51 protein-coding genes, 2 tRNA genes and 1 pseudogene (2 of these 54 running past the window's edge) are annotated in these 57,671 nt (G+C 70.7%); 34 read left to right on the plus strand and 20 right to left on the minus strand.

The genetic code is table 11. The features are described 5' to 3' along the window. The 4 genes from IW245_RS34245 to IW245_RS34260 all read left to right on the plus strand — a co-directional run. Window positions 1-2,291, plus strand: the 3' portion of a protein-coding gene (locus IW245_RS34245) for a fibronectin type III domain-containing protein (protein ID WP_197007248.1). It extends 316 nt beyond the left edge of the window; 2,291 of the gene's 2,607 nt are visible here — the last part of the coding sequence; its start codon lies off the left edge, out of view; the stop codon is at window positions 2,289-2,291. Window positions 2,292-2,371: 80 nt separating this feature from the next. Then, entirely contained in the window at window positions 2,372-3,358 is a 987-nt protein-coding gene (locus tag IW245_RS34250) for an AAA family ATPase (protein ID WP_197007249.1), read from the plus strand. A gap of 37 nt (window positions 3,359-3,395) precedes the next feature. Further along, window positions 3,396-4,532, plus strand: a complete 1,137-nt coding sequence (locus tag IW245_RS34255) for a DUF58 domain-containing protein (RefSeq protein ID WP_197007250.1) — start codon at window positions 3,396-3,398, stop codon at window positions 4,530-4,532. Next, entirely contained in the window at window positions 4,526-6,799 is a 2,274-nt protein-coding gene (locus IW245_RS34260) for a transglutaminase TgpA family protein (RefSeq protein WP_197007251.1), read from the plus strand. Before IW245_RS34255 ends, IW245_RS34260 begins: the two co-directional genes overlap by 7 nt. Window positions 6,800-6,904: 105 nt before the next feature. Here IW245_RS34260 and IW245_RS34265 read toward each other — a convergent pair whose 3' ends face one another. After that, window positions 6,905-8,926: a serine/threonine-protein kinase gene (locus IW245_RS34265; protein ID WP_197007252.1), complete on the minus strand. Its 2,022-nt coding sequence runs from the start codon at window positions 8,924-8,926 to the stop codon at window positions 6,905-6,907. A 156-nt stretch (window positions 8,927-9,082) separates the two neighbouring features. Here IW245_RS34265 and ettA point away from each other — a divergent pair, with 156 nt between their 5' ends. The 4 genes from ettA to IW245_RS34285 all read left to right on the plus strand — a co-directional run bounded on the left by ettA (window position 9,083) and on the right by IW245_RS34285 (window position 12,462). Continuing rightward, a complete protein-coding gene (gene ettA / locus IW245_RS34270) occupies window positions 9,083-10,759 on the plus strand; it encodes an energy-dependent translational throttle protein EttA (protein WP_197007253.1) in 1,677 nt (558 codons plus the stop codon). Then, a complete protein-coding gene (locus tag IW245_RS34275; RefSeq protein WP_233473078.1) occupies window positions 10,752-11,147 on the plus strand; it encodes an acyl-CoA thioesterase in 396 nt (131 codons plus the stop codon). Before ettA ends, IW245_RS34275 begins: the two co-directional genes overlap by 8 nt. Continuing rightward, window positions 11,144-11,710 carry a DUF8185 domain-containing protein gene (locus IW245_RS34280; protein WP_197007254.1) on the plus strand — a complete coding sequence of 189 codons (567 nt, stop codon included), beginning with the start codon at window positions 11,144-11,146 and terminating at the stop codon, window positions 11,708-11,710. The genes IW245_RS34275 and IW245_RS34280 overlap by 4 nt, the downstream gene beginning before the upstream one ends. A 230-nt stretch (window positions 11,711-11,940) precedes the next feature. Continuing rightward, window positions 11,941-12,462, plus strand: a complete 522-nt coding sequence (locus IW245_RS34285; RefSeq protein ID WP_197007255.1) for a type III secretion system chaperone family protein — start codon at window positions 11,941-11,943, stop codon at window positions 12,460-12,462. 118 nt (window positions 12,463-12,580) lie between these two features. Here IW245_RS34285 and IW245_RS34290 read toward each other — a convergent pair whose 3' ends face one another. Beyond that, entirely contained in the window at window positions 12,581-12,841 is a 261-nt protein-coding gene (locus tag IW245_RS34290) for a hypothetical protein (protein ID WP_197007256.1), read from the minus strand. A 352-nt stretch (window positions 12,842-13,193) separates the two neighbouring features. Between IW245_RS34290 and IW245_RS34295 the strand changes: the two genes are divergently transcribed. Further along, entirely contained in the window at window positions 13,194-14,168 is a 975-nt protein-coding gene (locus tag IW245_RS34295) for a helix-turn-helix transcriptional regulator (protein WP_197007257.1), read from the plus strand. A 50-nt stretch (window positions 14,169-14,218) separates the two neighbouring features. Here the strand turns inward: IW245_RS34295 and IW245_RS34300 are convergent, their stop codons facing one another. The 6 genes from IW245_RS34300 to IW245_RS34325 form a co-directional block, all read right to left on the minus strand. Beyond that, window positions 14,219-15,616, minus strand: coding sequence for a M1 family metallopeptidase (locus IW245_RS34300; protein ID WP_197007258.1), 1,398 nt, complete (start codon window positions 15,614-15,616; stop codon window positions 14,219-14,221). Between the two features lie 57 nt (window positions 15,617-15,673). Next, window positions 15,674-17,119, minus strand: coding sequence for a M1 family metallopeptidase (locus tag IW245_RS34305; RefSeq protein ID WP_197007259.1), 1,446 nt, complete (start codon window positions 17,117-17,119; stop codon window positions 15,674-15,676). A 34-nt stretch (window positions 17,120-17,153) separates the two neighbouring features. After that, entirely contained in the window at window positions 17,154-18,410 is a 1,257-nt protein-coding gene (locus IW245_RS34310) for a delta-60 repeat domain-containing protein (RefSeq protein ID WP_197007260.1), read from the minus strand. A 31-nt stretch (window positions 18,411-18,441) separates the two neighbouring features. After that, the gene (locus IW245_RS34315) at window positions 18,442-18,825 is read right to left on the minus strand and encodes a globin (RefSeq protein ID WP_197007261.1); all 384 of its coding nucleotides are present in this window, start codon (window positions 18,823-18,825) and stop codon (window positions 18,442-18,444) included. Window positions 18,826-18,904: 79 nt separating this feature from the next. Continuing rightward, complete coding sequence (locus IW245_RS42485) at window positions 18,905-20,206, minus strand: MFS transporter (protein WP_197007262.1); 1,302 nt, start codon at window positions 20,204-20,206, stop codon at window positions 18,905-18,907. A gap of 165 nt (window positions 20,207-20,371) precedes the next feature. Further along, complete coding sequence (locus IW245_RS34325) at window positions 20,372-21,325, minus strand: mechanosensitive ion channel family protein (protein WP_197007263.1); 954 nt, start codon at window positions 21,323-21,325, stop codon at window positions 20,372-20,374. Between the two features lie 146 nt (window positions 21,326-21,471). On the opposite strand from IW245_RS34325, the gene IW245_RS34330 reads away from it, so the two are divergent. Then, entirely contained in the window at window positions 21,472-22,023 is a 552-nt protein-coding gene (locus tag IW245_RS34330) for an HNH endonuclease (protein WP_197007264.1), read from the plus strand. 250 nt (window positions 22,024-22,273) lie between these two features. On the opposite strand, the gene IW245_RS34335 is transcribed toward IW245_RS34330, so the two are convergent. From IW245_RS34335 to kynU, 3 genes are all read right to left on the minus strand, one after another. Then, window positions 22,274-22,891 carry a class F sortase gene (locus IW245_RS34335; protein ID WP_233473077.1) on the minus strand — a complete coding sequence of 206 codons (618 nt, stop codon included), beginning with the start codon at window positions 22,889-22,891 and terminating at the stop codon, window positions 22,274-22,276. A gap of 7 nt (window positions 22,892-22,898) precedes the next feature. Next, window positions 22,899-23,399 (minus strand): hypothetical protein, encoded by a 501-nt coding sequence (locus IW245_RS34340; protein ID WP_197007265.1) that lies wholly within the window; start codon window positions 23,397-23,399, stop codon window positions 22,899-22,901. Window positions 23,400-23,532: 133 nt separating this feature from the next. Then, window positions 23,533-24,789, minus strand: a complete 1,257-nt coding sequence (kynU, locus tag IW245_RS34345) for a kynureninase (RefSeq protein ID WP_307788941.1) — start codon at window positions 24,787-24,789, stop codon at window positions 23,533-23,535. A 58-nt stretch (window positions 24,790-24,847) separates the two neighbouring features. Between kynU and ctaJ the strand changes: the two genes are divergently transcribed. Then, window positions 24,848-25,117, plus strand: coding sequence for an aa3-type cytochrome oxidase subunit CtaJ (ctaJ, locus tag IW245_RS34350; RefSeq protein WP_231399029.1), 270 nt, complete (start codon window positions 24,848-24,850; stop codon window positions 25,115-25,117). A 10-nt stretch (window positions 25,118-25,127) separates the two neighbouring features. After that, window positions 25,128-25,538, plus strand: coding sequence for a DUF5130 family protein (locus tag IW245_RS34355; protein WP_197008826.1), 411 nt, complete (start codon window positions 25,128-25,130; stop codon window positions 25,536-25,538). A gap of 120 nt (window positions 25,539-25,658) precedes the next feature. Here IW245_RS34355 and pepN read toward each other — a convergent pair whose 3' ends face one another. After that, complete coding sequence (gene pepN, locus IW245_RS34360; protein WP_197007266.1) at window positions 25,659-28,217, minus strand: aminopeptidase N; 2,559 nt, start codon at window positions 28,215-28,217, stop codon at window positions 25,659-25,661. Between the two features lie 119 nt (window positions 28,218-28,336). On the opposite strand from pepN, the gene IW245_RS34365 reads away from it, so the two are divergent. Both IW245_RS34365 and IW245_RS34370 read left to right on the plus strand, forming a co-directional pair. Then, on the plus strand, window positions 28,337-29,506 hold the full coding sequence (locus IW245_RS34365; RefSeq protein WP_197007267.1) for a DUF1015 family protein: 1,170 nt from the start codon (window positions 28,337-28,339) through the stop codon (window positions 29,504-29,506). 86 nt (window positions 29,507-29,592) lie between these two features. After that, window positions 29,593-30,042 (plus strand): ribose-5-phosphate isomerase, encoded by a 450-nt coding sequence (locus IW245_RS34370; protein WP_197007268.1) that lies wholly within the window; start codon window positions 29,593-29,595, stop codon window positions 30,040-30,042. 120 nt (window positions 30,043-30,162) lie between these two features. On the opposite strand, the pseudogene IW245_RS34375 reads toward IW245_RS34370, so the two are convergent. Next, window positions 30,163-30,351: pseudogene (locus tag IW245_RS34375) on the minus strand (hypothetical protein); the annotation flags it as partial. Window positions 30,352-30,421: 70 nt separating this feature from the next. Between IW245_RS34375 and IW245_RS34380 the strand changes: the two are divergent. From IW245_RS34380 to IW245_RS34400, 5 genes are all read left to right on the plus strand, one after another. Beyond that, on the plus strand, window positions 30,422-31,303 hold the full coding sequence (locus IW245_RS34380) for an NAD-dependent epimerase/dehydratase family protein (RefSeq protein ID WP_197007269.1): 882 nt from the start codon (window positions 30,422-30,424) through the stop codon (window positions 31,301-31,303). 88 nt (window positions 31,304-31,391) lie between these two features. After that, window positions 31,392-33,263: a serine/threonine protein kinase gene (locus tag IW245_RS34385; RefSeq protein ID WP_197007270.1), complete on the plus strand. Its 1,872-nt coding sequence runs from the start codon at window positions 31,392-31,394 to the stop codon at window positions 33,261-33,263. Window positions 33,264-33,434: 171 nt separating this feature from the next. Beyond that, window positions 33,435-34,325 carry a phytanoyl-CoA dioxygenase family protein gene (locus IW245_RS34390; protein ID WP_231399030.1) on the plus strand — a complete coding sequence of 297 codons (891 nt, stop codon included), beginning with the start codon at window positions 33,435-33,437 and terminating at the stop codon, window positions 34,323-34,325. A 64-nt stretch (window positions 34,326-34,389) separates the two neighbouring features. Beyond that, window positions 34,390-35,088, plus strand: a complete 699-nt coding sequence (locus IW245_RS34395) for a tyrosine-protein phosphatase (protein WP_197007271.1) — start codon at window positions 34,390-34,392, stop codon at window positions 35,086-35,088. 64 nt (window positions 35,089-35,152) lie between these two features. Next, window positions 35,153-35,875, plus strand: a complete 723-nt coding sequence (locus tag IW245_RS34400) for a hypothetical protein (RefSeq protein ID WP_197007272.1) — start codon at window positions 35,153-35,155, stop codon at window positions 35,873-35,875. Between the two features lie 50 nt (window positions 35,876-35,925). On the opposite strand, the gene IW245_RS34405 is transcribed toward IW245_RS34400, so the two are convergent. Then, window positions 35,926-35,996 (minus strand) — tRNA-Gly (locus IW245_RS34405). Window positions 35,997-36,047: 51 nt separating this feature from the next. On the opposite strand from IW245_RS34405, the gene IW245_RS34410 reads away from it, so the two are divergent. From IW245_RS34410 to clpX, 5 genes are all read left to right on the plus strand, one after another. Continuing rightward, a tRNA-Pro gene (locus tag IW245_RS34410) sits at window positions 36,048-36,121 on the plus strand. Window positions 36,122-36,235: 114 nt separating this feature from the next. Then, window positions 36,236-37,579 carry a trigger factor gene (tig, locus tag IW245_RS34415; protein ID WP_197007273.1) on the plus strand — a complete coding sequence of 448 codons (1,344 nt, stop codon included), beginning with the start codon at window positions 36,236-36,238 and terminating at the stop codon, window positions 37,577-37,579. A gap of 189 nt (window positions 37,580-37,768) precedes the next feature. Then, complete coding sequence (locus IW245_RS34420) at window positions 37,769-38,389, plus strand: ATP-dependent Clp protease proteolytic subunit (protein WP_197007274.1); 621 nt, start codon at window positions 37,769-37,771, stop codon at window positions 38,387-38,389. 11 nt (window positions 38,390-38,400) lie between these two features. After that, window positions 38,401-39,042, plus strand: coding sequence for an ATP-dependent Clp protease proteolytic subunit (locus IW245_RS34425; protein WP_197007275.1), 642 nt, complete (start codon window positions 38,401-38,403; stop codon window positions 39,040-39,042). A 143-nt stretch (window positions 39,043-39,185) separates the two neighbouring features. Further along, window positions 39,186-40,499, plus strand: a complete 1,314-nt coding sequence (clpX, locus tag IW245_RS34430; RefSeq protein ID WP_443673921.1) for an ATP-dependent Clp protease ATP-binding subunit ClpX — start codon at window positions 39,186-39,188, stop codon at window positions 40,497-40,499. A gap of 211 nt (window positions 40,500-40,710) precedes the next feature. Here clpX and IW245_RS34435 read toward each other — a convergent pair whose 3' ends face one another. Beyond that, entirely contained in the window at window positions 40,711-41,172 is a 462-nt protein-coding gene (locus IW245_RS34435; RefSeq protein ID WP_197007277.1) for an Lrp/AsnC family transcriptional regulator, read from the minus strand. Window positions 41,173-41,264: 92 nt separating this feature from the next. On the opposite strand from IW245_RS34435, the gene IW245_RS34440 reads away from it, so the two are divergent. The 5 genes from IW245_RS34440 (at window position 41,265) to IW245_RS34460 (ending at window position 45,775) form a co-directional block, all read left to right on the plus strand. Beyond that, window positions 41,265-42,272 carry a TIGR03619 family F420-dependent LLM class oxidoreductase gene (locus tag IW245_RS34440; protein WP_197007278.1) on the plus strand — a complete coding sequence of 336 codons (1,008 nt, stop codon included), beginning with the start codon at window positions 41,265-41,267 and terminating at the stop codon, window positions 42,270-42,272. Between the two features lie 103 nt (window positions 42,273-42,375). Then, window positions 42,376-42,801, plus strand: a complete 426-nt coding sequence (locus tag IW245_RS34445) for a nucleoside deaminase (protein WP_197007279.1) — start codon at window positions 42,376-42,378, stop codon at window positions 42,799-42,801. Window positions 42,802-43,051: 250 nt separating this feature from the next. After that, window positions 43,052-44,221 carry a tryptophan synthase subunit beta gene (gene trpB / locus IW245_RS34450; protein ID WP_197008828.1) on the plus strand — a complete coding sequence of 390 codons (1,170 nt, stop codon included), beginning with the start codon at window positions 43,052-43,054 and terminating at the stop codon, window positions 44,219-44,221. Next, on the plus strand, window positions 44,218-44,997 hold the full coding sequence (gene trpA, locus IW245_RS34455; RefSeq protein ID WP_231399034.1) for a tryptophan synthase subunit alpha: 780 nt from the start codon (window positions 44,218-44,220) through the stop codon (window positions 44,995-44,997). Before trpB ends, trpA begins: the two co-directional genes overlap by 4 nt. Window positions 44,998-45,007: 10 nt before the next feature. Next, the gene (locus IW245_RS34460; protein WP_197007280.1) at window positions 45,008-45,775 is read left to right on the plus strand and encodes a polysaccharide deacetylase family protein; all 768 of its coding nucleotides are present in this window, start codon (window positions 45,008-45,010) and stop codon (window positions 45,773-45,775) included. A gap of 109 nt (window positions 45,776-45,884) precedes the next feature. Here the strand turns inward: IW245_RS34460 and IW245_RS34465 are convergent, their stop codons facing one another. The 4 genes from IW245_RS34465 to IW245_RS34480 form a co-directional block, all read right to left on the minus strand. Then, window positions 45,885-46,640: a GntR family transcriptional regulator gene (locus IW245_RS34465; RefSeq protein ID WP_197007281.1), complete on the minus strand. Its 756-nt coding sequence runs from the start codon at window positions 46,638-46,640 to the stop codon at window positions 45,885-45,887. Continuing rightward, window positions 46,637-47,425 (minus strand): carbon-nitrogen hydrolase family protein, encoded by a 789-nt coding sequence (locus tag IW245_RS34470; protein ID WP_197007282.1) that lies wholly within the window; start codon window positions 47,423-47,425, stop codon window positions 46,637-46,639. The genes IW245_RS34465 and IW245_RS34470 overlap by 4 nt, the downstream gene beginning before the upstream one ends. A 220-nt stretch (window positions 47,426-47,645) precedes the next feature. Then, entirely contained in the window at window positions 47,646-48,260 is a 615-nt protein-coding gene (locus IW245_RS34475; RefSeq protein ID WP_197007283.1) for a hypothetical protein, read from the minus strand. A gap of 84 nt (window positions 48,261-48,344) precedes the next feature. Further along, a complete protein-coding gene (locus IW245_RS34480) occupies window positions 48,345-48,989 on the minus strand; it encodes a hypothetical protein (protein ID WP_197007284.1) in 645 nt (214 codons plus the stop codon). A 61-nt stretch (window positions 48,990-49,050) separates the two neighbouring features. On the opposite strand from IW245_RS34480, the gene IW245_RS34485 reads away from it, so the two are divergent. The 3 genes from IW245_RS34485 (at window position 49,051) to IW245_RS34495 (ending at window position 53,521) form a co-directional block, all read left to right on the plus strand. Further along, the gene (locus IW245_RS34485; protein WP_197007285.1) at window positions 49,051-51,648 is read left to right on the plus strand and encodes a valine--tRNA ligase; all 2,598 of its coding nucleotides are present in this window, start codon (window positions 49,051-49,053) and stop codon (window positions 51,646-51,648) included. 50 nt (window positions 51,649-51,698) lie between these two features. Then, the gene (locus IW245_RS34490) at window positions 51,699-53,075 is read left to right on the plus strand and encodes a bifunctional folylpolyglutamate synthase/dihydrofolate synthase (protein WP_197008830.1); all 1,377 of its coding nucleotides are present in this window, start codon (window positions 51,699-51,701) and stop codon (window positions 53,073-53,075) included. A gap of 140 nt (window positions 53,076-53,215) precedes the next feature. Next, on the plus strand, window positions 53,216-53,521 hold the full coding sequence (locus tag IW245_RS34495) for a DUF4233 domain-containing protein (protein WP_267920087.1): 306 nt from the start codon (window positions 53,216-53,218) through the stop codon (window positions 53,519-53,521). A gap of 126 nt (window positions 53,522-53,647) precedes the next feature. Here the strand turns inward: IW245_RS34495 and ndk are convergent, their stop codons facing one another. Beyond that, a complete protein-coding gene (gene ndk, locus IW245_RS34500; protein ID WP_197007286.1) occupies window positions 53,648-54,055 on the minus strand; it encodes a nucleoside-diphosphate kinase in 408 nt (135 codons plus the stop codon). 260 nt (window positions 54,056-54,315) lie between these two features. Between ndk and IW245_RS34505 the strand changes: the two genes are divergently transcribed. Further along, the gene (locus tag IW245_RS34505) at window positions 54,316-55,590 is read left to right on the plus strand and encodes a VOC family protein (protein WP_197007287.1); all 1,275 of its coding nucleotides are present in this window, start codon (window positions 54,316-54,318) and stop codon (window positions 55,588-55,590) included. Window positions 55,591-55,798: 208 nt separating this feature from the next. Further along, window positions 55,799-57,671, plus strand: partial view of an isoleucine--tRNA ligase gene (gene ileS, locus IW245_RS34510; protein WP_197007288.1) — the 5' portion only. Its footprint extends 1,232 nt past the window's final position; 1,873 of the gene's 3,105 nt are visible here — the first part of the coding sequence; the start codon lies at window positions 55,799-55,801; its stop codon lies beyond the right edge, outside the window.

A 57,671-nucleotide genomic window follows, 5' to 3' on the forward strand; every position in this document is an offset into this window, starting at 1 on the left:
CTCTGCAGGTGGCGGCCACGATGGACGCCCCGGCCGGCGTCGGGATCACCCTCGCGCTCCGCGACGACGTCGCGTTCGTCATCGACAGCACCCAGGGTGCCGTGCGCCAGGTCGACCCGCTGACCCTCAACCCGCACGGCCAGCCGCTCCGGCTGCCCGTCGGGCTGCGCAGCGGCGGGTTCGACGTGGAGGGCCGGCTCTGGCTCGCCGTGCCCAGCGAGGGCACGGTCGTGTCGGTGCTGGCCGCGAAGAAGGGCGCCGACCCCACCGTCGAGCGCACCACGGTGGCCACCGACCCGCGGCACGACATCACGCTGTCCGTGCTGGACAAGGGCGTCGCCGTCCTCGACCAGACCGCCGCGGCGCTGGTCACGATCCGCGACGACCTCGTCAAGACCTTCAAGATCCCGATGCGGGCCCCGGGCGCGGTGCCCGACCACACCAGCGGCAGCGACATCCCGGTCACCGTCTCCGACGACAAGCACGTCTACGTCGTGCGGTCCGGCACGGTCCGCGAGTTCGAGGTCAAGGCCGACCAGGGCCGCGCGCTGGAGCCCGCGGTGGCCTGGGCAGGCTGGTTCTACGTGGCGGACAAGCTCGGCGACCTGATCTACGTGCTCGACGGCGACGGCAACCAGGTCGACCGGCTCACGATCAAGTCCGGTGGCGGCGGCGTCGACCTCGACGTCCGCGAGGGCCACCTCTTCATCAACCCGCCGGCGGGCGGCGAGGCGACGGTCATCGACGACAAGCACAAGCAGAAGACCGTGCTGAAGTTCCCGAACACCGTCCCCGGTGGCGACCCGCCGCCGCCCCCGCCTCCGCCGCCCCCGCCGCCCCCGCCGAAGGAGCCCGTCCCCGAGGTGCCCGGCGCGCCGGCCACGGTGAGCGCGCTCGCCGGCAACGCCGAGGCGCGGGTCAGCTGGGGCCCGGCGAAGGAGAACCTGTCACCGATCGTGAAGTACGTGATCGAGGGCGGCCCCAAGCCGGTCGAGGTGGGCGGCAGCCAGCAGACCACGACCATCACCGGGCTGACCAACGGCACCACGTACACGTTCCAGGTGCACGCGGTGAACGGGGTCGGGCCCGGCGCGAAGCGCGCGTCGAACCCGGTGACCCCGTCCTCGCAGACGCCCGACCCGCCCGCCAGCGTGGCCGCGCAGGAGAACAAGGACGGCACGGTCAAGGTGACGTGGCCGGCGGCGAACGGCCAGGGCCACAAGATCGTGCAGTACCAGGTGACGGCGTATGCGGCCGGTGGCGCGACCGTGGACCTCGGCAAGTCGGCCACCACCGACCTGATGGTGCCGGACAAGAAGCTGAAGTACGGCACGCAGTACAGCTTCAAGGTCGTCGCGCTCAACGACGTGGGCGGGGCGAGCAAGGAGTCCGACCCGAGCAACACCGTCGTGCCGTACAACAAGCCGGCCGCCGTGACGAACCTCAACGCCGCCACGGACACCGGCAAGGCCGGCACGGTCAACGTGAGCTGGACGGCCGCCGTGGCCAACGGCGCGCCCGTCACGGGCTACGTGGTGACGGCCAACGGCGCCAGCCGCACGGTCACCGGCACGTCCACGGTGCTCACCGGCTACGGCGAGGGCCAGGCCGTCAAGGTCGACGTGCACGCCGTGAACAAGGCCGGCGACGGCCCGACCGCCTCGGACACCGCGACCACGATCAAGCGGCCGGCCATCACCGGCGGCGCGGTCACCGGCAACATCAGCTCGGCGAGCGTCGCGTTCACCGTCAACGACGGCGGCTCGGCGACGAGCTGCCGGATCGACTTCAGCGGGCCGAACGGGAGCAAGGGCAAGCCGGGCAGCTGCAACAGCTTCACCCTCGCCGGGTTGTACGCGGGGGCCGGCTACAACTTCACCGTGTACGCGTCCAACGCCGTCGGCGAGGTCACCTGGGCCGGCAGCGTCAACACCGACGCCGTGAACGGCTCGATCTGCGGCGGCACCACCTGCACGAAGGTCGAGATCCGGGTCGACCCGTGCTATCCGAACCCGGCGGGCGGCGCCGGCAACGGCTGCTCCACCCACGGCGGGTACAGCGACGCGGTCGGCGCGGGTTTCCGGGGGAACATGAACAGCGGCGCCGGGCTGAACATCTTCTGCCAGCACGACTCCGGGCAGTCCATCCGGAACCAGAACGGGGTGTCCAGCTCCGTCTGGGTGAAGATCCGCAACGCCCCGAACGGCGAGGGCTTCCTGCCCTGGGTCTGGTCCGGCACCGGCGCGAACATCCGCGACGGCCTGGCAGACTGTGGGGCCACGCCGAACTGATCCGTCCCCGCGCGGGAGCGCCCAGCACTCCCGCGCGGTCTGAACACCGCACAGCGCACCACCTTCAAGGAGCATCTGACGTGACCGCGCCTCATCCCCTCACCCCGGCCGAGACCCAGGGCTACGCCAGCGTCTTCGCCCGCCTGGCCGACAACGTCGGCTCGGTGGTGCTCGGCAAGCCCGAGGTGGTGCGGCTCGCGCTCACCGCGCTGTTCGCGGAGGGCCACGTCCTGCTGGAGGATGTGCCCGGCGTCGGGAAGACGACCCTGGCCAGGGCGATCGCCGCGTCGGTGCGGGGCAAGTGGCGCCGGATCCAGTTCACCCCCGACCTGCTGCCGTCCGACGTGTCCGGCGTGACGATCTTCAACCAGGCGAGCCGGGAGTTCGAGTTCCACCCGGGTCCGGTGTTCGCGAACATCGTGATCGCCGACGAGATCAACCGCGCGTCGCCCAAGACCCAGTCGGCGCTGCTGGAGGTCATGGAGGAGCGCTACGTGACGGTGGACGGCGTCCGGCACCCGGTGCCCCGGCCGTTCCTCGTCGTCGCCACCCAGAACCCGGTGGAGATGGACGGCACCTACCGGCTGCCCGAGGCGCAGCTCGACCGGTTCCTGATGAAGCTCTCGGTGGGCTACCCGAGCGAGGAGGTCGAGATGGAGGTGGTCCGGGGCGGGGCCGCCGGCCGCTCGCCCGACTACCTCCAGCCGGTCACCGACACCGACACGGTCGCCCAGCTGGCCCGGCTCGCCCAGCGGGTGTACGTGGCCGACGCGCTGTACGCGTACGCGGTCCAGCTCGCCTCCGCGACCCGCCGGCACGCCCAGGTCCGGGTCGGCGTCAGCCCGCGTGGCGTGATCGCCCTGGTCCGCGCCGCCCAGGCGTTCGCGCTGTCCGACGGCCGGGCCTACCTGCTGCCGGAGGACATCAAGGCCCTCGTCGAGGCGGTCTTCGCCCACCGGCTGCTGCTCAGCCCCGACGCGCAGCTGCGCGGGGTCACGTCCACGGCGGTGCTGGGCGAGGTCATCGAGACCGTGGCCGTGCCGCAGCCGGCCGGGGTGACCCAGTGAGGTCCGCGTACGCCGCTCAGCCGGGGTGGCGCTGACGATGCGGGTCACCGCGCGCGGCTGGGCGCTGGTCGGCGCCGGGCCGGTCCTCCTGCTGTCCGGCTTCCTTTTCGGGTACCCGGAACTGGCCGTCCTCGGGGTCGTCGCGCTCGTCGCGTTCGCCGTCGCCGTCGGCATCGTGAGCCTGCGGGCCGCGCTGACCGTCGGCCGGCACCTCGACCCCGACCGGGTCACCCGCGGCGAGCCGAGCACCGTGCACCTGACCATCCGCAACGACAACCGGCTGCGGGGCATGACCGTGATCGCGACGGACCGGTGCGGGTCGGCGGGCATCCCGGTGCCGCTGCTCCGCCTGCGCCGGGGTCACGAGACCCAGACGGTGTACCAGGTGCCGACCAGCCGGCGCGGCGTCGTCGACGTAGGGCCGCTGCGGATCGTGCGCACCGACCCGCTGGGTCTGGCGGAGGTGGCGCGGTCCTACGGGGCCACCGGCCGGGTCTGGGTGCACCCGGTGGCGCACCCGATCCGGGCGGTGCCGGCCGGTATCGCCCGCAGCCTCGACGGCCGGGTCGACAAGGTGCCGCACGGGCACGTCACATTCGACAACCTGCGGGAGTACGTGGTCGGCGACGACCTGCGCAGCGTGCACTGGCGCACGTCGGCGCGGGTCGGCGAGCTGATGGTCCGCGAGCACACCGACACCAGCCTGCCGGTGATGGTCGTCGTGCTCGACGACCGCGCGGACGCCCACACGCCGGAGAGCTTCGAGGAGTCCTGCGAGGCGGCGGCGTCGATCGTCACCGCGGCGCTGCGCGAGGGCCTGCACGTGCGGCTGCGTACCGTGAGCGGGGCGGAGATCTCCGGCACCCAGGGCCGCAACGTGTTCCTGGACCTGTTGGCCGAGGCGGCCCTGGGCGCGGCGGAGCCTGACCTGGCCCCGGCCGCCGACCGGTTGCGGATCGGCCGGTTGGGCGACACCTTGATCTTCCTCACCGGGCCGGGCGGTGTCGCGGACGTGCGGCAGATCGCGGCGCTGCGGGCGCAGTACCCGGTGATCGTGGTGGGTCTGATCGGCGCGCCCGACGCGACGCCGACGGCGGCCCCCGGCCTGCTGGTGCTCGCTGCGGCGGACGCCTCCGAGTTCACTGTGGCCTGGGACGGAGTAGGACGATGGTGACGAAACTGGCGCGCGGCGCGCTCCCGGTCGTCATCCTGCTGGCGCTGACCGGCCTCGCGGGCCTCGCGGGTGCCCGGATCTACGCCGAGGGCCCCCTGCTGCCGCTGCTGCTCGGCGCGGCGGCCGCCTCGATCCTGCTCAGCACCCTGCTGCGGCCCCTGCCGAACTGGACCGTCGCGCCGGTGTCGATGCTCGCCCTCGGCGGGTACACGCTGCTGGCGGTCCAGCTGACCATGCGGGGCGACGCGGACGCGACCCTGATGTCGGCCTATCTCGACGCGGCCCGCAACGCGTTGCCCCGGTTGCTCACGGCGGCGGTGCCGATCGAGGCAGCCCCGGACACGGTGCTCGTGCCGATCGTGGCGGTGTGGCTCGCCGGCCTGCTCGGCGCGGAGCTCGCCGGGCGCGGTGGCCGGCTGCTGTTCGGCGCGCTGCCCCCCACGGTGGCGTACGCGGCGGCGCTGGTCCTCGCCGGCCCCAACGCCCAACCGGCCCTGTGGCAGCCCCTGGCGTACGCGGCGGTGTGCGCCGTCGGCCTGGCCCTGACCGCCCGGCAGCGCACCGACGCCCCGGTGCTGACCGGCGACCAGCCCAGTCCGGCGAAGGACCGGGTGTTCCAGCTCCGGGCGATCGGGGGCGCCGCCGCCGGGCTCGCCGCGATGCTCGCCGTGGCGGTCGCCGCCGGCCCGCTGGTCTTCGGCGGCGTGGCCAAGGAGCCGCACGACCCCCGCACGGCGGTCGTCCCGCCCCGCGAGGACGCGCTGGACGCCAACCCGCTGATCCGGATCTCCGGCTGGGCCGCGCAGCCCACCCAGCACCTGCTCGACGCCGAGCTGCCGGCGGACATGCCGATCCGGTTGGCGGTGCTCAGCGAGTACGACGGCGTGACCTGGAAGGTCGGCGCGGACTACCGCAACGCCGGCAAGGTGCTGCCCAGCGTCACCGGGCCGGCCACGACGGGCAAGTCCAGCGTCGTGAAGCAGAGCTACACGGTCGCGGAGCTCGACGGCGGCCTGGTGCCGGCGGTGAGCACACCCAACCGGATCGACAACCTGCGGGTCGCCTTCGACAGCCGCAGCGGCACCCTGTTCAAGGCCGACCGGCTGGCGACGGGGCAGAAGTACCAGGTGGAATCGGTCTACACGAAGCCGGACGTCAACCTGCTGTCCGTGGCCGACGTGCCGAGCGGCGACGCCTACGCCCGCTACCTCAGCGTCGGCTCCACCCTGCCGACCGACCTGGTCAACATGGCCAACCACATCACGGAGAACAACCCGGGGGCGTACGCGAAGGCGTACGCGTTGCAGGGCTTCCTCGCCGAGCACTACAAGTTCAACCCGACCGCCGCGAGCGGGCACGCGCTGCCCAACCTGCAGTTCTTCCTCACCAAGACCGTCGCGGAGGGCGGCAGGCAGGGCACATCGGAGCAGTTCGCGGCTTCGTTCGCCGTCCTCGGCCGGATGATGGGCCTGCCGACCCGGGTGGTCGTCGGGTTCAAGGGCCGCTCCGGCAAGCACCCGGTGCTCGCCTCGGACGCCACGGCCTGGCCGGAGGTGCTGTTCACCGGGGTCGGCTGGGTCTCCTTCGACCCGATGCCCCAGGACCAGAACACCAAGCCGCTGGAGGACGACTACACCCCGCCGCCGCCGACCAAGACGCCGTCGGTGCCGCCGTCGCAGGTGACCCAGTCGCCGCTGGCCTCGACGGCCGCCCCGGCCACCGGCGTCGGGAGCGCCGCGGAGCCGGTCCTGACGGCTCCGGTGCTCCTGATGCTGTCCGGGGTGCTCCTGTTCGGGCTCCTTGTCGTCGGCGCCCTGGTCGTGGGCCTGCTCCGCCGGTCGCGCACCGGCAGGAGACTGCGCTCCGGCACCCCTTCCGAACGGGTACTCGGCGCGTGGCTGGAGGTCCGCGACGCCATCCGGCTGGCCGGGCACACCCCGCCGCCGCACCTGACCGCCAGCGAGATCGCGTTGTACGCCTCGCTGATCCCGGTCCGCCGCCGGTCCGCCCGGCACGGCGAGCCGTTGCCGGCGCTCGGGCCGCTCGCGGAGCTGGTCAACGTGGTCGGGTTCGCGCCCGGGCTGCTGGGGGAGGCCGAGGCCCGGCTCGCGGTCGAGCAGGCCGTGGCCTACGTGCGGGAGCTGCGGGGGCGGCGGTCGCTGTTCAACCGGGTGGCGTGGTCGTTGAGCATCCGGCCGTTGCTGTGGAAGCCGAGCCGGCCGGTGGTCGCCGAGCCGGGCATGTCCCACGCGACACCGCACGCCTAAGCCGAGTCTCGCCCGCGCGGCGTTGCGATGCCAGCCGGCATCCGCTCCCGGCCGCGCGCCGCAGCCCAGCTAGCCCGTCCCCTGGGGCAGGTCCCGGGGCCGGGCTCAGGTCTTCGTCGGGCCCGGGGTCTTCGACGCGCCCGCCGACCCGCTCGGCAGCACCCGCTTCGTGCACACCTCGGGGGCAGGGGCGATGTTCGCGCCGGGGTACAGCGAGGCCACCACGAAGCAGTGGTTGAACCGCGTGTTCAACCCGCCCTTGAACTCGTGCGACGTGACACCGGCCTCCAACAGCACCGGCTGGAGCGCCGGGGTGCTCTCACCCACCCGGTGGCTGGTGATCGTGACCGGGGCCTTGCCGCCGGAGTTGTCCACCCAGGTGATCACGACCGAGCTCCCGTCGGGGCTGTCCTTGAGCGTGACGTTGGTCGGGGCGCCCTTGGCGCTCACCCCGACCGACCCGGTGGCCTGGGGGCCGGGGGTGTCGGGGTCGCCGCCGGAGTTCAGCGCGACGATGCCGCCGACGATGAGGACGATCAGCACCACGGCCGCGGCGCTCAGCCCGACGATGATCCGGTTGGAGTTGTCGGGGGCCGGCCGCTGGTAGACGATCGGGCTGACCGGCACCGGCGGATACGCCCCCGTCGGCCCGGACACCGGCTGGTAGGCACCGGGCGGCCCGGACACGGGCTGTGACGACACCGGCTGTGACGACACCGGCATCCCCGAGACCGGCGCGGAGCTGTACGGGGCCGGGCTGAACGGGGCGGGGAACGACTGCTGGTGACCCGGCGCGGGCTGGAACGGCGGCTGGGAGGCGTAGGGCTGCTGCGTCTCGTGACCGGGGGCGCGGAACCCGCTCGGCGGGCCGCTGACCGGCGGGGCCGAGATCGGCGGGTGCAGCGGGGCGGCGGTGAACCCGGTGGGCCCGGCCGTCCTCCTGCCCTCGGTCTCCGGGGCGGCGTCGTTGTGCGGGGCGACCGGCGGGGCCGCCGGGTCGCCACCGGCGAGCGTGGTGTTCTGCTGCTGCCACTCGGGGACCGGCTCCCAGCTGCGCCGGGCCGGCGCGCCGGCGCCCGTGCCGGCGCCGGGCCACATCGGCCACTCGGTGTGCCCACCGGTCTGCACCGGATGCCCACCCGCGCCGACCCCGGGCCCACCGGTCGCCGGACCGCCCGTCGCCGGCCCGCCCGTCGTCTGCGGCGGCGCGAACGGCGAAGGCTGCTGCATGAACCCGGTCGTCGCCGCGGTGTTTGCCACGGCGTTCGACGAGGCGTTGGTGGCCGACGAGAAGGTCGCGTCCATCCCGTACGAATGCCGGCGCAGCGCCTCGGCGAACGCCATCGCCGAGCTGTGCCGGTCCGCCGGGTTCTTCGCCATCGCCCGGGTGAGCTCCTCGTGCAGCCACTCGGGGACGTCGACGCGGGGCACCCGGGGCACGGGCTGGTTGAGCACCCGGTCCCGGAAGGACATCGGGTCGTTGCTGGCGTTGGGGTCGGCGAACGGCGGCCGGCCGGCGAGCAGGTTCCACATCGTGGACGCGAGGCTGTACAGGTCCGACGAGCCGCTCTGCGCGCCCAGCATGAACGCCTCCGGGGAGGCGTGGTGCGGGGTGAGCTTGCCCATGGTCATCGTGCCGGCGAGCGCGTCGGGGGCGCGGGCGATGCCGAAGTCGGCGAGCGCCGGCCCGAACTGCGACCGCAGGATGTTCGGCGGCTTCACGTCGCGGTGCACGATGCCGGCCTGGTGGGCGGCGTGCAGCGCCTCGCCGATCTTCATGCCGACCTCGAGCACCTCGGACACCGTCAGCGGGCCGCGCTGCTTGAGGATCTGCGCGTAGGAGCCGCCCTCGCAGTACTCCATGACGATGTAGGGGTTGCCGTCGGCCGTGGTGCCGGTGTCGATGATGCTCACGATGTGCGGCTGGCTGGACAGCGCGACGGTGGTGGCCAGCTCCTGCTCGACCGTGGCCTGGGTGGTCATCACGTCGTCGATGAGGAGGACCTTCACGGCGACCATGCGGTTGAGGCGGGCCTGGGTGGCCCGGAACACCAACGCCGTGCTGCCGTTGGCGATCAACTGCAGGTCTGAGTAACCGGGGAGGGCCGGGATCATCGGGGTGGACACGTGCCCATTGTGCTAGTCGGCGGCAAGGTTCGGTAGCACGGTCGGATCACGAGTATCTTTGCGTGGTTTGTCATGGTATTCAGGCCGGGGAACAGGCGTTATCCGGCGCGTGGAAAGATTGATGGCAAACCCAGGACTCTCGGAGGCAGTAGCACCGTGGCGCAGTTCATCTTCACGCTCGAAAAGGCGCGCAAGGCGCATGGTGACAAGGTCGTCCTCGACGACGTCACGCTGAGCTTCCTGCCCGGTGCCAAGATCGGTGTCGTCGGGCCCAACGGAGCCGGTAAGTCCACCCTGCTCAAGATCATGGCCGGCACGGAGCAGGTCAGCAACGGCGAGGCCAGGCTGATGCCGGGCTACACCGTCGGCATGCTGGCCCAGGAGCCGAAACTCAACGAGGAGAAGACCGTCCTCGAGAACATCGAGGAGGCCGTCTCCGAGACCAAGGCGAAGCTCGCCCGGTTCAACGAGATCGCCGAGCTGATGGCCACCGACTACTCCGACGAGCTGATGGAGGAGATGGGCGTCCTGCAGGAGGAGCTGGACCACGCCAACGCGTGGGACATCGACTCCGTGCTCGACCAGGCCATGGACGCGCTGCGCTGCCCGCCCGGCGACGCCGAGGTCGGCCCGCTGTCCGGTGGTGAGCGCCGCCGGGTGGCCCTGTGCAAGCTGCTCCTCGAGGCCCCGGACCTGCTCCTCCTCGACGAGCCCACCAACCACCTGGACGCCGAGAGCGTGCTCTGGCTGGAGCAGCACCTGGCCGCGTACGCGGGCACGGTCATCGCCATCACCCACGACCGGTACTTCCTGGACCACCTCGCCGACTGGATCCTCGAGCTCGACCGGGGCCGGACGTACCCGTACGAGGGCAACTACTCCACCTACCTGGAGAAGAAGGCCCAGCGGCTCGCGGTGGCCGGCCGCAAGGACCAGAAGATGCAGAAGCGCCTCACCGAGGAGCTCGAGTGGGTCCGCTCCAACGCCAAGGCCCGCCAGACCAAGTCCAAGGCCCGGCTCGACCGGTACGAGGAGATGGCCAACGAGGCCGACAAGACCCGCAAGCTCGACTTCGAGGAGATCCAGATCCCGCCGGGCCCGCGCCTGGGCAACACGGTGATCGAGGCGAAGGACCTGGTCAAGGGCTTCGGTGACCGGACGCTGATCGAGAACCTCAGCTTCTCCCTGCCGCGCAACGGCATCATCGGCATCATCGGCCCGAACGGCGTGGGCAAGACCACCCTGTTCAAGACGATCGTCGGGCTCGAGCAGCCGACGTCGGGCTCGGTGAAGGTCGGCGAGACGGTGTCGCTGTCCTATGTCGACCAGAACCGGGCCGGCCTCGACGGCGACAAGACCCTGTGGGAGGTCGTGTCCGACGGGCTCGACCACATGATGGTCGGCAAGGTCGAGATGCCGTCCCGCGCCTACGTGGCCGCGTTCGGCTTCAAGGGCCCGGACCAGCAGAAGCCGACCAAGGTGCTCTCCGGCGGTGAGCGCAACCGTCTCAACCTGGCGCTGACCCTCAAGCAGGGCGGCAACGTGCTGCTGCTCGACGAGCCGACGAACGACCTCGACGTCGAGACGCTGTCGAGCCTGGAGAACGCGCTGCTGGAGTTCCCGGGCTGCGCCGTGGTCATCTCCCACGACCGGATGTTCCTGGACCGGATCGCCACGCACATCCTCGCCTGGGAGGGCGACGACGAGAACGAGGCGAAGTGGTTCTGGTTCGAGGGCAACTTCGAGTCCTACGAGAAGAACAAGGTCGACCGCCTCGGCGCCGACGCCGCCCGGCCGCACCGGGTCACGCACCGCAAGCTGACGCGTGACTAGGCATCTGTACGAGTGCCCGCTGCGCTGGTCCGACATGGACGCGTACGGGCATGTGAACAACGCGCGTTTCCTCACGCTGTACGAGGAGGCGCGCGTCGCCATGTTCTTCGTCGACGTGCCGTTGCCGGAGCTCAAGGACGGCGTGGTGGTCGCCCGGCACGAGATCGACTACCTGTTGCCGGTGGGGCACGAGGCGAAGGTGCGGATCGAGACCTGGATCGAGGAGATCAAGAACAGCTCCTTCGTCGTGGCCTACGAGCTGTTCGCCGACGGCAAGCTCGCCAGCCGGGCCCGGACGGTGCTGGTGCCGTTCAACCTGGCCCACCAGGTGCCGCGCCGGGTGACGGCGGTCGAGCGGGCCTTCCTGGAGAAGTGGCGGGAGGCGTGAGCCCGCGGACGGGTGGCGACCTGGGCGCGTTCTGCGCCCGGGTCGTCCGGTTCGACCCGGGCACCCTGGTCCGGCTGAGCGGGGGAGCGGTGTGGGCCCGGCTGCCGTTCGACGTGCTGGTCACCCGCCCGGTCGAGGCCGGCTCCGGCGATGTCACCTACCGCGCGGACGAGCTCCTCGAAGCGGCCGTCAGCCCGCCGCCCAGCCGGGACGCGGAATGGCGGGGCGCCCTGCCGCGCGCCGCCGGCCGTACCCTCGAGGAGATCCCCGCCGTCGAGCTGCGTCGGATCGCCGACGCCGCTGCCGCCACGCTGCGCGACGCGCCCCCTACCCTCGGCGAGCGTCGGGTGCGCGACGCTCTGCTGGAGCACGTCGCGATCACGGTGTCCACGGATGACGGCGAGTCCGCCGAGATCCCGCTCCGCCTGGTGCTCGGCCTGACCCGGATGGGCTTCCTCGGCGAGGCGCCGGTGGCGGTCCGGCGCAGTGGCGGGTGGACGGGGCTCGTGGGGGAGTTCGGCGCGGCCTGGTACCGGCCGGCACTGACTTTTCGCACCATCTGAACAACAACGGTCCGGTGTCACGCGTCATGGAAGACGGTCTCGATTTGGCCTAACGGACCAATGCGGACAAGCCGAAAGTACTAGCCGGGGGCTTGCCCGATCGGGCCCACACTAATGTCCGAAATGATACGTACGGTGGAGAAGGTCATGCTGATTCGGGGGCTGACAGCCCCAGGTTTGTCCGGGTAGCGTCGGGGCGGCATGAACCGTCCCGATGTTAGGAGTGAGTCATGGCGTGGTGGCGCTGGGGTCACGACAACCCGCACCGCGATGAGACGGAGTCCGAGGGTGGTCTCCGGGTTCAGCTGCCCCGGCAGCGTCGCGGCACAGGGGCGGTCGGCCCGGTCACCATGGAGCGGATCGGCGCCTCGCTGTCCCGGCAGGAGATCCGGCACCTCACCGACGCCGACGGCGCGCTGCTGGCGCTCTGGGAGCGGCACGCGGTCCTGTTCACCCTCGAGGGCCCCGATGACGAGATCCTCGTCGTGCGGGCCCGCGCGCACGCCACGACCCCGCAGGAATGGTCCGAGCGGGCCTACGCCGCGGCCAACGAGTGGAACCACGCCCGCCGGTTCATGAAGGCCTACGTCGGCGACCCGACGGAGCGCGGCGGCCTGCCGTTCTACGCGGAGATGCAGGTCCCGTTCCTGGCCGGCGCGCACGACGAGCTGATCGACGAGCTGATCGACTGTGCCGCCGCCGTCGCCGCCACCTACGTCGACTGGCTGCACTCGGACGCCGGGGTTCTCTAGACCCATTTTTTGGTTACGCCACGTTCCCGACCCGGCCACGTCGGTCGATCGGCGGCAATGGCGGCCCGTCACCAGGCTCCCCGCAGGTTCACCTGTGGGGAGCCTTTCGCGGGTGCGTTCAGTTGGTCAGCCGGCAGCTCCTGAGGATCGGACTGGCCGCCACGGCCCGGTCGCAGAGGTCCCGGGCGGTGGCGAGCGCCTGTTCCTCCCCGTCGGCGATGAGGAACACCGCGATGTCGTAGCGGTCGGAGCGGACCCGGGTCCTGACGTGTTCGACGCCGTCGGCCGGGGTCGTGTGGCTCCAGAGGATCTCGGTGACGGTCGACGGTTCGAGTTCGGCCGGGTCGGGGTGTACGAGAGCGAGAGTGACGAGGTGCATGGCTGGTCCTGTTCCCGGGCCGGCTCCCGGGGAGCTGGCCGGTGTCCGAGTCGGGCCCGGGTTCATGGAGTGCCCCATCCCGCGCCGTCCGCGACCATCGTCACCTGCGACATGACAAACTCCACCCGTGTGAACAATGAACTGTTTGTGGAGGTTCCACTCCGATGTGGCGTGTTCCTCCGATGTGGTGAACTCTGCCAGCGGGGCCGGGGGAAGTCAGCGGTTCCGGGTTGGCACCAAGGTGCTTTGCACTTTCCTGCCACCTCGGAGTTGTGGCCGGTTAGCTCTTGATCCAGGTGTTTCGCCCGCCCACAATAAGGTCCGAATCAGCAGCGATCACGGGGGTGGTGCCATGCTGCAGGTACTTGGGCTGTCCGGCCCGACAGAAGCCGTATACAGGGCAATGCTCGCACATCCAGGCTGGGGCATAGCGGATTTGTCCGCTGGTACCGGTCTGCCCGACGACCTGGTCCGGTCCGCACTGGACGAACTGGCGGACCTCGCGCTCCTCCGCCCGTCGGAGCAGGGCGCCGGCGGACTGCGGGCGGTGAGTCCCGAGGTGGGGCTGGCCGCGTTGCTCGCCGCCGCCGAGGCCGAGGCCGCCGGCCGGCAGCGCCAGCTGGAGGCGACCCGGGCCGCGATCGCCGCGATCGCCGCCGAACACGACACCGGCCGCACCGAGGACGGCTCCGTCCGTCTGGAGGGCATCGACGCGGTGCGGATCCGGCTGGAGGAGCTGTCGGTCGGGGTGTGCCTCGAGGTCGCGTCGCTCAACCCGGGCGGCGCGCACCGGCCCGACGCCCGGCAGGCCAGCGGCCCGCTCAACCAGCAGATCCTCGAACGCGGCGTCGCGATCAGGGCCGTGTGCCGGGAGAGTTTCCGCAACGACCCCGACACCCTCGCGCACGCCCGCTGGCTCACCGGGCTGGGCGGCCAGATGCGTACCGTGGCCACGGTGCCGATGCCGCTGGTCATCTTCGACCGGCGGATCGCGATCCTGCCCCTGGACCCGGACGACTCCCGGGCCGGCGCGATCGAGGTCCGCAGCCCCGGGGTGCTGGCGGCCTCGTGCGCGCTGTTCGAGCAGACCTGGGCGGCGGGGACGCCGTTCGGGCAGGCGGCACTGCCCGACGACAACGGCTGCACGCCGGTCGAACGCGCCCTGCTGGAGATCATCTCCTCGGGTCACACGGACGACACCGCGGCCCGCAAGCTCGGGCTGTCGCTGCGGACGGTGCGCCGGATGATGTCGGACCTGATGGAGCGGCTCGACGCGCAGAGCCGGTTCCAGGCCGGGGTCAACGCGACGAAGAAGGGCTGGCTCTGACGGCGGCCCACCGCCCGGCGCGGAGAGCCCGCCGTGGTCGGGCGGGGCCGTCAGGGCGTGGTCGGGGAGTCCAGCCACCGGTCGATCAGCGCCGTCAGGTCCCGGCCGGTGTGCTGGTTCACGAAGGCGGTGAACGACGCCCGGTCCTGGGTGGAGCCCCGGTGCTGTCCCGGCCAGTCCCGGGCCAGCGCCCAGAACTCCGCGTCCCCCACCAGCTTGCGGATCTCGTGCAGCATCAGCGCGGCGCAGGTGTACACGTTGCCCTCCGCGAAGCTGCCGGGCTTCGGGTCGCCCGGGGGCCCGGCCGCCGTGCGTAGCCCGCCGTCGGCCGCGCGGGCGGCACGTTCCCAGCCGGCGAGGTCGGTGTGGTCGCGCTCGGCCTCCCAGACCCGCTGCAGGTACGTCGCCCAGCCCTCGTTCAGCCACACGTCCTTCCAGGTGGCCGGCGTGACGGTGTCCCCGAACCAGTGGTGGGCGTACTCGTGCAGCAGCACCCCCTCCAGCTTCGCCGGCTGTACCCGCCCGCCCAGGGTCACCATCTGCTGGGTCTCCATCCCCGACGGCGACTCGACGAGCACCACCCCGGCGGTGGGGAACGGGTACGGGCCCAGCCGCTGCTCCAGCCACGTGATCAGGGCGGGCGAGCGCTGCAGGAACGGCAACCGCTCGGCGTCCCCGGCCCGGGTCCAGTAGGTCAGGGGCAGGCCACCCGGCCCGGTGCCCGTGGTCTTCTGGTACCGGCCGACGGCCAGGGTGGTCAGGTAGCTCGCGACCGGGTCGCTCGTCGTGTAGCGGTAGGTGGAGCCCTGGACCGGGCCGGGCGTGCCCGAGGCGATCCCGGCCCAGCCGGCCGGCACGGTGACGGCGATGTCGTAGAGGGCCTTGTCGGACGGGATGTCGTTCGCCGGGTACCACGTGAAGGCGCCGTAGGGCTCCTGCATCGTCCACAGTGACCCGTCGGTGCCGATGTTGAGCCCGAGGCCGACGGCGTCGGTGCGGTGCGAGGGCATCGGCGTCGACGTCGGGGTGCCCCGGTAGCGCACGACCAGGGTGGCGCGCCCGTCGGCGGCCAGCGGGTGGGGGACCGTGAGCTTGTCGTCCGCGAGGGCGCCGGTGACGGGCGCGCCGTCGAGCGTGACGGCATCGAGGGCGTAGGTCGAGGAGAGGTCGAGAACCAGGGAGTCCAGGGCGCGGGTGGCCCGGACCGTCAGGGTCGCGGTACCCGAAAAGGTCCTGGTGTCCCAGGTCAGGTCCAGGCGGTAGCGCAGCACGTCGATGCCGGCATTGCCGCGTCTGGGGTAGATCGGGTCGGCGACCGGGGTCGACAGACCGGCGGAGTCCGGCACCGCGGCGGTGGGGACGACCCGCTGCGGCGTGGCCGTGACGGCGGTGCATCCCGTGGCGAGCAGCGCCGAGCAGACGGCGACGGCGATGGATGGACGACGCATGCCGCGACCCTACGGTCGCAAGGTCGCGGCAGCGTCACAGCGCCGGAGAGAACGGGACTACGCCGGGGTGGTCGGCGAGTCGAGCCACGCGTCGATCAGGGCTGTGAAGTCCTGCCCGGTGTGCTTGTTCACGAACGCCGTGAACGACGCCCGGTCCTGGGTGCCCTTGTTCCGCGCGATCCAGTCGCGGGCCATCGCGTAGAACCTCTCGTCCCCGACCGCCTGGTGGATCTCGTGCAGCATCCCCGCCGGGCACAGGTAGACGTTGCTCTCCGCGAAGCTGTCGGCCTTCGGGTGCCCGGGCGCGCCGAGCCTGGCCCGCAGGTCGGCGTCCCGCTTGCGCAGCCAGGTCTCCAACTGCTCGTCGGTGACGTGGTCGCGCTCGTCCTCCCAGAGCAGCTGCGCGTACATCGCCCAGCCCTCGTTGAGCCACAGGTCGTTCCAGTTCGAGGTGGTGACGGCGTCACCGAACCACTGGTGGGCGTACTCGTGCAGCATGTCGCCGTCCATCACCGCCGGCAGCCGGGACTTGTCTGCCACCTTTGGGATCCCGATCGTGATCATCTGCTGGGTCTCCATGCCCGACTCCGACGGGACGAGCACGACGCCGGCGGAGGGGAACGGGTACGCCCCGAACTTCTTCTCCAGCCACTCGATGTACGTCGGCGACTTGCGAATCACCGACAGCATCCCCTCGTCGGCCCCCGGCTTGAACCAGTAGGTCAGCGGCAGGCCGTGCGGCCCGACGACGGACTCCTTCTGGTACCTGCCGACCGCGAGCGTGGTCAGGTAGCTGGCCACCGGGTCCTTGGACCCGTAGGTGTACGTGTTGCCCTTCCGCTCCCCGGGCGTGCCCGACGCGATCGCGGCCCAGCCCTCGGGCGCGGTGACGGAGATGTCGTAGAGCGCCCGGTCGGACGGCTGGTCGTTCGCCGGATACCAGGTGTACGCCCCGAACGGCTCCTGCATCGTCCACAGCTCGTTGTCGGCGGTGACCGTCAGGCCCAGGCCCTCGGCGTCGCCCCGGTGCGACGGCATCCGCACGGTGGCCGGCGTGCCGTGGTACTTCACCACGAGCGTCACCGGCTTGTCCTTCGTCAGGGTCGCCGGGACCGCGAACTTCGCACCGGCGACGCTGCCGGCCTGCGGCTTCCCGTCGACGGTCGTCGCGTCCAGGGTGTAGGCGGCGAAGTCCAGCCGGATCTCCGTCAGGTCGGCCAGCGGACGGACCCCCAGGGTGGCCGTACCGGTCAGCGTCCTCGTCGTCGGCTCCCAGGCGAGCTCGAGGCCGTAGTGCAGCACGTCGAGCTGGGGGTTGCCGTGCTCGGGGTAGAGCGGGTCGGCCACCGGGGTCGAACGCCCGGCGTCCCAGGCGGCGTAGTCGACGGCCGGGGCCTTGGCCTCCGCGGAGGCCGTGGCGGTGGCCGCCGGTTTCGGATCCGTGGTGCAACCCGCGAGGGTCAGGGCCGCGAGGGACGCGGCCACGAGAGAGGTGCGGCGCATGCCGCGAACGTATGTGGGAAAAATATCGGGCCGATCACGGGTCGAGCGGGAAGATCCCCAGCCGCGCGTGGTACTCGCGACCCAGGTGTTCAGTGTCACTCCCCACGAGCAGTCCGCCGTCGAACGCCAGCAGCGCCTCGGTGCCCACGCCCCGGTCCTTCGTCGGGTTCCAGGCCAGCGCCTCACCGGTCCGCGCGTCGATGGCCCCGATCCCCGGCCGGGACACGGCACCCCGGCCCGCGTACTTGTTCCCGTACGGGTTGTCGAGCCACTGCTGGTGCCCGCCGACGTACACCGCCGCGTCGGTCACGGCCACCGACAACAGCGTGTTCCCGCCGGTGTGGTTGACCCACACCGGTTCCCGGCCCGCGCCGCCGTCCGTGTCGAACCGGACGGCGCTGTTGCAGATCAGGTCGGGCCCGGCGGCGTGCCCGCTGGCGACCACGACGAAGTACGAGCCGTCGGCGGAGACGTCCACGCCACGCAGGTACGTGTCGTAGTCCGGGTTGCAGGGGGAGGCCGCGACCGCGTCGGTCGACCAGGCGGCCACCTCCGCCCGCGCGCCGCCCGTGCGCGCCACGGCGAGCTGGTAACGGTCCTGTCCGGACACCGCCGTGAACGTGCCGTCGAACACCAGCACCCCGCCGTCCGCGCTCACCGTCATCGACTGGACCCACACCTTGCCGGCCGGCCGGGTCAGCGCCAGGTCGAAGTCGGGGTCCACCCCGCCGGTGGCCGCGTCGAGCCTGGCCAGCGCCCGCCGGGACACGCCGCCGATGGTGGCGAAGTCGCCGGCCACGTACAGCCGGTCGCCCCGGCTGGCCAAAGCGCGCACCAGACCGGCGCTGTCGTCGATGGCGGTCCGGAAGCCGGCGTCCAACCAGCCGTCCAGCCGGACCTTGGCCAGGCCGTGCCGCGCGCTGCCGTTGACCTGGCGGAACTCGCCGCCGGCGAACACCGTGCCGGCCGCGCCGGGGGCCAGGGCCCGCACCGGGCCGTCGACCCGCGGCGCGAAGGGGAGCACGTGGCCGTCGGCGAGGCTGAACGCGAACAGGTTCGAGCGGTCGAACGAGCGCCCGGCGGCATCGCGCACCGCGGTGAACTCGCCGCCGACCACGACGGTGTCGTCGAGCACCGCGAACGCGTACACCGTGCCGTCGAGGACGTGCGGGGTCCAGTCCACCGGGTCGACGGACACCACGTCGGGCTGGTCGAAGCCCGCGCGGGCCGGGGCGATGGTCAACAACCCGGCGGCGAGGATGGCTGTGAGGGTCAGCAGTCGGCGGCGCATAAATGGATCAACGACCCAGATCCCCCGAAAGCTACTCTTCCTCGTCGAACGTGTTGACCATGAAGTAGGCCGCCTTCTCCAGGTAGTCCCAGAGCTCGGTCTCCTGGTCCTTCGGCAGGGCCAGCCCGTCGAGGGCCACCCGCATGTGCCTCAGCCAGGCGTCCCGTTCGGCCGGACCGACCCGGAACGGCACGTGCCGCATCCGCAGCCGGGGGTGGCCGCGTTCCTCCGAGTAGGTCTTCGGCCCGCCCCAGTACTGCTCCAGGAACATCCGGAACCGGTCGGCGGCGGGGCCCAGGTCCTCCTCCGGGTACAGCGGCCGGAGCAGCGGGTCGTCCGCGACGCCGGCGTAGAACGCGTCAACGAGCCGCCGGAACGTGTCCGAGCCGCCCACGGCGTCATAGAAAGAGCTCATCCGCGCGCCTCGCTGCGCGAGGCGTCGGCTGAGCCGGCTACCGAGTTCATGATTCGCTCGCAAGCTTCGCTCATGCCCTCTATCCTGCCAGCTTGGCCGCCGCGTCGTTCGAGGCCTTGGTCTCGGCGATCGCGGCGTCGATCACGTCGGGGGCCGGCCACGCCGCACTGGCCACCACCATCAGGAGCGCGCCGCCGGCGCACCACGCCCCGATCACGTACGGCACCCGGGCGATCTGGGTCAGCGAGCCGGCCACGAGCAGCGCCGCGCCCTGGGTGAGCTGCATGCCGGCCGCCATCACCCCGAACGCCCTGGCCCGGTGGCTGGCCGGCAACGACTGGACGAACAGCGCGTTGGCCAGCGGGTTGAACCCGCCGAACATGAACCCTGCCAGCGCCACCATCCCCAGGACCACGGGCAGTGGCGGATCCAGCAGCGCCGGGACGAGGGCCAGCGGCGCGAGGATCACCAGCGGCCGCAGCGCCCGGCGACGGGTCTCCGACGACATCGCCCGGGGCAGCACGATGCCGCCCAAGGCCAGCCCGACCGGCGCGGCGGCCATGATCAGCCCCTGGGACCGGCCGTCCGGGTTGAGCACGGCGGCCCAGCCGGCGGCCAGGCCCTCCGGGACGGCGATGAAGGTCAGCCCGGCGAGCACCACCAGCGCGATGGCCCGCAGCACCGGCCGGCCGAAGACGATGCTGATCCCCTCGCCGGTCTCGCGGAGGATGTGCCGGGGGGTGCCCTGCGCGGTCGCGGACGGCCGGCGCCGGACCATCAGGCCCAGCAGGATCGCCGAGCACCCGAACGTCGCGGCGTTGAGGCCGAGCGCGATGTTCGCGTTGATCGAGGCCAGCAGGCCGCCCGTGACATACCCCAGGATCTGGAAGGCCTGCAGCGACGAGCTCTGCACGCCGATCGCCAGCACGTACCGCTCGCCGCTGAGCACCTGCGGCATCAGCGCCGAGCGGGCGGCCTCGAACGGCGGGCTCAGCATCGCCGTCGCGAACAGCAGGACGAAGATCAGCCAGATCGGGGTCTGGGGGAGCGCCACGACGCCGACCAGCACCATCCGGGCCAGGTCACAGATGATCATGACTCTGCGGTACGGATACCGGTCCGCCAACGCCGCCAGCACCGGCCCGCCGGCCAGCCACGGCAGATAGGACAGCGCGAACGCCGCGGCCGAGGTCAGTGGCGAGTGGGTGAGCTGGAAGACCAGGGCGGTGATGGCCGCCCGGGCCACATAGTCCCCGAACCATGACAACGCGGCCGCACTGAAGATCCCGCGGAACTCCGCCTCGGCGAACACCTGCCGGTAGGTGGCCCGGCGCGCGGGCACCTCCGACTCAGTGGCGGGGCTGCGCGGCTGGTCGGACACGGGCGATGGGGTCCTTCCTACGGCGACGCGTCAGGGGTGCTGGTGTTGCTACTCGTTCCAGAGTTTGCCTGATTGGCCGACATTACGGTAGTCCGAACGGCTGATGGCTGACGGAGTGCGGACATTGACACCGATTCGATATGGAGCCGCAACCAACTTGTTCGGCTACTCCGGCCGGGGCGGCATCCGGTTCGGCCCGATCCGGGAGGAGATCCCGGCGGCGTCCAGGGCCGCCGTCACCTGTCCACGCAGGTCACGCCCGATCCGCCACTGTGCCTCTGACGACGTCTTGGCCGTCACCCGCACCACGGCCCCGTCGATGGTCAGTTGTTCGACACCGAGGACCTTCGGCGGCTCCAGGAACTCCGTCGCGTGCTCCTCATCGGCCGAGAACTCCTCGACGGCCGCCCGGATCACGTCCATGGCCTCGTCCACGCCCGCGTACCCGACCGGGATGTCGAGCACCACCGTCGCCCAGCCCTGGCTCTTGTTGCCGACCCGGACGATCTCGCCGTTGCGCACGTACCACACCACGCCGCGCACGTCCCGGATCGTGGTGACCCGGAGACCGACGGCCTCCACTGTGCCGCTCGCCTCGCCGAGGTCCACGGTGTCCCCGACCCCGTACTGGTCCTCCAGGAGCATGAACACCCCCGACAGGATGTCCTTCACCAGACTCTGCGCGCCGAAGCCCAGCGCCACGCCGGCGATGCTGACCGTGGCCAGCACCGGCCCGAGGTTCAGCCCGAACTCCGCGAGGATCATCATCGCCGCGATCACCAGGATCAGCGCGCCTATCGCCGACTTCATCAACGAGCCGATCGTCTCGGCCCGCTGGGACCGCCGCTCCGACAGCAGCCCGGACTCGATCAGCGCCGCCGGGGCCTTCTCCTTCAGTGGCTTGAGGATCGCCGGCATCGAACCGGTCGTCACACGCTTGATCATCCGACCGATCAGCCACCGGATGACCATGGCGGCCAGGATGATGCCGATGATCCGCAGCGGCTTGACCAGCACCCAGTTGCTGCTCTGGGCGAGCCAGTCGTTGTGGCCGGAATACTTCCAGACGAAGCCGCAGAACGTGCTCGGGTCACAGTCGGGCGGTGCGGTTGCGCTCATCCGCCTTTCGTACCCCACGCCCCCGGGGCCCGTTCGGGCGGGGTTTCCCCGAAAGTTAGACCAGGCGTCCGATAAAAGACACGTGCATTCGGCTCTGTTGTCGGGGAGGATAGACGCAGCTCTACGCTTCGACGCGGAGGTGCCGGATGGGAGAAGGTCCGCCAGCTAGCCGATCCGTCGCGTTGCTTCTGAACGCGACGTATGAGCCCCTCTGTGTCATCTCCGTGCGAAGAGCCGTGATCCTCATGCTCACCGGCAAGGCCGTGTGCGTCACCGACGGCGACGGCCTGATGCACTCCGAGCGCGAGCTGCTCGCCGTCCCCTCGGTGATCAAACTGACCCGCCACGTCCGGGTGCCCTACCGCGCGCACGTCGGTCTGACCCGGCGCGCCGTGTTCGCCCGCGACGGCTGGCACTGCGCCTACTGTCGAGGGCCCGCCGAGACGATCGACCACGTGCTGCCCCGGAGTCGGGGCGGTCGTCATGTGTGGGAGAACGTGGTCGCCGCCTGCGCCCGCTGCAACCACCGGAAGGCGGCCCGCACCCCGGCCGAGATGGGCTGGCGCCTCTCGACGCCCCCGGCGGCCCCGCACGGCCCGGCGTGGCGGATCCTCGGCCACCGCTCGCCGGACCCGAGGTGGAAGGACTGGCTCCGCACCCCGGACTACGCGGACCAGCCCACGGCCGCGGCGGCCTGACCCCGAAGATCACAACCTTTTCCGGTTACGGAGGGGCCCGACCCGGCAGCGTCGGCCACCCGGCCACGACCCGACGTGCGGCGTCCGGCGCGGTGGGCTGGCAACGGCCCCCGCCGGGTTCCCCTCGCCCAGGCGGGCCGGTGGAAGCGTCGCAATTCCGCCCGGGGTCACCCGACCTGCCGCGCACTCGCCATGGGGCTGGAGGCCACGCGCCCGCGTCGACTCCCACGCTGCCCGGCAGGGTGGAAGGTCAGCGGGACTTCACCAGGGACGCGAAGACCACGATGTTGTCGGCGTAGCCCAGGTTGCCGCCCACGAAGGACCCGCCGCACGTGATCAGCCGCAACGTCGGCCCCGTGTACTCCCCGAACACCCGCGCCGTCGGGAACCGCCCCTTGGGGAACTGCTCGACCCCGTCCACCCGGAACACCGCCACCGTGTCGTCGGTGCGCGACACCTCGATCAGCGCGCCCGGCCGGAGTTCGCCGAGCCGGTAGAAGACGGCCGGCCCCTTCCGTCCGGACACGTGGCCGACGAGGACCGCCGGGCCGACCTCGCCGGGGGCCGGGCCGGGCCGGTACCAGCCGGCGAGTGTCGGCTTGTCCAATGAGGGCACCCCGACCTCTCCCTTGTCCAGCCCGACCGTGACCAGTGGCGCGTTCACCCCGATGGTCGCGATCCTGACCCGGGTCGGGTTGGCCCGCCGCATCGGGGCGACGGAGAACAGTGGTGCCGGCCGGGCCCTGACCGCGCTGGCCGGATCGGGGGCCGCCGGTGCCGAGGCCCAGCTCCCGAGGCCGGCCCCGGCCGTCCACACGCCCGTGAGGACGAGCAGCGCGGCGCATCCGGCCAGCAACCTGCCTCCCACGCGACCCCTAGTCGGCCAGGCTCCCGCGGCGCCGCCGCCAGGCGAGCATGCCGACGAGGCCGCCCAGGCCGGCGATCCCGACCCCCGCGGCGGTCATGACGGCACCGGAGCCGCCGCCGAGCGCGACGCCCCCGGTGTTGGGGCCGTGGCTGGGCGTGGGCGCGGACTTGTACACGTACAGGCTCTGGGAGGCCTTCACATCGCTGCCGTTGCAGTTGGCCGTGATCGTGTAGACCCCGGTGGCGGTGTCGGCCGGGATGGCGACGCTGGCCCAGACGCCGTTGTTGCCGATCGACTGGTTGAGCGTCACCGGGCCGACGGACGACGGCGCGAACACCGCGGTGGCGGTCTGGTTCTTGCAGTTGTTGGCCGTCAGCTTCACGGTGCCGCCGGTCTGGATCAACTGTGGCTCGACCACGAGCGCGATGTTGTCGGCAGCCAGGGCGGGTGTGCCCGTCCCCAGCGCCAGGATCGTCCCTGCGGACAGGGCGGTCAGTAGCCGTCGCATGCCTCCCCCTTCGGTGGGCCTAGGGAGATTAGAGCATTTTTAGGTGTACATCGGGGAAGTCCGCCAATATCCACACAGACGTACCGGCGCGCGCCGGTGACGCCCCGCCGTACCCGTCGTCAAGGTCTGGCTCTTATGTCACCCGGGCGCGCTCGGCCGGGAACGCGTCGTGTTCGCCGGCCGCGACCAGGTCGCGCAGCCGCGCGAAGCCGTCGTAGACGTCCGTGTGCCGGGTGTAGAGCGGCGCCGGCCCGATCCGCAGCCGTTCCGGGGTCCGGAAGTCCGGGATGACCCCCCGCGCCTGCCAGGCCTGGCAGACCTGCCACGCCTGCTTGTGGTGCAGTGTCACGTGCGCGCCCCGCTGGGCGGCGTCGCGGGGCGAGGCCAGGGTGAACCCGAGCGGCGCGAGCCAGGCGTCGTGCAGCGTGACCATCAGCTCGGTCAGGCTCTGGGCCTTGGCGTAGATGGCGTCGATGCCGGCCTCGGCGGTGATGCCGGCCCCCTCGAGCGCGCCGTAGAGGCCCGGGACCGGGGGAGTGCCGACCAGGAAGCGCTCGATCGAGTCCGCCGGCTGGTAGTCGTTGCCCATCTCGAACTGGTCGCGCTGGCCGAACCAGCCCCAGATCGGCTGCCGGAGCTGGGTGTGCAGGTCCTCGCGGACGTACAGGAACGCCGGCGCGCCCGGCCCGCCGTTGAGGTGCTTGTAGGTGCAGCCCACGGCGAGGTCCACGTTCGCGCTGTTCAGCGGCACCGGTACGGACCCGGCCGAGTGCGACAGGTCCCACAGGACGAGCGCGCCGGCCTCGTGCGCGGCGGCTGTGATGCCGGCCATGTCGGCGATGGCGCCCGAGCGGTACGCCACGTGGGACAGCGAGACCAACGCCACAGTGTCGTCGAGGGCCGCGGAGACGTCCGCGAGGGACACCCCGGCGTCGATATCCGTACGGATCTTGCGAACCCGCAGGCCACGGGCCTCGGCGAGCCCGGCGAACACGTACTGGTCGGTCGGGAAGTTGTCGTCGTCGGTGACGATCACGGTCCGCCCCGGGCGCGCGTCCAGTGCCGCGACGGCCAGTTTGTACAGGTTCACCGTGGTCGAGTCGGAGACCACCACCTCACCGGGCCGCGCCTCGACCACGCCACCGGCGATCACGTCCCCGGCGCGCCGGGCCAGCTCGATCCACTCGGCCCAGCCCCGGATCAGCCGGCCCTGCCACTCCTCCTCGAACAGCGCCCGCAGTCGCTCCAGGGTGGCCTTCGGCGGCCTGCCCAGGGAGTTCCCGTCCAGGTAGATCAGCTGATCGTCGCCGCCGAGGGCGAACCGGTCGCGGAAGGCGGCCAGCGGATCGGCGGCGTCGAGACGCTCGGCGAGTGCACGTTCGATGATCACGGTGGGAATACTAAGCCCCTGGCCTCGCCGACGACATGGTCTCCGATACCGTGACACCATGTTTGGATATTCGATGAACACGGTGCTGTTCGTCGTCGGTGGCGCGCTCGGCGTCGTCGCGCTGGTGTACGCCATCGTCTACGGGGCCAGCTCCCGGCAGGCCAAGCGGTACCGCCCGGGGCGTTCCTTCGAGTTCGCGCCCGTGTGGTTCCTGGCCCAGCCCGAGCTGCTCGTGACCGGGCAGAAGTCGAGCGCGCAGCTTCCGGCACTCACCGGCGTCCAGCCGGCCGCAGCGGGGACGAAGGGTGGAGCCAGTGGCAAGTGGTAACGCGCTCGCCGTGACCGGCGCAGAGCACGGACACGCCGTGCAGACCTGGTACCCCGAGGTGGTCGACGGCCCCTTCACCTCCCGGCAGTTGATCCGGATCGACGAGGCGCTCCGCCTGGCCGACGCCGAGACCGGCGCGACCTTCAGCGTCTACGTCGGGGACCTGCACGTCCCCGTACGTGGCCACGCGGAGAAGTCGCACAGCCAGCTGGCCGACCCGGACAACAGCGTCCTGATCGCCGTCTCGCCGAACCAGCGCGTGCTGGAGATCGTCACGGGTGAGAAGGTCCGCAAGCGTCTCCCGGACCGCGACTGCGCCCTGGCGGCGTTCTCGATGACGGCGGCGTTCACGGGCGGCGACCTGGCCGGCGGCATCGTCACCGGCCTCAGCCAGCTCGCCTCGCACACCCAGAAGATCTAGACGGGTACGAGAAGAGCCCGCCCCCATCGGGGGCGGGCTCTTTCGCATGGGGCTCCGGCGGGGAGCCGGAAACGGGAAAGCCCCCGACCACGTGGTGTGGCCGGGGGCTTTCCGTATGCCTCAGGCAGCGGCGGCATCTGTCTTGCGTGCGGCAAGGGCGCGCAGGACGTCGTCGCGGCCCTCGGCGATCAGCCGGCGCAGCGAGGACGGGTGGCTGGCGTCAGCGAGCCAGGCGTCCGACGCGGCGATCGTCTCGTCGCTGATCTGCAGCTTCGGGTAGCCGAACACGGCGAACATCTGGGCGATGTCCCCGTCCCGCAGCTCCCAGATCCGCGCGACGTCGGCGAAGAACCTCTCCGAGTACGGCGCGGTCAGCTCCACCTGCGTCGGGTGCTGGAACCCGAACACGAGGAACCGGGCCTGCATGTTGGTCAGGTCGCCCTCGCCGGTGAGCTGCGCCCACGCCGCGGCCTTGGCCTCGGCCGTCGGGATCAGCGCCCGGGCCATGACGGCCTCCTGCTTGCCGGTGGCCGTCGGATCCCGGTCCAGCTCCGCCTCGATGTCGGCGTCGGTGGCCCGGCCGTTGGCGGTGAGGCTCTGCAGGAGGTGCCAGCGCAGGCCGGTGTCGATGGCCAGTCCCTCCGGGACGCCGGTGCCGTCGAGCCAGCCGCGCAGCGCGTCCAGGTCGGCGGTCGAGCGTGCCGTGTTGGCGTACAGCCGGGCCCAGGCGAGCTGGAGCCCGCTGCCCGGGGCCGCCGCGGCCACCGTCTCGCGGGCGGTGCTCGCGATCAGCTCGTAGCCCTCGGCGATCCAGGCCGGGTCGGCGTACGCGCTGAGCGTCGTGTTCACCTGGCGCGAGATGACCGTGACCAGGTTGATGTCGGTCTCCGCCGGCAGGCCCTTGGCGACCTGGCGGACGTAGTCGCGGGCCGGCAGCTCGCCGTCGCGGAGCGCGTCCCAGGCCGAGGCCCAGGTCAGGCCGCGGGACAGGGAGCTGCTGAAGCCGGCGATGTGCTCGAGCACCGTGGCGGCGGACCGCTCGTCGAACCGGGTCTTCGCGTAGGTCAGGTCGTCCTCGTTGAGGAGCAGCACGTCGGGCTGCCGGACGCCGACCAGCGCGTCGACCGAGGTGGCCTCGCCGGCGACGTCGAGCTCGATCCGGTCGCGGAGGACCAGGTCGGAGCCCACGAGGTCGTACAGGCCCACGGCGATGCGGTGGTTGCGCAGCGTCGGGTAGTCCTCGGGGGCGGTCTGGTGGATCACGACCGAGGTGTAGTTGCCGTCAGCGTCGACCGCCACGGTCGGGCGCAGCGTGTTGACCTGTGAGGTCTCCAGCCACTGCGCGGCGAACTCGCCGAGCTTGCGGCCCGAGGCCTCCTCGAGCGCGCCGAGCAGGTCGCCGAAGGTGGCGTTGCCCCACGCGTTCTTCGCGAAGTACTGCCGCAGGCCGGCGACGAACGGCTCCTCGCCGACGTACGCGACGAGCTGCTTGAGCACGCTCGCGCCCTTGGCGTAGGTGATGCCGTCGAAGTTGACCTCGACCGCCTCGACGTCGGGGGTGTCGCAGTACACCGGGTGGGTGCTCGACATCTGGTCCTGGCGGTAGCCCCAGGCCTTGCGGGCCGACAGGAACGTCGTCCACGCGTCGGTGAACCGGGTGGCCTTGGCGTTGCACCAGTGGCTCGCCCACTCCGCGAACGACTCGTTCAGCCACAGGTCGTCCCACCACTGCATGGTGACCAGGTCGCCGAACCACATGTGCGCCATCTCGTGCAGGATCGTGTTGGCGCGCTGCTCGTACTCGAAGTCGGTCACCGCCGAGCGGAACACGTAGGAGTCCTCGGCGAACGTGACGCAGCCGAAGTTCTCCATCGCCCCGGCGTTGTACTCCGGCACGAAGATCTGGTCGTACTTCGGCAGCGGGTAGCGCACCCCGAACTGCTCGTGGAAGAAGTCGAAGCCCTGCCGGGTGATGAGCAGGATGTCCTCGGGGTCGAAGTGCTCCTTGAGCGACTGCCGGCAGTACAGCCCGAGGTCGATGCCGTCGTGCTCGCTCTTGACCTCGTGGTACGGCCCGGCGCACAGCGCGTTGATGTACGTGCTCATCTTCGCGCCCTGCTCGAAGTGCGTGACCTTCGCGCCGGTCTCGTGGTCCTCGACGGAGGCGATCGGCGCGTTGGAGATCAACTTCCAGTGCTGCGGGGCGGTCACGTGCCAGGTCGCCACGGACTTGAGGTCCGGCTGGTCGAAACAGGCGTAGGTGCGCTGCGCGTCGGCGGTCTCGAACTGCGAGTACAGGTAGACCTCGCCGTCGACCGGGTCGACGAACTTGTGCAGACCCATGCCCGAGTTGGAGTAGAGGAACTGGCCGACGACCACCAGGATGTTGTCGGCGGCGAGGCCGGGGACCACGAGGCCCTTCTCGCCGCTCCACCCGGTCAGGTCGAGCTCGACGCCGTTGAGGGTCGCGGACTCGATCGAGTCGGCGGCCGCCTCGATGAACGTGTCGGCCCCCGGCTCCGAGCACGTGAAGTGGATCTCCGACCGCGAGCGGTAGACCCGGTCGCCCGGCTTCCCGCCGCCATCGGTCAGATCCAGGGAGATGTCGTACGAGAGAACCTCGAGCAGACGGGCGCGTTCGACCGCCTCGGTCTGGGCGAGGTTTCGGGTTCCTGCCACCTGAATAATCCTCCATCGGCGGTGACGGCACAGATATCGGAAGGAAGTCTTGCACAATTCCAGGGGGTCCGCGCGACCGGAGGCTGGCCGGGAGCGGGCTGGCCGGTAGGGTTTTCACCATGACGGTCGCGTACCCCATCAGCAGGGCCTGGATCTCTGCGGGTGGCACTGGAGCACAGAACTACGACGAGTTCGCCGATGACGCCGAAATCACCGCCATTATCGCCGCTAATCCGGCCAGCGCGCTCGGTGTGGAGATGCCGCACCGCGCCCCGGAGAGCCTGGGCAAATCCTTCACCGAATCGTTGCCGGACGCGGCGGCCCGACTGGCCGCGGCCAAGGAACGGGGCAGGTACACCCCTGCCGAGGAGATCGTCGCCGTGTACCGGCTCGGCAAGGGCTCCTTCGGGGTGTTCTGCCTGGTCGACACCGACCAGATCTCCACGAACGCCGACGAACCCGGCCTGGTGATCCGCAACGAGGACGTCTTCATCGAGAAGGTCCGCGAGCGGGTCGCGCTCGCCGAGGCCGTGGGACACCTGTTGTCCCCTGTTCTCCTGCTGCAGACCGGCAAGGGTGCCGAACTGCACGCACTGCTCGCCGAGCTGACCGAGCGGCTGGGTGCCGCCGATGTCACCGACGTCGACCAGGCCGGCCGGGAGCACGCCATCTGGGTGCTGGGCCCCGGGGCCGACCGGGACGCGGTGCTGGCCCTCGCCGGGGGCGGCGAGCTGATCGTCGCGGACGGCAACCACAGAAGTCTGGCCGCCCAGACGGGAGGTCTGCCCAAATTCCTGGCCGTGGTGACCACGCCGGAGTCGATCGCGATCCAGCCGTACAACCGACTGGTCTCGGGTGTCGATCTTGATCTCGAGGCGCTGGGCGGCGAGCTGGTCGAGCTCGACGGCCGTCCGGAGGTGCCCACCGCCGGCGGGACCATCCACGTGTACCAGGACGGCAGGGGCTACGCCCTGAGACTCCCGGTCGCCGAGGACTCGAGCGTGCTCGACCGGCTCGACCACGCGCTGGTCGAGAAGCAGGTCTTCAACGGCGCGCTCGGGCTCGACGCGGGCGACAAGAAGATCAACTACGTCGGCGGGGACTACCCGGCGTCGTGGCTGTGCGACGAGGTCGACGCCGGCCGGGCCAGTCTGGCCATCCTGATCGCGCCGGTCACGGTCGAGGACTTCGTCGCGGTCAACCTGTCCCGGCTCAAGCTGCCCCGCAAGAGCACCTGGTTCACCCCGAAGGCCCGGGGCGGGCTCGTCCTGAGCGAACTTCCCCGCTGATCGCGTGCCGGGGTCGGTCGACGTGCCAGGCGGCACCGGGACCGGCCCCGGGCGGGGGCGCGACGGCCGGATGGAATAGTGGCCGCATGCGCGTTTACCTGGGAGCCGACCACGCCGGCTACGAACTGAAGACCCACCTGGCCAGCGTCCTGTCCAAGGAGGGTCACGAGGTCGTGGACTGCGGCCCGCACGCCTACGACGCCGAGGACGACTACCCGCCGTTCTGCATCGACGCCGGCGAGCGGGTCGTCGCCGACCCGGGCAGCCTGGGCGTCGTGATCGGCGGCTCCGGCAACGGCGAGCAGATCGCCGCGAACAAGGTCGTCGGCGTGCGCGCGGCCCTGGCCTGGAGCGTGGAGACCGCGCAGCTGGCCCGGGAGCACAACGACGCCAACGTCGTCGGCATCGGCGCCCGGATGCACACCCTCGACGGGGCCACCGAGATCGTGACGGCGTTCCTGACCACCCAGTTCTCGGGCGTAGACCGCCACATCCGCAGAATCGCGCTGATCAGTGACTACGAGAAGCGCTCTTGATCTAAGACGAAGTGGCCCGCTGAGGGCGGGGCTGGCAAGCGTCGGCGGAAGGCGCCAGGGCAGCGCCCTGCGCCTTTCACCGACGTGCGGCCAGCGTCGTCCTCAGCGGGTCCAAACGGTCTAGGAGAGCTGCTCTGGGGGGACCCAGTTGCGGCGGACCACGACCACTGCCTCCTCGGCGGTGGCCAGGTCCTCGGCGGTGGGTCTCGCCGCGTCACGGGCGCGCAGCGCCGCCCCCACGCTGACCTGCGATGATCCGGGGCCGATCAGCCCGCGCAGGCCACGGTCGGGGTCCTCACCGCCGCGTCGGCCGAAGTCCTTCACACCTGTGACGGTAGCGTAGGTGTCAGCAATGGGACTGTTCTGACGGAGAGTGAGCATGGAGACGTATCTGGTAACCGGCGGCGCCGGCTTCGTGGGCAGTAACGTGATCCGGGCCCTGTTGGAGCGCTACCCGGCGTCACAGATCATCTCCCTCGACAACTACCTCACGGGTACCCGGGACGCGCACGTCGACGACGAGCGCGTGACGTACCTCGAGGGCAGCACCGTCGACGTGAACTCCCTCGACCTCCCGCCCCTGAAGGCGGTGTTCCACCTCGGGGAGTACAGCCGGATCCCGCAGTCCTTCGACGAGCCGGACCTGGTCTGGGAGCTCAACCTCCGCGGCACCAAGGAGGTCGTCAAGCTCTGCCACGCGCGCGGCGTCCGGCTGGTCTACGCCGCGTCGAGCTCCAAGTTCGGCAACGAGGGCCAGGACGAGCACCTGAACCCGTACGCGTGGACGAAGGCCAAGAACGTCGAATACATTACGAACTTCGACAACTGGTACGGGCTCGACCACGTGATCACCTACTTCTACAACGTGTACGGCCCGGGGCAGATCAAGACCGGCAAGTACGCGACCGTGATCGGCATCTTCGAGTCCTGCCATGAGGCCGGCGAGCCGCTGCCCGTGGTCTCCCCGGGCACCCAGACCCGCGACTTCACCCACATCGACGACATCGTCGCCGGCATCCTGACCTGCTTCGAGCACGGCAAGGGCGACGGCTACCTGCTCGGTGTCAACCGCGAGTGGCCTCTGATCGAGGTCGCCAGGATGTTCGGCGGCGAGATCAGGATGATCCCGGCGCTGCGCGGCGAGCGCGAGCGCGGCGCGGCCGACTCGGACAAGGCACGTCAGCTCGGCTGGGCCCCGCAGCGGTCCCTGGACGCCTACATCGCCGACTTCGTCGCGCGGACCCCGCGCCCGGGAGCCTGAGCGCCGCGCGGGGTTTCCCGCGATCCGTGGTGCGGCCCCCGACGCCCGGGGGACCGGGGTGGTCGCGCGGCCAGGCTAGGCTCGGTAAGTGACCGAACTCCTCGATCTCGTCTGCGGCCCGGCCGGTCCGCTGCCGGAGACCCACCAGAGATACCGCCTGGTGCAGCACCTCGGCTCCGGCGGCCAGGCCGAGGTCTACCGGGCCGTGCGGGTCTGCAGTGGAGTGAGTTCCGCCCCGATGACCGTGAAGGTCTTCCGGGTCGACCCGCTGCGGCCGATCGCCGACGAGCTGCGGTCCTGGGACAAGGGCGACGCAGCCCTGATGGACCTGAACAACCGGGGCGTGCCCGGGATCTGCCGGCGCGCCGACGGGTTCTGGGGCCCGCCGCCGCACCCGCCCGGCGAGCTGCCCCCGCCCGGCGACGCCGTCCCGATCCAGGTCTACGACTACGTGCCCGGCGTCAACCTCCGGGAGTACGTCTCGCAGCGTCACGCCGGCGGCCGGCTGCTCAACGCGCCCGCCTCGCTGGCGTTCCTGGCCAGGATCCTCAAGGAGCTGCACCTCCCCGAGGACCCGTCGGCGTGCCCGGTGCTGCACATGGACATCAAGCCGTCCAACGTGATGGTGCTGCCCAGCGGTGAGATCCGCCTGATCGACTTCACCGGCGCGCGCTACCACCGCCGCGACCACATCACCCAGATCGCGTACACGGTGGAGGCCGGCGGGCCGGAGGCGTTCAGCGGCACCGTGGGCCCGGCCTACGACGTGCACGGCTTCGGCGCGGTGGCGTACTACCTGGTGACCGGCGCGTTCCCCCGCAGTGAGCACACCGGCCCCGAGGTGCCGGACGCCCCGCCACCGCCGTGGGCGACCCTGCGGTCGCATCCGATGCTGGAGGCCCGGCCGAAGCTCCGCGACCACCTGCTGGCCCCGCTGGCCGACGAGCCGGAGCACCGGCCGTCGACCGCGCAGTTGTCGGGCTGGGTGTCCGACCTGGTCGAGCTGGTCCGCGCCGCGGGGATCCCCGACATCGGGGTGGACTGGATGTCGGCGGCCCCGAGCCGCACCGTGGGCCGGGCGACCGTCACGCCGCCCCGGCAGCCGGTGGCCGGCACCGACACCGGGGCGTTCGCCCGGATCGAGAACCTGGAGCGCGAGCTCGTGCACCTGCGCGAGGTGTTGGCCCGCCCGGCGGTGCCCACCCCGACCCCGCAGTACGCGGTGCCGCCCGTGCAGACCCAGGTGTTCGCCCCGCCGGTGTCCCCGTCTCCCTACCGGCGGCCGGCCGATCCGTACCAGCAGGTCCGGCCGCAGCCGCAGGCCCAGCCGACGACGGCCTTCGACCCCCGGCAGCGGCCGGGTCAGCAGGCCACGGCGCCGCTCGACCGGACCAGGGTCGCGTCGCACGACGGTCCCGGCGGAGCGCAGGCCCGGCAGGACCGGTCCACCGCCCCGCTCGACCGGACCAGGGTCGCGTCGCCGGACCGTTCGCAACTGGCGCCGCACGGCTCCCCGGCGTCCCCGCACGGCGACCAGGGGCCGGCCGGCCGGGCGTCGGTGCCGAAGCCGCAGGCCAAGGAGCAGGACCCGACGGCGGAGATCCAGGAGCGGCACCGCGAGCCGCGGCTGCCGGTCGGGGAGCGCCTCGCCCTGCTGGCCAGGGGCTGGGAGTTCAGCGCGGTGGGCGCGGCGTTCTCGTTCGTGTGCTGGGGGATCTGGGCGTTCGCCGGGGGCTTCGGCGGCGTGGGCGGCAAGTTCGGCGCGTTCGTCTTCGAGCTGGTGATCGGGCTGGGCGTGTTCGGGCTGTGCCGGCTCGTCGGGCTGCTCATCATGGTGCGCTGGCTGGGGCGGACCCGGCGGAGCGCGCGGGTGGCGCACATCGTGGTGGCGTTGTTCCTGGCGGTGACGGGGTTGCAGTACCTGGACAGCACTGGCTGGCTGTCACGCCTTATCGGTTGATTTCTGTCACTTGGACACCGTAGATGACGGTCAATTGGGCGTGACGTGAGTCACATTCACCACGCAATGTAGTTTCTGAAGCGTCTACTTGCCGAGGTGGCTTGTGCGACGCCGACCTCTGTCGGTGCCCGTCACCCGAGGACTCCAGGACCCTTCACGGAGGAGAGCACGTTGACCGCAACCGCCCACGCCCCGGCGGCCGAGCTCGCCATGACCCCGGACCAGCGCGAACAGTTCGACCGCGACGGTTACCTCATCATCCGCGGGGTGCTCACCCCGGAGGAGATCGCGCACTACACCAGCGCGATGGACAGGGTCTACGCCGAGCACGCCGCCGCTGGCAAGCTCGGCGCCGACGGCTCGCTGCACAAGCTGAGCGCCGTCGCCAGCTGCCCGGAGCTCGCCGGCCTGATGACCCACGAGAAGGTCTTCCCGCTCGTCTGGTCGTCGATCGGCTGGAACGTGCACGTCTACCACTCGCACCTCGACGTGCACCCGAAGATCGAGGTGCACAAGCCGCCGCGCTTCGAGTGGCACCAGGACGGCGGCCGGCAGAACCGCGAGATCGAGACGGACCCGCGTCCGCAGCTCTCCGTGAAGCTCGCCTTCTTCCTCACCGACCTGTCGGAGACCGGCCGGGGCAACCTGCAGGTCGTCCCGGGCAGCCACAAGACCAACTGGATTCAGGGCCCGCCGCGCCGCGACATGGAGTGGCCCAACCCCGAGGGCGCCATCGAGGTCCAGGTCAACGCCGGTGACGTGGTCTTCTTCGACCGGCGGATCTGGCACGCCCGGTCCAACAACTACTCCGACTTCACCCGCAAGGTCGCCTTCTTCGGGTACACGTACCGGTGGATCGCGATCCGGGACGAGAAGCCGGCCTCCTTCGAGGACCTGACGCCCGTGCAGCGTCAGATGTGCGACCTGCTCGACGGGCGCGCCGTGGACCCGGTGGAGGGCGGCGACCACGCGTGGGGCCACTTCCCGAGCGAGGTCCCGCTGTACGTGCAGCTCAAGGAGGGTGGTCACCTCGACCCGACGTACCCCCCACTCAAGCCGTAACCGGTACACAACTCTGCGCGCCCGGCTGATGTCGGGCGCGTAGTCGCGTGGTTACGGTGGCGCGATGTTCACCAACGCGTTCAATTTCCGTGACCTTTCCACAGCGGACAGTGGTCGGGTGCGGCCCGGTCGGGTGTACCGCTCGGACGCGCTCACCCAACTGGACGACGCCGAGTGGGCCCGCTTCCGGGGGCTGGGCGTGCGGACGGTGCTGGATCTGCGTACCCCCGAAGAGGTTGTCCGCCAGGGGCGGGTCCGCGCCGACGCGGCGGTGGACTACCGCAACCTGTCCGTGCTGCGCACCTTCTGGGACACCGTCGCCTACGACGAGTCCCAGGGCGTGGCGCGCTACCTGTGCGACCGCTACCTGGACATGACGGTGGAGGGCGCCGACGAACTGGCCGCGTGCCTCACGGTGCTGGCCAGCCCCGACGCCGGCCCCGTCGTGTTCCACTGCGCCGGGGGCAAGGACCGCACCGGCGTGCTCGCCGCGCTGGTCCTCGGCCTGCTCGGCGCGCCGGACGACGCCATCGTCGCCGACTACGCCCGCACCGCCGACACCGTGCACCTGGTCACCGCCCGGCTCGCCGCCGGCTACGGCCACGGGCACTTCCCGCCGTTCAGCGCCTGCCCGGGCGAGGCGATGGACCTGTTCCTCGCCGCGCTGCGCGCCCGGCACGGCGACCTCGACGGGTACGTCGCCTCGATCGGTGTGCCCGCCAGCACCGTCGCGGCACTCCGCACCCACCTGCGAGCCGGGTGACCGGGCCTGGCACGCACCGGTCCGGAGCCCGGCCAGGCCCCGCCCATCCCGAACGGAGCCCCACATGACCGAGCGCTACGCCGCCCTGATCCGCCCCGTCATCGACCGTGTCTACAGCACCGCCCGCGCCGCCGGCAGAAAGCGGGGTCGCGCGGTGATCGAGAGGTTCGGGGTCCACCCCGGTTTCGTGCTGGACTACTACTTCGGGCTGCTCGCCCGCCCTTTGTCCGCCGACGGCTTGGCCGCTGGCCGGGTCTACCAGGGGCCTCCTGACCTGTACGCCGAGCTCGCTGCCGGGATCGCGGTCGTCGTCGACGACGGCTCCTGGCGGCTCACCGACCTCGGCAGGGCGGTGGCGCTGGCGGTCCAGGACGCCGCCGCCGAGGGGGCCGCGGAGCTGTGGGCGCTGACGCCGGTCGGCACGATGCCGGGGCTGGCCGGCGTACCCAGGCTGGCGGAGCTCGTCGGCATCCTGCTGGCGGCCGGGGCAGCCACCGGGGGACCGGCGTTCGCGGCCCTGTCCCCGGTCTTCGAACCGGCCGACGCGTCCCCGGCCCTGCTGCTGCTGAACCGGCTCGGCGCCCTGCGCCACCACCGGGCCGACGCGCACAAGGCGGCGTGGGCCGCGGCGGGGTTGACGGCCGCCGAGGTGCGCGAGCTGGGCGACGGGCCGGTCCGGGCCGCGATCGAGGCCGACACGAACCGTCGGGACGCCCCGGTCTACGGGTGGCTGACGGAGGACGAGCGGCTGGAGCTGCTGGCCGGGCTGGGGGCGCTGGCCGGGTAGGTCGGGAATGCGGTGAGGCCCCGGTCTGTGACCGGGGCCTCACCGTGCTGAGCGGGCGACGAGAATCGAACTCGCGTAGTCAGTTTGGAAGACTGAAGCTCTACCATTGAGCTACGCCCGCATGCGCCGAGGCGCGCTCCCAGCTTAGCGGGTAGACTCCCGGAGGTTCGACCGGGATGTGGCGCAGCTTGGTAGCGCACTCGCTTTGGGAGCGAGGGGTCGCAGGTTCAAATCCTGTCATCCCGACACAGACTGTGACCTTGGCTTCCTGTTCGGGTCCCAGCCCGTTCAGGCAGGCGACGCTTGTCTAGACTCGTTCGGTCAGACCTCTCAACCGCACACCAATCAAGGAGTACGCCCGTGCAGAGCACCGTGGAGACCCTTAGCCCGACCCGGGTGAAGCTGTCCATCGAGGTGCCCTTCGCTGAGCTCGAGCCGAGCCTCAAGAAGGCGTACCGGACGCTCGCCCAGCAGATCTCGATCCCCGGCTTCCGGAAGGGCAAGGTCCCGGCTGCCGTCATCGACCAGCGGGTCGGGCGCGGCGCGGTGCTGAGCGAGGCCGTCCAGGAGGCGCTGCCGGAGCAGTACATGGCCGCGGTCCAGGCACACGAGGTCAAGACGATCGGCCGGCCGGAGATCGACGTCGAGGAGCTGGCCGACGGTGAGCCGCTGAAGTTCACCGCCGAGGTCGACGTCCGTCCCGAGCTGACCCTGCCGGACTTCTCCGGCATCAGCGTCACCGTCGACGAGCTCGAGCTCACCGACGAGCAGGTCGACGAGCAGGTCAACAGCCTCCGTGACCGGTTCGCCACGCTCAAGGGCGTCGACCGCGCTGTCGCCGACGGCGACTACGTGACCCTCGACCTGAACGCCACGGTCGACGGCAAGGACGTCGAGGGCGGCTCCGCCAGCGGCATCTCGCACGAGGTCGGCAGCGGCCAGCTGCTCCCCGGCCTGGACGAGGCCGTCGTCGGCCTGTCCGCCGACGAGTCGACCACCTTCACCACGGCCCTCGTCGCCGGCGAGTTCGCCGGCCGGGACGCCGACGTGGCCGTCACGATCAAGGGCGTGAAGGAGAAGGAGCTGCCGGAGCTGGACGACGAGTTCGCCCAGATGGCCAGCGAGTTCGACACGCTCGCCGAGCTCCGCGACGACCTGCGCACCCGGCTCACCCGGGTCAAGCGCATGGAGCAGCTCATGGCAGCCCGCGACAAGGCGATCGACGCCCTGATCGAGGCCGTCGAGGTGCCCGCGCCCGAGTCGGTCGTCGCCGAGGAGGTCGAGCACCGCAAGCACTCGATGCTCGAGCAGCTGGAGCGGGTCGGCGCGACGCTGGAGGAGTACCTCAAGGCTGAGGACCAGACCGAGGAGGGCCTCACGGCCGAGCTGACCGAGTCGGCGACCAAGGCCGTCCGGATCCAGCTCCTCCTCGACGCGATCGCGGAGGACAAGGACGTCCAGGTCTCCGACGACGAGTTCGGCCAGGAGATCGTGCACCGGGCGCAGCAGTCCGGGGTCGCCCCCCAGCAGTACTACGACCAGCTCGTCCGCGCCGGTGTCGCCGGCTCGGTGTTCGGGGACGTGCGTCGGGGCAAGGCCCTGGCCCAGGTCGTCGAGAACATCAAGATCACGGACACCACCGGTGCCGAGCTGAAGGTCGACGACCTGCGCGGCACGGTGGCGGCGGAAGCCGACGCCGAGTAAGTAACGCGTCCGGACGGCGCGTGACCCGGGCAAGGGTCGCGCGCCGTCCGCGTCTTCTGGCCGTTTTCAGCGCGGAGCGAAACGGGCCCTTCACGGGGCCGGTTTGCCGTCGGCACCGGCTAGGGTCGCAGATAAGAAAACCCCCGACCGGCGTGATCAGCGCGCCGGGTGGTACGGCGAAGGGCTGCCATGACCGACCTGCATTCCCCGGTCGCACGCGGGGCCGAAAGTCTCGGCAACCTTGACGACTCGGTCTACAACCGGTTGCTCAAGGAGCGGATCATCTTCCTGGGCAGTGAGGTGACCGACCAGTCGGCCAACCGGATCTGCGCCCAGCTGCTGCTGCTCGCCGCGGAAGACGCCGAGCGCGACATCTGGCTCTACATCAACTCACCCGGCGGCTCGGTCTACTCGGGTATGGCCATCTACGACACGATGCAGTTCATCAAGAACGACGTCGCCACCGTCGCGATGGGCATGGCCGCCTCGATGGGCCAGATGCTGCTCTGCGCCGGCGCCAAGGGCAAGCGCTACGCCCTGCCGCACGCGCGGATCATGATGCACCAGGCTTCCGGTGGGATCGGCGGCACCGCCGCGGACATCGCGATCCAGGCCGAGCAGATGGTGTTCACCAAGCACCTGATGCACGAGCGGATCGCGTACCACACCGGCCAGACCATCGAGCAGATCGCGACCGACTCCGACCGTGACCGCTGGTTCACGGCCGAGGCCGCCCTGGAGTACGGCTTCATCGACAAGGTGATCACCGGGGCCGCGCAGGTCCCCGCTGGCGCCGGCACGGACAACTGAGGGAAGTGGCCATGTCTGATTTCGCCCCGGTCACCAACCGGTACATCCTGCCGTCGTTCGTGGAGCGCACGTCGTACGGGATCAAGGAGTCCAACCCGTACAACAAGATGTTCGAGGAGCGCATCATCTTCCTCGGCGTCCAGATCGACGACGCCTCCGCGAACGACGTGATGGCCCAGCTCCTGGTCCTGGAGTCGACGGACCCGGACCGCGACATCGTCATGTACATCAACTCGCCCGGTGGTTCGTTCACCGCGATGACGGCCATCTACGACACGATGCAGTTCATCCGGCCGGACATCCAGACGGTGTGCCTCGGCCAGGCCGCGTCGGCCGCCGCCGTGCTGCTGGCCGCGGGCACCCCGGGCAAGCGGGTCGCCCTGCAGAACTCCCGGGTGCTCATCCACCAGCCGGCCACCGAGGGCGGGTACGGTCAGGGCTCGGACATCGAGATCCAGGCTCGTGAGATCCTGCGTATGCGTACGATGCTCGAGGAGCTGATCGCGCACCACTCGGGCCAGCCCGTCGAGCAGGTCCGCAAGGACATCGACCGTGACAAGATCCTCACTGCTGAGGACGCTCTTGCCTACGGTCTGATCGACACAGTCCAGGCGCCGCGGAAGAAGAACGCCGTAGTCCGGGCCGTCAGCTAGTAGCCACCGTCGGCCCCCGGGCCGTCGAGTGGTGGAGGTTATGCGGGTTTGGGGGCCTCGATGGGGCCCCCAACCAGGTAACGTCGAAGCAGCGGGTCTCGGACGTCCGGGGCGCGAGCCCTCAGACCGTGAGCACAGGGAGTGTGACGCAGGTGGCACCTCGAATCGGTGATGGCGGTGACCTCCTCAAGTGCTCCTTCTGCGGCAAGTCGCAGAAGCAGGTGAAGAAGCTCATCGCTGGCCCTGGCGTCTACATCTGTGACGAGTGCATCGACCTCTGTAACGAGATCATCGAAGAGGAGCTCTCGGAGGCCGGCGACGTCAAGTTCGACGAGCTGCCGAAGCCCAAGGAGATCTCCGAGTTCCTCGACGCCTACGTCGTCGGCCAGGAGCAGGCGAAACGCGCGCTCGCGGTGGCTGTCTACAACCACTACAAGCGGATCCAGGCCGAGTCGGTCAGCAACCGGCCGGGCGGCGGCGAGGTCGTCGAGCTCGCCAAGTCGAACATCCTGATGATCGGCCCCACGGGCTGCGGAAAGACCCATCTGGCGCAGACCCTCGCGCGGATGCTGAATGTGCCCTTCGCGATCGCCGACGCCACGGCGCTCACCGAGGCCGGCTACGTCGGCGAGGACGTCGAGAACATCCTCCTCAAGCTCATCCAGGCTGCCGACTACGACGTCAAGCGCGCCGAGACCGGCATCGTCTACATAGACGAGATCGACAAGGTCGCCCGCAAGAGCGAGAACCCGTCGATCACCCGGGACGTGTCAGGCGAGGGCGTCCAGCAGGCGCTGCTGAAGATGCTCGAAGGCACCAGCGCGAACGTGCCGCCCCAGGGCGGCCGCAAGCACCCGCACCAGGAGTTCATCCAGATCGACACCACCAACGTGCTGTTCATCTGCGGCGGGGCGTTCGCCGGGCTCGACCAGATCATCGAGTCGCGGATCGGCAAGAAGGGCCTCGGCTTCGGCGCCCAGATCCGGTCCAAGGAAGAGGTCACCACGGATGACATCTTCAACCAGGTCATGCCCGACGACCTGTTGAAGTTCGGCCTGATCCCCGAGTTCATCGGCAGGCTGCCCGTCATCACCAACGTGCGCAACCTCGACCGCACCGCGCTGATCAAGATCCTGAGCGAGCCGAAGAACGCGTTCGTGAAGCAGTACCAGAAGCTGTTCGAGCTCGACGGCGTGGAGCTGGTCTTCGACGAGGAGGCCCTCGAGGCCATCGCCGACCAGGCGCTCCTGCGCGGCACCGGAGCCCGTGGCCTGCGCGCGATCATGGAGGAGGTCCTCCTCCCCGTGATGTACGAGGTGCCCAGCCGCTCCGACGTCGCCCGCGTCGAGATCACCCGGGCCGTGGTGCGGGAAAACGTGAATCCGACGATCATTCCGCGGGACATTCCGCTGCGGAGCGCGCCCCGGGACCGGGAGCGGCGCGACAAGTCGGCCTGATCGGTCTGTTCGGTCCTTCGATGGCGGCCCCGGGTGTCCGGGGGCGCCATTGTTGCGTTTCCCCGGCGACCCGGCGACCCGGCGACCCGGCGACCCGGGCGGCCGACATGGCGGCCCGGGCGGCCAAGAGTGGCCCGGATGGCCTGGGCGCCCGGATGGCCGGGCGGTGCGCAGCCGGCGGGGGCCACGTGTCCCAGCGGTCGCTAGCCGTTCATTCCGCCGTCTGGTCGGGGGGCCTGGGGCCTCGATACGGCAGGGTCTGGCTGTAGACCACGTTGGTGTTGGTGCCGCCGAACCGGGCCAGTTCGTTCATCAACTGTTCGAGGTGGGCCATCGAGGTGGCGGCGACCTTCAACGTGTAACAGTCGTCTCCGGTGGTCCGCAGGCACTCGAGGATCTCGAAACGTTCGCCGAGGAGCTGGTGCAGCGGCTGATGCTGACTACCCGGGTACTTGAGGCGCACGACCGCCAGCACCGGGTAGCCGGCCCGGGTCAGGTCCACGGCCGCGTGGTAGCCGGTGATCACGCCGGCTGACTCGAGCCGGCGGAGGCGCTCGGTCGTGGCGGAGGCGCTGAGGTTGACCCGCCGGGCCAGCTCGGTGAGCGTGATCCGGCCGTCGCGCTGCACCTCGACCAGGATCGCCCAGTCGGTCGGATCAAGAGTCTCGGTCATGTAGCGAGACTACCGGTGAATTCACGGTAGAACAGCCACAGAACCGGTGACAGTCTGTTCCTGATGGGCATCCTCGGGGATAATCTGATCGAGTGCAGATTGGCGTGAACGTCCCGAACTTCGGTCCCGGCACCGACCCCGGCGTGCTGCGGAGTTGGGCGCGGACGGTGGAGGGGCTGGGCTATGACCTGTTGATGGTCTCCGACCACGTCGCGATCACCCCGGACGTGGCGGAACGGTACCCGGCGCCGTTCTACGAGCCGTTCACCACCCTCAGCTGGTTGGCCGGGATCACGAGCCGGGTCCGGTTGGGCACGACGGTGCTGCTCATGCCGTACCGGCATCCGTTGCTCGTCGCCCGGATGGCCGCCAACCTCCACCAGCTCAGCGGGGGCCGGCTGGTGCTCGGCGTGGGGGTCGGCTGGGCGCGGCAGGAGTTCGAGGCGCTCGGCGTGCGGTTCGACCGGCGCGGTCGGCTGACCGACGAGCATCTGCTGGCGCTCCGGGCCGCCTGGGCTGACGAGGACGACTACGCGGCCGGGCGGGTTCCGATCTGGGTCGGCGGCAACAGTGACGCCGCCCTGCGCCGGACGGTCCGGCTCGGAGACGCCTGGCATCCGCTGCGGTTCACCCTCGACTGGTTCCGGGCGGCGGTGGACAGGTTGCGGGCCGTGGCGGCTGAGGAGCGGCGACCGGTACCGGCCCTGGCGCCCCGGATCACGCTGCGGCTGACCGAGGAACCGGTGACCGCGCCTGATCGGGGGGCCGGCGAGGGCACCATCGATCAGGTCGTCGATGATCTGGGGCATCTTCGTGGGTTCGGGGTCGAGACTGTGGTGCTGGACCCGTATCAGGGTGATCCGGCGGAGACGCTTCGGCCTGAGGTGGCGTGGGGGATGCTCGAGGCGGTGGCGGCTCGCCTCGTGCCGGCCAGAGACCGTGGGTCGGCTGAGGGCCGTGGGTCGGTCGCGGGTCGTAAGCCGGGCGCTGACCGGGAGTCGCCTGCGAGCCGTGGGTCGGGCACCGATCGTGAGTCGCCCGCGGACCGTGAGGCCGTTGCCGATCGTGTGTCTGCCGCACGTGGTGCGGACCGCACGTGACGCGCCCAGCCACCGGCCAGGCACCTTGCACACAGCAGCCACACGATACGACCCCCGCGACCCCTGGCGACACCGGCATCCACTCTCTCCGAAAGGAACACGCATGACGCCCGACGACGAACGCCACCTCCGCAGGGCACTGGAACTCGCGGTCTCAGCACGGGCCACCGGAGATGGCCCGTTCGCGTCCCTCCTCGTGGGCCCGGACGGCCAGGTCCTCATCGAGGCCCACAACACCGTTGACGTCGACAACGACATCACCGCGCATCCAGAGCTGAAACTGGCCCGCTGGGCAGCGCGCGAACTCGACCTGGACACCGCGGCCGGCACCACCATGTACACCAGTTGCCAGCCCTGCGGCATGTGCCAGGGTGCGATCGAACGCTCTGGCATCGGCCGGGTCGTGTTCGCGCTGTCCACCGCCCAGCTCACCGCCCTCAAGCCGCCGGCCCCACCGAAGACGGTCCGCCTGGAGGGCCCATCGTTGCCGGACGAGGCGGGCGTCCCGCTGGCCGGCTACTACCTGTGAACCCCGGGCGTCCGTGCGGTGCGGGATCTGCGATCTGACCCAGCTGCCGCGCCGGCTGGTCCCGCCCAACCAGCCCCTGGCGTCGGCAGGCTACACTCCAGTTCTAGAACAGTTATATCAGAGGAAGAATGTCAGTTCTAGAACTCTCATTATTGACTTTGGTCTCCCGATCCGGCATTCTTGTCGCGGGGCAGGCGTGACCTGCCCCGCGGCCTCCAGGTGGATCGAGGAAACTGTGAGTGCGGAGTTGATGGGACTGCCCTCTGCGGACGGGCGCTTCGGGGATTTCGGCGGGCGGTTCGTGCCCGAGCCGATCGTGCCGGCCTGCCTGGAGCTGGAGGAGGCGTTCCGTGCGGCCTGGGCGGATCCGGAGTTCCACGCGGAGCTGCGGGGGCTGTTGAAGCAGTACAGCGGGCGGCCCACACCGGTCACCGAGTGCCACCGGCTGTCGGCGAAGCTGGGTGTCCGGGTGCTGGTGAAGCGCGAGGACCTCAACCACACCGGTAGCCACAAAATCAACAATGTCCTCGGTCAGGCGCTGCTCGCCCGCCGGATGGGCAAGACCCGGGTCGTCGCCGAGACCGGTGCCGGGCAGCACGGAGTCGCCACGGCGACGGCGTGCGCCCTGCTGGGGCTCGACTGCGTGGTCTACATGGGCGAGGTCGACATGGCCCGCCAGGAGCTGAATGTGTTCCGGATGCGCCTGCTGGGCGCCGAGGTCCGGCCCGTGGCGTCCGGCAGTCGCACGCTGAAGGACGCGGTCAACGAGGCGATGCGCGACTGGGTGGCCAACACCCACGACACGCACTACTGCCTCGGTTCCGTGATGGGCCCGCACCCCTACCCGTGGCTGGTCCGGGAGCTTCAGCGGATCATCGGCGAGGAGGCCCGCGAGCAGTGCCTGGAGATCCTCGGCGCGCATCCCGACCAGGTGGTCGCGTGCGTCGGCGGCGGGTCGAACGCGGCGGGCATCTTCGCCGGCTATGTCGACACGGACGCCCGGCTCGTCGGCGTGCAGGCGGCCGGCGGGGCCGCGATCGGGGGCGGCAGGGTCGGGGTGGTGCACGGCTCGCGGAGCCAGCTGCTGCAGGACCGTGAGGGCCAGGTGCTGGAGGCGCACTCGATCTCCGCGGGGTTGGATTACCCGGGCGTGGGCCCCGAGCACGCGTATCTGGACTCGATCCACCGGGCGGACTACCCGACGGTGGACGACGACGAGGTGCTCGAGGCGGTCCAGGTGCTCAGCCGGTTGGAGGGCCTGATCCCGGCGCTCGAGTCGGCGCACGCCATCGCCTACGTGATCCGCGAGGCCGGCCGCGAGATCCCCCTGGGTTCGACGGTGCTGGTCAACCTCTCGGGGCGCGGGGACAAGGACATGCACACGGTTATCGGGCTGCTCGGAGAGGCGACGACGGCATGACTGGACGGCTGGAGAGCACGCTGATGGCGGCGCGGGACGGCGGGCGCAAGCTGCTGATTCCGTATGTGACGGGTGGCGTCACCGAGAACTGGACCGACTACGTGGACGCGGCCCTGGCCGCCGGTGCGGACGCCGTCGAGATCGGGGTGCCGTTCAGTGACCCAGCGATCGACGGGCCGGTGATCCAGAAGGCGTCGGTGCTGGCGCTGGAGCGTGGCACCACTGTGGACAGTATCGTGGACGACCTGGTCCGTGGCGGGCACGACCGGGCGCCGCTGATCGCGATGACGTACTACAACCTGGTGCTCCAGCCCGGGCACAAGCGGTTCGCGGAGCGGATCGGCGAGGCCGGCATCTGCGCGACGATCCTGCCGGACCTGCCGCACGAGGAGTCCGCCGAGTGGGAGTCCGACGCCGCGGCGGCGGGGATCGAGCACGTCCTGCTCGCGTCGCCGGTCAGCTCGGACGAGCGGCTGGCCGTGATCTGCGAGCGGACCAGGGGCTTCGTCTACGGCCTCGGTCTGATGGGCGTCACCGGCGAGCGGGATTCCCTGGCCCAGTCGTCCCTGACGCTGGCCCGGCGGCTCAAGGGGATCACCGACAAGCCGGTTCTGATCGGGGTCGGCGTCTCGACTCCGGCCAACGCCACCCAGATCTGCGCGGAGGCCGACGGCGTGATCATCGGTGCGCCGGTGATGCGTCGGATCGTCGAAGGTGAATCACCGGCGGCGATCGGCAGCCTTGTGGCTGATTTCCGAAAGGCGATCGGCGGGTAGCCTGCAACGGGTGGAAGCCTTCCTCCTGCTCAAGCCGGACTGTCTGCGCGCCGGGCTGTCGGCCCATGTGGAGCGTGAGATCGAGGCGGAGGGTCTGGAGATCCGCTGCCGACATCGGATCTCTCTGACCCCCGCCGATATCCGGTACCTGTGGAGTGAGTACTCCGACGACGGCCACCGCCTCATGCTCGGCCTGCTCGACCGCTACCTCGGTGGCGGCCCGTCGCAGGTGGTGACCCTGGCCGGTCCGGACGCCTACGAAGCGGCCCGACGGGTGAAGCGTGCCATCCGCTGGCGGTTCGCCGACGGCCCCTTCGCGAACGTGGTGCACGCCGCCGAGACCCCCGGTGAGCTGCTCCGGCAGAGCAAGCTCCTGCTGGGCTGGTGTGAGCGGTGTTCCGGCGTCCGGCCGACGGTGACGTTCCCCGAGAAGGAGCTCCGGCCGGCGGGGATGCCTTTTGAGGACATCGACCCGGTGCTCGACGCGCTCTGGGCCGGGCTGCGGGGCGGTCTCACCCGACCGGAGCCGGTGCCGCTGGGCGGGGAGGGTTCGGTCATCGTTCTCGGCGTGGACACGGCCCATTCTTTGGACTCCACCGTGACGGCGGTGTATCGGGCGCTGCCCGGCGTCGAGCTCGGCCACGCGATCGAGCTGGCCCTGCACGCCAACCGGGTGGGCCGCTACCCGATCGGGACCGGATCGCCGGCCGAGACGGTGGCGAGCCTGGAGCTGCTGCGCGCCAACGGCATCGCGAACTGCTGGACGGAGAACTGCTGAGGCGCTGTTCCTGCGCGGGCAGGCAGGCCAAGGCCCCGACCTCGGGCCTGAACCGGCCTCAGGCCGTGCCGCAGCGCGGGCCACGGCTCCCGGCCCCGAGCCCCGGCCCTCACCCCACAGCCGCGGTCACCGACACGTCCGGCGCACTCCCCACACTCGCCCGATCCACCGTCACCACCACCCGTTCCCCGGCCAGCACAGCCCGGTCGTCGACCATCGCCCGACCCGCCTGGTCGTACGTCAACCGGTCGCTGCGGAGCGCCAGATCTCCCGGGGAGAGTTCCAGCAGTTCGGCGACCCGCCCCGACACTGCCACCGGGGTGATCACCTCCGTGGCCCGGGCGGCGACGGCGTGGCACCACAGTTCGAGGAGTTCGTACAGCGACCGGATGGCCAGGTCAGCGTCGGCGAGGGGGGTGGCGAAGGGTTCGGGGACGTAGGAGTACTGGTGCACGGCGGGGCGGCCGTTGATGATCCGGACCCGTTCGATGACGAGGACGGGGTCGTCAGGGGCGATCCGGAGCCGGGCGGCGACGTCGGGTGCGGCGGGGGTGAAGTAGACGCCGTGGACCCGGGTGGTGACGCTGATGCCCTGGGCGCGCAGGTCGTCGCCGAGGCTGCGCAGGCCGGCGGCGGCGTACGGGGTGCGGTGGCTGCGGACGAAGGTGCCCTTGCCGGCGATCTGTTCGATGACGTCCTGGGCGGCGAGCTCGCCGAAGGCCTGCCGCAGGGTCATGAGGCTGACGTCGTACTGGGCGCTGAGGTCGCGCTGGGAGGGCAGCGGCTCGCCGACCCGGAACTCGCCCGTGGCGATCCGCCGGATCAGATCCTCCTTGATGGACAGGTACTTCGGTACCCGGGTCATAGCCGCCGGTGCGCGAGGCTGGGCAGCTCGGCGCGGATCTGTTCCAGGCTGTGCCGGTCGATGTCGGCGACGGCCACGGTGACGGTGTCGGGGGCCTGGGCGAGGACCGTACCCCATGGATTGATGATCATGGAGCGGCCGAAGCAGGTCCGGTTGGGTTCGTGGTTGCCGACCTGGCCGGCGGCGAGGACGTAGGACTGGCCCTCGATCGCCCGGGCGCGCAGCAGGACCTCCCAGTGGTCGCGCCCGGTGTGCAGCATGAACGCCGCCGGGACGACCAGGATGTCGGCCCCGGCGTCGGTGAGTTTGCGGTACAGCTCGGGGAAGCGCAGGTCGTAGCAGATCGACAGGCCGATGGTGGCGCCCTCGACCTTGACGGTGACGACCTCGGAGCCGGGCGCGACGGTGGCCGACTCGTGGTAGGACACCTTGCCGGGGATCTCCACGTCGTACAGGTGGATCTTGCGGTAGGTCGCGGCGATCTCGCCGGAGCGGTCGAACACGAGTGACGTGTTGTAACTGTGCCGGTCGTCGGGGCCGCGCTCGTGGAAGCTGCCGGCGTGCACCCACATGCCGAGCTCGCGGGCGGCTTCGGCGAAGAACGTGCCGAACTCGCCGTCGACCGGCTCGGGGCGGTGCGCGCTGGGCCCGAGGTAGTCGGTGTACTCCGGCAGTACCGCGAAATCAGCGCCCTGATCGGCGGCGCGCACCAGCAACTGGCGGGCCTGGGCGAGGTTGGCGGCCCGGTCTTCGCGGGCGTTGAGTTGGCAGACGGCGACCCTCATGCCCACACCCTAGTGCCGCGACCGCCCCGTGTTCAGGCCTGCGGGGCAGATTCCGCGCCGACCCCGGACGCGGACATGTGTGCTGGCGCACGGCCCGGACGCCGACGGGCGCTGGCCCGCCCGACATATCCGCACCCACCCCCACATCGGCACGCGGACCGGCTGGACGCCTCGGCCGGGAGCGCTGACCGCCGGGCCGGGACCCCGACCCCGGCGTCGGTCAGCGCTTCTGGATCGCCCCCCGCAGCGCGACGAACTTCGGCGCGGACTCCTCAGGCGTGTGCCCCGGGAACAGCATCAACCCGGCGCTGCCGTGGTCGGCCCACCCGCACACGGGCACGCGGTCGGCGTCGATGGTCGTCACCCCGCACCGGGCCTCGCCGCCGAGCGGGCCGGCGTCCACGGCGTGCGTCCCGGTGACCCCGCCGGCCGTGTCGGTGATGACGGAGAACAGGTCGTCGAGGGTCCCCTCGGGGTCGAACAGGGTGGCGGTGCCGGCGACGACGATGGCGGACCGGTTGGCGGCGGCCGGGTCCTGGTAGACGCCGCCGACGGTCTTGTCGAAGCCGACCGGGACGGACAGTGCCTCGCGCATGCCCTCGGCGGTGCGCTGGCCGCGTTCGGACGTGTCGAGGGTGAGGCCGGCGGCCTTGGGCGGGATCGTCAGCTCGGGGTTGCCCTGGCGGACCACCTGCCAGAGGGTCGGGCCCCAGATCACCGCACCGATCAGAACGATGACTCCGAACACCCCGCCGGCGATCATGATGATCCGGCGTAGGGGGAGCGGTTTGCGCTCCTCCTCGGGGTGCTCCTCGTAGGTCTCCAGGAACGCCATCGCGGAAGCCTAGCAACGGCCCGGACCAGGATCACAGATCAACACCATCATTTTGGTACGGAGGAGCCCGGCCCGCCGCGCGCCTTACCTGCTCAGCATCGCGCGGTGCATCTCCTGGAACAGCTGCCCGGCCGTGGCCTTGTCACCCTTGACGAAGATGGCCAGCCCGATGCTGCCGTGGTCGATCCACACGCAGGCCGGCGAGTCGCCCTGGGCGGCGATGGTGCCGCACCGGATGTACCCGCCGAGGTCTCCGGCGTCGATGTCGACCCCGCCGGTGGCGTTCATGGCCTTGAAGGCGTCGTCGAGCTGGCCCTTGAGGTTGACGTTCAGGCCGGTGGCCCCGAAGAAGATCACCGGCTTGTCTCCGTCGCGGTACAGCGCGCCCTTGGACTCGTGGCCGGCGATCGAGCCCCCGGCGGACGACATGGCGTCGACGGCCTTCTTCCCTTCGGGCCCGTCGTCGAGCACCAGGTTCCCGATCTTCGCCGGCAGCGCGATCGTGGCGCCCTGGTCGGAGATGATCGGGAAGGCGAAGAGCGCTGCCCCGCCGAGGCAGAGCAGGAGGACGAGGCCGAGAACCCCCGCGACGATCTTTCCGGCCCCGCTCTTCTTCGGCGCCTGCGGCGGGGTGAAGCCCAACGGCTGGCTCTGCGGCGCGACGAACACCGGCGGCGCGTACTGCGGCGCGCCCGGCGGCGGCTGCTCAGGGGGCTGCGGATAGCTCATCGGGTCTCCCGTGGGGTGGTGTGAGGAACGCGGGACTCTAGCACTTACGTAGACTCAGCGGGTGACTACGAATGCCCAGGAACTGCCTGCTCAGTACCCGCCCGCCGACGTCGAGTCCCGCCGGTACGAGCAGTGGGTACAAAACGGTTACTTCCGGGCGGACGCGGACAGTGACAAGCCGCCGTACACCATTGTGATCCCGCCGCCCAATGTCACGGGTTCCCTGCACGTCGGCCATGCCCTGGATCACACGATCCAGGACGCGCTCGTCCGCCGCCGCCGGATGCAGGGCTACGAGGCCCTGTGGCTGCCCGGCATGGACCACGCCGGCATCGCCACCCAGAACGTCGTCGAGCGCCGGCTGGCCGCCGACGGCGTGAGCCGGCACGACCTGGGCCGCGAGGCGTTCCTGGAGAAGGTCTGGGAGTGGAAGAACGAGTCGGGCGGCTCGATCCTCGGCCAGATGCGCCGGCTGGGCGACTCGGTCGACTGGACCCGGGAGCGGTTCACGATGGACTCCGGTCTGTCCCGCGCCGTGCAGACGATCTTCAAGCGGCTGTTCGACGACGGCCTGATCTACCGCGCGAACCGGATCATCAACTGGTGTCCGCGCTGCCTGACCGCCCTGTCGGACATCGAGGTCGAGCACTCCGACTCCGACGGCGAGCTGGTCTACATCCGCTACAGCGACGAGATCGTGGTCGCCACCACCCGGGCCGAGACGATGCTCGGCGACACGGCCGTGGCGGTCAACCCGAACGACGAGCGGTACGCGCACCTGGTCGGCACCGAGGTCGAGCTGCCCCTGACCGGCCGGCGGATCCCGATCGTGGCCGACGAGCACGTGGACCCGGAGTTCGGTACCGGCTGCGTGAAGGTCACCCCGGCGCACGACCCGAACGACTTCGAGATCGGCCAGCGGCACAACCTGCCGTCGATCACCGTCATGGACGAGCGCGCGGTGATCACCGCGCACGGCCCGTTCGAGGGCCTGGACCGGTACGAGGCCCGGCCAGCCGTGGTCGCCGCGCTGCGCGCCGAGGGCCGGATCGTCCGGGAGATCCGGCCGTACAACCACTCGGTGGGGCACTGTTCGCGGTGCAAGACGACCGTGGAGCCGCGGCTGTCCCTGCAGTGGTTCGTGAACACCACCCCGCTGGCGAAGGCCGCGGGCGACGCGGTCCGCGACGGCCGGGTGAAGATCGAACCGGTCGAGCTGGAGAAGCGCTACTTCGCCTGGGTCGACAACATGCACGACTGGTGCATCTCCCGCCAGCTGTGGTGGGGCCACCGGATCCCGGTGTTCTACGGCCCCGACGGCGAGGTGGTCTGCGTCGGCCCCGACGAGACCGCGCCCGAGGGTTACACCCAGGACAGCGACGTGCTGGACACGTGGTTCTCCAGCGCGCTGTGGCCGTTCTCGACGCTGGGCTGGCCGGAGAAGACGCCGGACCTGGAGAAGTTCTATCCGACGAGCGTGCTGGTCACCGGGTACGACATCCTGTTCTTCTGGGTCGCCCGGATGATGATGTTCGGCCTGTACGCGATGGACGGCGTGGCCCCGTTCAAGACGGTCGCGCTGCACGGCATGGTCCGTGACCAGTTCGGCAAGAAGATGTCGAAGTCCTTCGGCAACGTCGTGGACCCGCTGGACTGGATCGACCGGTACGGCGCGGACGCCACCCGCTTCACCCTGGCCCGCGGCGCGAATCCGGGCACGGACGTCGCGGTCAGCGAGGAGTGGGCCGCCGACTCGCGCAACTTCTGCAACAAGCTGTGGAACGCGACCCGGTTCGCCCTGGCCAACGGGGCCACGGTCACCGGCCCGCTGCCGCGCGAGCGCTCGACGGTCGACGCCTGGATCCTGTCCCGGCTGGCCGAGGTGACGGCCGAGGTGGACCGGCACTTCGAGAGCTACGAGTTCGCGAAGGTCTGCGACGCGCTGTACCACTTCGCGTGGGACGACGTCTGCGACTGGTACCTGGAACTGGCCAAGCCCGTGCTGTACGCGGGCGGCCCCGAGGCGGAGAAGACCCAACGGGTTCTGGGCGAGGTGCTCGACACCCTGCACCGGCTGCTGCACCCGGTCGTGCCGTTCGTGACCGAGGAGCTGTGGACGACCCTGACCGGGGCGGAGACGATCGTGACCGCCGCGTGGCCGGCGGACCGGCCGGAGCTGATCAACCCCGCGGCCGGGGCCAGCGTGGCCACCCTGCAGGAGGTCGTGACCGAGATCCGCCGGTTCCGCGCCGACCAGGGGCTCAAGCCGAGCCAGAAGGTCGGGGCCCGGCTGATCGGGTCCGCCGACGGTACGGACCGCTCGGCGGCGTTCCTGGCGCACGAGCCGCTGATCCGCAATCTGGCCCGGTTGGAGGACCCGGCCGAGGGCTTCGAGGCCACGGCGACGCTGAGCCTGGCCGGCGGGATCACGGTCGAGATCGACACCCAGGGCAGCATCGACGTGGCCGCCGAGCGGGCCCGGCTGGCCAAGGACCAGGCGGCGGCCGAGAAGGAGGTCGCGCAGTGCCGGGGCAAGCTGGGCAACGCCGAGTTCCTGAGCAAGGCCCCCGACCAGGTCGTGGACAAGATCAAGACACGGTTGGCCGCCGCTGAGGCCGAGCTGGCCCGGATCGCCGCGGCGCTGGGGAAGCTCGCATGACCGACGACCGCGACGACGAGCAGCAGCGCAGGGACCTCCTCAAGGCCGGGATGGCGCTCAACGACGTGAACGCGCTCGGCGGGAAGGCCCGGCACGCCCGGTTCCAGGAGGTCGACGCCGAGCTGCTCGGCCGGGGCTTCACCCGGATGGTCTTCGACCGGATGAAGCTCCGCGAGCTGCTCGACGCGCTGGGCAACCCGGAGAAGGCGTACCGGGCCGTGCACCTCACCGGCACGAACGGCAAGACGTCCACGGCGCGGATGGTCGAGTCGCTGCTGCGGGCGCACGGGCTGCGGACCGGGCGGTACACGAGCCCGCATCTGGAGAGCGTCACCGAGCGGATCAGCATCGACGGCGAGCCGGTGACCGAGGAACAGTTCGTCGAGGTGTACGACCAGGTCGCGCCCATGGCGAAGCTCATCGACTCCCGGCACGACGAGTCGATGACGTACTTCGACATGACCACGGCCCTGGGCCTGGCGGCGTTCGCGGACGCGCCCGTCGACGTCGCGGTGGTCGAGGTGGGGCTGGGCGGCGCGTCGGACTCCACGAACGTGCTCGACGCCGGGGTGTGCGTCATCACCCCGATCAGCCTGGACCACACGGAATGGCTGGGCGACACGGTCGCCGACATCGCGTACGAGAAGGTGGCCATCGTCCAGGACGGCGCGACCCTGATCTGCGCCGAGCAGCCCGAGGAGGCCATGGAGGCCATCCTGGAACACTGCGCCGAGGTCGGCGCGACGGTCGCCCGCGAGGGCCACGAGTTCGCGGTGCTCCAGCGCGGCCTGGCCGTCGGCGGCCAGCTCCTCCAGCTCCAGGGCCTCGGCGGCGTGTACGACGAGGTCTACCTGCCCCTGCACGGCGCGCACCAGGCCCAGAACGCGGCCGTCGCGCTCGCCACGGTCGAGGCGTTCCTCGGCGCCGGCAGGGACAAGGGCGCGCTCGACCCGGAGGTGGTCCGGGAGGGCTTCGCCCAGGTCACGTCGCCGGGCCGGCTGGAGAAGGTCCGCAACGCGCCGACGATCCTGCTCGACGCCGCGCACAACCCGGCCGGCATGGCCGCGACCACTCGGGCGATCCGCGAGGAGTTCGACTTCGGCCGGCTCGTCGCAGTGTTCGCCGTACTGGCGGACAAGGACGTCGGCGGGATGCTGGAGCAGTTGGAGCCGGTGTGCGACGCGATCGTGGTCACGGTGAACAGCTCGGAGCGGGGGATGGCGGTGGACAAGCTGGCAGCTTTGGCGGAGGAGTACTTCGGGGATGAGCGGGTCAGTGTCGCGGCCACTCTGGCTGACGCCATCGAGGTGGCGATCGCGGAGGCTGAGTCCGACGAGGGTGTGTCGTTGGGGGCGATCGGGTTGCTGGTCACCGGGTCGGTGATGACGGTCGCGGACGCCCGCAAGCTGTTGGTGAGGAAGAAGTGACGGTCCCGGGGGCCGAACAGCCGGGTGAGTCGGCCGACCGTTCCGTGGTCGCGTCCGGGGACGTGACCGGGTCCGGGGAGAGCGGGGCTGGGGACGCGGCCGAGGGGAAGCCCTCCGGGTTGCGGAATCCTGGTGGGGCCGTGCGCGGGGTCGGGGCCGGGTGTCTGGTTATTGAAGGCATTGTGTTGTTGTTGGCGATCCAGCCCATTCGGATCATGGGTGGGTCGCTGCAGGGGCTCGGGGTCTGGGTGATGGTGGGCCTCTCGGTGCTCTGCTTCCTCCTGTGTGGACTGTTGCGGCACAGGTGGGCGTGGCACGTGGGCACGGCGTTGCAGGTCCTGGTGATCGCTGGCGGTTACTTTCAGTGGGGCATCGCCGCGATCGGCGTGGTCTTCCTGGCCCTCTGGCTCTACGTCCTGAATGTCCGCAAGAGCGTGCTGGGCTGAGCTGAGTCCTTGATCTAAGGCCGGTGGCCCGCTGAGGGCGGGGCTGGCAAGCGAACGGTCGACCCGCTAGGGCAGCGCCCTGCGGGTCGGCCGTTCGCGCAGTCCAGCGTCGTCCTCAGCGGGTCCTCACAAACCAGGGAACCAGAGGGCGATTTCGCGCTTGGCGCTGTCCTCGGAGTCGGAGGCGTGCACGAGGTTCTCCCGGTTGGACAGCGACAGGTCGCCGCGGATCGTGCCGGGGGCGGCCACCCGGCCGTCGGTGGCGCCGGTCAGGGCACGGACGACGCTGATCGCCTGGTCGCCGGAGAGGATCAGGGCGACGAGCGGGCCGCTGGTCATGAAGTTCTTCAGCGGCGGATAGAAGTCGCGGGTGACGTGCTCGGCGTAGTGCGCGTCGGCCAGCGCGGCGTCCATCGTGCGCAGTGTCATCGCCTCGATGGTGAGCCCCTTGCGCTCGAAGCGGTTCAGCACCTCGCCGACGAGGCCACGCTGGACGGCGTCGGGCTTGATGAGTACGAGCGTGCGCTCGGACACGAGCTCCTCCTTGAGTGGTTCGACGTCGAGTGCAGGGTAACCGTCTGTGATCGTGGGGTGGACAGCGGCCCCGATCGATCAGGTATCCGACCTTCGTCCTGCGCCTAAAGAGATCGAGCATCACCTTCCGAAAACGGTTCATCACCCCTAGCCTGGCAAGAAGGGCCAGCCTGTCGCCCAAATCCCCCCTGGAGGCCCCAGTGTCGGATGGTTCCTCGCACTCCTCCCATGCGCGGAGTCTGTTCGGTCTAGTTCTTCCCTTGGCTGCCCTTTTCATCATAATTTTCAGCATCGGTACGGGCAGCGTGCTCGTCTTCTGGCTCGGCACCGCCGTTGCCGTCGGCGCGGTCGCGTACCACGGGATGAACTCGTTCGCGCCCAACCGCCGCCGCAGGGTGGTCGAGGGCAGCGCCCGGGTGATCGCCGCCAGTCCGGCCCCGCCCGGGGTGTCCAGCGCCCGGTGCGAGTTGCAACTGGTGGTGGAGGCCCCGGGTCTGCCGGCCACGGCGCAGACGATCCGCGACCCCGGGGTGCCGGTCGCCAAGTGGCCGGTCGCCGGCCAGCAGCTGCCGGTGTTCGTGCTGCGCACTGATCCGCGCCAGGTGACGATCCGCTGGGACCGGGTGCGGGCGGCCTCGGCGGCGGCCGAGGAGGAGTTCGTCACCCGGCTGACCACCCGGGCGGAGACCGTGCGCAACGGCACGCCCCGGCAGGACGACGAGCTGGGCTCGTACCTGGATGAGTTGTTCAGCCCGGTCGACGCCGCACCGGCGGCGGAACCCGCGCCGGTCCCGGAGCCCGAGCCGACGCCGGAGAAGGAGCCCGAGCGGCCGCAGCTCCCGTCGTTGCCGCCGTTCGTGCTGCCGGAGTTCGAGCCGCTGGACCTGCCGGAGTTCGAGCTGGCGGACTTCGTCACCCCGCCGCCGACCCTGCCGACGCTGCCCACCCAGCCGACCGGCCCCGCCGAGGCCTCCGACCCGGGTCGGGTCCCGCTGCCGCGCCGCGAGCCCAAGCCGCTCGACCACGCCCGGTGGGGTTCGAGCCTGGAGGACGAGCCGGAGCCCCGGGCCAGCCGGCTGATCGACCCGAGCCTGCTCACCGGCGGCCGGGCCCACTACGAGGCCGACGCGGAGTTCGCGGACGAGGTCCCCGACGAGATCGTCCCGGCGTCGATCCAGGGCGTCGGCGTGAGCCTGATGGTATCCGACCTGTCCCGTTCGTTGGAGTTCTACCGGGACACTCTGGGCTTCACGGAGCTCGACTCGGGCGGCGGCGCGGCGATCCTGGCGGCCGGCGACGCGAAACTGCTGCTCCGCCAGCTCGACGACGCCCGGCCGGAGGGGCCCCGCCTCGCGCACGTGAACCTGGAGGTCGACGACGTCGACACGGTGTACCAGGAGCTGCGGTCCAAGGGGGTCCGGTTCCTCCAGCGGCCCCGCGCGGTGGCCGCCACGGCCCTGATGGAGCTGTGGTCGGTCTCGTTCAAGGACCCCGACGGGCACGGGCTGGCTCTAACCAGTTGGCGGTACCGGTAACATGGGTGCACAGGCTTTGACCCGGCCATCACCGGCGAGCCTCCGGAAGAACAGGTCCTCTGGGCCCCAGTAGAACCGGACGGGTCCGGCCCGTCACAGCCGAAGAACGAGCGGGCGACCCTCCGGGGCCGCCAAGCGGGGTGGTACCGCGCGGGTGACCGCGTCCTCGCATCGGAGCTATTGAGGCCCATGCGAGAGGTTTGAACCGATGTCGTATCCGAAAGACGGATCGTCAGTCCCCGCCAGCCCTGCCCTGCCGCAGGTCGAGGAGCGCGTCCTCGACTTCTGGGGGGCCGACAAGACCTTCCAAGCGAGCATCGACGCGCGGCCGGCGAACGACGAGTTCGTCTTCTACGACGGCCCGCCCTTCGCCAACGGCCTGCCGCACTACGGCCACCTGCTGACCGGCTACGTCAAGGACGTCGTCCCGCGCTACCAGACGATGAAGGGCAAGCGGGTCGAGCGCCGGTTCGGCTGGGACTGCCACGGGCTGCCCGCCGAGGTGGAGGCGGAGAAGCAGCTCGGCATCACGACGAAGGCCGAGATCCTCGCGCTCGGCATCGACAAGTTCAACGCGGCCACGAAGGCGTCGGTGCTCAAGTACACCGGCGAGTGGGAGCGCTACGTCAACCGGCAGGCCCGCTGGGTGGACTTCGGCAACGACTACAAGACGCTCGACCTGAACTACATGGAAAGCGTCATGTGGGCGTTCAAGACCCTGCACGACAAGGGCATGGTCTACGAGGGCTACCGGGTGCTGGCGTACTGCTGGCGGTGTGAGACCCCGTTGTCGAACACCGAGACGAAGATGGACGACACGTACCGGGACCGGACCGACCCGGCGCTGACCGTGGCGTTCACGCTGACCGCCCCGGGGCACAGCCTGGACGGCGCGAAGGTGCTGGTGTGGACGACCACGCCGTGGACCCTGCCGTCGAACCTGGCGCTGGCCGTGGGCCCGGACCTGGACTACGTGGTGGTCGAGCAGGACGGCGAGCGCTACGTGCTCGGCAAGGACCGGCTCGGCGCGTACGCCAAGGAGCTGGCCGAGGCCGAGCCCGTCGCCGTGGTCAAGGGCCGCGACCTGGCCGGCCTGCGCTACGAGCCCCTCTTCGACTACCTCGTCGAGCAGGGCGGGCGCAACGCTTTCCAGGTGCTCGCGGCCGACTACGTCTCCGCCGAGGACGGCACCGGGGTCGTGCACCAGGCCCCGGCGTTCGGCGAGGACGACCAGGCGGTGTGTACGGCGGCCGGCATCCCGACCGTGATGACCGTGGACGACCGGGCCAAGTTCACCTCGCTGGTGCCCGACTACCAGGGGATCCAGGTCTTCGAGGCCAACAAGTCCATCATCACGGCCCTCAAGGAGCGCGGCGTCGTGCTCCGGCACGAGAGCTACGTGCACTCCTACCCGCACTGCTGGCGGTGCGACTCCCCGCTGGTCTACAAGGGCGTGGCCAGCTGGTTCGTGGCCGTCACCAAGGTCAAGGAGCGGATGCTCGCGCTGAACCAGGACATCGACTGGGTGCCAGGGCACGTCAAGGACGGCCAGTTCGGCAAGTGGCTGGCCGGCGCGCGGGACTGGAACATCAACCGGACCCGGTTCTGGGGCTCGCCGATCCCGGTGTGGAAGAGCGATGACCCGGAGTACCCCCGGATCGATGTCTATGGGTCTCTGGCCGACCTGAACCGGGACTTCGGCACGACGGTGACCGACCTGCACAGGCCGTTCATCGACGAGCTGACCCGGCCGAACCCGGACGACCCGACCGGGCGGTCGACGATGCGCCGGGTGCCGGACGTGCTGGACTGCTGGTTCGAGTCCGGTTCGATGCCGTTCGCCCAGGTGCACTACCCGTTCGAGAACCGCGACTGGTTCGAGTCGCACTACCCGGGCGACTTCATCGTGGAGTACACGGCGCAGACCCGGGGCTGGTTCTACACCATGCACGTGCTGGCCACGGCCCTGTTCGACCGGCCGGCGTTCCGCACGGCGGTGGTGCACGGCACGCTGCTCGGCGACGACAACCGCAAGATGTCCAAGAGCCTGAAGAACTACCCGGACGTCTACAAGATGTTCG

The sequence above is a fragment of the Longispora fulva genome, assembly GCF_015751905.1.
GTDB classification, from domain to species: domain Bacteria; phylum Actinomycetota; class Actinomycetes; order Mycobacteriales; family Micromonosporaceae; genus Longispora; species Longispora fulva.

Bases quoted from the DNA above. Each gene is read 5' to 3' on its own strand.
- IW245_RS34480 (WP_197007284.1), bottom strand. From the start codon at position 48,989: ATGAGCTATCCGCAGCCCCCTGAGCAGCCGCCGCCGGGCGCGCCGCAG.
- trpB (WP_197008828.1), top strand. From the start codon at position 43,052: ATGGGACTGCCCTCTGCGGACGGGCGCTTCGGGGATTTCGGCGGGCGG.
- ctaJ (WP_231399029.1), top strand. From the start codon at position 24,848: ATGTTTGGATATTCGATGAACACGGTGCTGTTCGTCGTCGGTGGCGCG.
- IW245_RS34325 (WP_197007263.1), bottom strand. From the start codon at position 21,325: ATGAGCGCAACCGCACCGCCCGACTGTGACCCGAGCACGTTCTGCGGC.
- IW245_RS34400 (WP_197007272.1), top strand. From the start codon at position 35,153: ATGACCGAGCGCTACGCCGCCCTGATCCGCCCCGTCATCGACCGTGTC.
- IW245_RS34370 (WP_197007268.1), top strand. From the start codon at position 29,593: ATGCGCGTTTACCTGGGAGCCGACCACGCCGGCTACGAACTGAAGACC.
- IW245_RS34490 (WP_197008830.1), top strand. From the start codon at position 51,699: ATGGCGCTCAACGACGTGAACGCGCTCGGCGGGAAGGCCCGGCACGCC.
- IW245_RS34380 (WP_197007269.1), top strand. From the start codon at position 30,422: ATGGAGACGTATCTGGTAACCGGCGGCGCCGGCTTCGTGGGCAGTAAC.
- IW245_RS34310 (WP_197007260.1), bottom strand. From the start codon at position 18,410: ATGCGCCGCCGACTGCTGACCCTCACAGCCATCCTCGCCGCCGGGTTG.
- IW245_RS34315 (WP_197007261.1), bottom strand. From the start codon at position 18,825: ATGAGCTCTTTCTATGACGCCGTGGGCGGCTCGGACACGTTCCGGCGG.
- IW245_RS34475 (WP_197007283.1), bottom strand. From the start codon at position 48,260: ATGGCGTTCCTGGAGACCTACGAGGAGCACCCCGAGGAGGAGCGCAAA.
- IW245_RS34435 (WP_197007277.1), bottom strand. From the start codon at position 41,172: ATGACCGAGACTCTTGATCCGACCGACTGGGCGATCCTGGTCGAGGTG.
- IW245_RS34425 (WP_197007275.1), top strand. From the start codon at position 38,401: ATGTCTGATTTCGCCCCGGTCACCAACCGGTACATCCTGCCGTCGTTC.
- IW245_RS34420 (WP_197007274.1), top strand. From the start codon at position 37,769: ATGACCGACCTGCATTCCCCGGTCGCACGCGGGGCCGAAAGTCTCGGC.
- IW245_RS34465 (WP_197007281.1), bottom strand. From the start codon at position 46,640: ATGACCCGGGTACCGAAGTACCTGTCCATCAAGGAGGATCTGATCCGG.
- IW245_RS34285 (WP_197007255.1), top strand. From the start codon at position 11,941: ATGGCGTGGTGGCGCTGGGGTCACGACAACCCGCACCGCGATGAGACG.
- IW245_RS34300 (WP_197007258.1), bottom strand. From the start codon at position 15,616: ATGCGTCGTCCATCCATCGCCGTCGCCGTCTGCTCGGCGCTGCTCGCC.
- IW245_RS34330 (WP_197007264.1), top strand. From the start codon at position 21,472: ATGGGAGAAGGTCCGCCAGCTAGCCGATCCGTCGCGTTGCTTCTGAAC.
- IW245_RS34470 (WP_197007282.1), bottom strand. From the start codon at position 47,425: ATGAGGGTCGCCGTCTGCCAACTCAACGCCCGCGAAGACCGGGCCGCC.
- IW245_RS34260 (WP_197007251.1), top strand. From the start codon at position 4,526: ATGGTGACGAAACTGGCGCGCGGCGCGCTCCCGGTCGTCATCCTGCTG.
- IW245_RS34290 (WP_197007256.1), bottom strand. From the start codon at position 12,841: ATGCACCTCGTCACTCTCGCTCTCGTACACCCCGACCCGGCCGAACTC.
- trpA (WP_231399034.1), top strand. From the start codon at position 44,218: ATGACTGGACGGCTGGAGAGCACGCTGATGGCGGCGCGGGACGGCGGG.
- IW245_RS34365 (WP_197007267.1), top strand. From the start codon at position 28,337: ATGACGGTCGCGTACCCCATCAGCAGGGCCTGGATCTCTGCGGGTGGC.
- IW245_RS34255 (WP_197007250.1), top strand. From the start codon at position 3,396: ATGCGGGTCACCGCGCGCGGCTGGGCGCTGGTCGGCGCCGGGCCGGTC.
- IW245_RS34295 (WP_197007257.1), top strand. From the start codon at position 13,194: ATGCTGCAGGTACTTGGGCTGTCCGGCCCGACAGAAGCCGTATACAGG.
- IW245_RS34445 (WP_197007279.1), top strand. From the start codon at position 42,376: ATGACGCCCGACGACGAACGCCACCTCCGCAGGGCACTGGAACTCGCG.
- IW245_RS34305 (WP_197007259.1), bottom strand. From the start codon at position 17,119: ATGCGCCGCACCTCTCTCGTGGCCGCGTCCCTCGCGGCCCTGACCCTC.
- IW245_RS34340 (WP_197007265.1), bottom strand. From the start codon at position 23,399: ATGCGACGGCTACTGACCGCCCTGTCCGCAGGGACGATCCTGGCGCTG.
- IW245_RS34395 (WP_197007271.1), top strand. From the start codon at position 34,390: ATGTTCACCAACGCGTTCAATTTCCGTGACCTTTCCACAGCGGACAGT.